Source organism: Hymenobacter caeli (genome assembly GCF_013294115.1).
GTDB lineage: Bacteria > Bacteroidota > Bacteroidia > Cytophagales > Hymenobacteraceae > Hymenobacter > Hymenobacter caeli.
Window position 1 is genome coordinate 113,706 of the sequence record NZ_JABSNP010000002.1, and the last position, 55,858, is coordinate 169,563.

Annotated in this window: 54 protein-coding genes (2 of these 54 only partly in view); 24 read left to right on the forward strand and 30 right to left on the reverse strand. The window is 64.5% G+C overall.

Features of this window, described 5'->3' with window-relative positions; translation table 11 throughout:
• From HNP98_RS02175 to HNP98_RS02195, 5 genes are all read right to left on the reverse strand, one after another.
• On the reverse strand, positions 1-2,001 hold the 5' portion of the coding sequence (locus tag HNP98_RS02175; protein ID WP_173808415.1) for an efflux RND transporter permease subunit. It extends 1,152 nt beyond the left edge of the window; the window shows 2,001 of its 3,153 coding nt (coding positions 1-2,001); it begins with the start codon at positions 1,999-2,001; its stop codon lies off the left edge, out of view.
• Positions 2,002-2,163: 162 nt separating this feature from the next.
• Positions 2,164-3,261: an efflux RND transporter periplasmic adaptor subunit gene (locus HNP98_RS02180; RefSeq protein ID WP_173808416.1), complete on the reverse strand. Its 1,098-nt coding sequence runs from the start codon at positions 3,259-3,261 to the stop codon at positions 2,164-2,166.
• A 71-nt stretch (positions 3,262-3,332) separates the two neighbouring features.
• Positions 3,333-4,676 carry a TolC family protein gene (locus HNP98_RS02185; protein ID WP_173808417.1) on the reverse strand — a complete coding sequence of 448 codons (1,344 nt, stop codon included), beginning with the start codon at positions 4,674-4,676 and terminating at the stop codon, positions 3,333-3,335.
• Between the two features lie 210 nt (positions 4,677-4,886).
• Positions 4,887-5,837, reverse strand: a complete 951-nt coding sequence (locus HNP98_RS02190) for a DUF2279 domain-containing protein (RefSeq protein WP_317171014.1) — start codon at positions 5,835-5,837, stop codon at positions 4,887-4,889.
• Positions 5,838-5,864: 27 nt separating this feature from the next.
• Complete coding sequence (locus tag HNP98_RS02195) at positions 5,865-6,203, reverse strand: tetratricopeptide repeat protein (protein ID WP_173808419.1); 339 nt, start codon at positions 6,201-6,203, stop codon at positions 5,865-5,867.
• Between the two features lie 166 nt (positions 6,204-6,369).
• Between HNP98_RS02195 and HNP98_RS02200 the strand changes: the two genes are divergently transcribed.
• The 4 genes from HNP98_RS02200 (at position 6,370) to HNP98_RS02215 (ending at position 9,686) form a co-directional block, all read left to right on the forward strand.
• Positions 6,370-7,110, forward strand: a complete 741-nt coding sequence (locus HNP98_RS02200) for an electron transfer flavoprotein subunit beta/FixA family protein (RefSeq protein WP_173808420.1) — start codon at positions 6,370-6,372, stop codon at positions 7,108-7,110.
• A 128-nt stretch (positions 7,111-7,238) separates the two neighbouring features.
• Positions 7,239-8,216, forward strand: a complete 978-nt coding sequence (locus HNP98_RS02205; RefSeq protein WP_173808421.1) for an electron transfer flavoprotein subunit alpha/FixB family protein — start codon at positions 7,239-7,241, stop codon at positions 8,214-8,216.
• Between the two features lie 180 nt (positions 8,217-8,396).
• Complete coding sequence (locus HNP98_RS02210) at positions 8,397-9,023, forward strand: bifunctional nuclease family protein (protein WP_173808422.1); 627 nt, start codon at positions 8,397-8,399, stop codon at positions 9,021-9,023.
• Positions 9,024-9,149: 126 nt separating this feature from the next.
• Complete coding sequence (locus HNP98_RS02215) at positions 9,150-9,686, forward strand: YfiT family bacillithiol transferase (protein WP_173808423.1); 537 nt, start codon at positions 9,150-9,152, stop codon at positions 9,684-9,686.
• 85 nt (positions 9,687-9,771) lie between these two features.
• Here HNP98_RS02215 and HNP98_RS02220 read toward each other — a convergent pair whose 3' ends face one another.
• Positions 9,772-10,575: an ABC transporter ATP-binding protein gene (locus HNP98_RS02220; protein WP_173808424.1), complete on the reverse strand. Its 804-nt coding sequence runs from the start codon at positions 10,573-10,575 to the stop codon at positions 9,772-9,774.
• 90 nt (positions 10,576-10,665) lie between these two features.
• Positions 10,666-11,397 (reverse strand): MlaE family ABC transporter permease, encoded by a 732-nt coding sequence (locus HNP98_RS02225; protein ID WP_173808425.1) that lies wholly within the window; start codon positions 11,395-11,397, stop codon positions 10,666-10,668.
• Between the two features lie 117 nt (positions 11,398-11,514).
• Between HNP98_RS02225 and HNP98_RS02230 the strand changes: the two genes are divergently transcribed.
• Positions 11,515-12,213, forward strand: coding sequence for an SDR family oxidoreductase (locus HNP98_RS02230; protein WP_317171015.1), 699 nt, complete (start codon positions 11,515-11,517; stop codon positions 12,211-12,213).
• Positions 12,214-12,475: 262 nt separating this feature from the next.
• Here the strand turns inward: HNP98_RS02230 and HNP98_RS02235 are convergent, their stop codons facing one another.
• Complete coding sequence (locus HNP98_RS02235; RefSeq protein ID WP_173808427.1) at positions 12,476-13,690, reverse strand: glycosyltransferase family 9 protein; 1,215 nt, start codon at positions 13,688-13,690, stop codon at positions 12,476-12,478.
• A 55-nt stretch (positions 13,691-13,745) separates the two neighbouring features.
• A complete protein-coding gene (locus HNP98_RS02240; protein ID WP_246274944.1) occupies positions 13,746-14,546 on the reverse strand; it encodes a GIN domain-containing protein in 801 nt (266 codons plus the stop codon).
• Positions 14,547-14,564: 18 nt separating this feature from the next.
• Here HNP98_RS02240 and HNP98_RS02245 point away from each other — a divergent pair, with 18 nt between their 5' ends.
• From HNP98_RS02245 to gldG, 4 genes are all read left to right on the forward strand, one after another.
• A complete protein-coding gene (locus HNP98_RS02245; RefSeq protein WP_173808429.1) occupies positions 14,565-15,263 on the forward strand; it encodes an SDR family oxidoreductase in 699 nt (232 codons plus the stop codon).
• A 99-nt stretch (positions 15,264-15,362) separates the two neighbouring features.
• On the forward strand, positions 15,363-16,271 hold the full coding sequence (gene gldA, locus HNP98_RS02250) for a gliding motility-associated ABC transporter ATP-binding subunit GldA (protein WP_173808430.1): 909 nt from the start codon (positions 15,363-15,365) through the stop codon (positions 16,269-16,271).
• 143 nt (positions 16,272-16,414) lie between these two features.
• On the forward strand, positions 16,415-17,140 hold the full coding sequence (gene gldF, locus HNP98_RS02255; RefSeq protein WP_173808431.1) for a gliding motility-associated ABC transporter permease subunit GldF: 726 nt from the start codon (positions 16,415-16,417) through the stop codon (positions 17,138-17,140).
• On the forward strand, positions 17,141-18,877 hold the full coding sequence (gldG, locus tag HNP98_RS02260) for a gliding motility-associated ABC transporter substrate-binding protein GldG (protein WP_173808432.1): 1,737 nt from the start codon (positions 17,141-17,143) through the stop codon (positions 18,875-18,877).
• Positions 18,878-18,959: 82 nt separating this feature from the next.
• On the opposite strand, the gene HNP98_RS22415 is transcribed toward gldG, so the two are convergent.
• The 3 genes from HNP98_RS22415 to mtaB are packed head-to-tail and all read right to left on the reverse strand — an operon-like array spanning position 18,960 to position 20,808.
• Positions 18,960-19,214 carry a type II toxin-antitoxin system RelE/ParE family toxin gene (locus tag HNP98_RS22415; RefSeq protein WP_173808433.1) on the reverse strand — a complete coding sequence of 85 codons (255 nt, stop codon included), beginning with the start codon at positions 19,212-19,214 and terminating at the stop codon, positions 18,960-18,962.
• Between the two features lie 26 nt (positions 19,215-19,240).
• Positions 19,241-19,420 (reverse strand): hypothetical protein, encoded by a 180-nt coding sequence (locus HNP98_RS02270; protein ID WP_173808434.1) that lies wholly within the window; start codon positions 19,418-19,420, stop codon positions 19,241-19,243.
• Positions 19,421-19,473: 53 nt separating this feature from the next.
• On the reverse strand, positions 19,474-20,808 hold the full coding sequence (mtaB, locus tag HNP98_RS02275; RefSeq protein WP_173808435.1) for a tRNA (N(6)-L-threonylcarbamoyladenosine(37)-C(2))-methylthiotransferase MtaB: 1,335 nt from the start codon (positions 20,806-20,808) through the stop codon (positions 19,474-19,476).
• Between the two features lie 492 nt (positions 20,809-21,300).
• On the opposite strand from mtaB, the gene HNP98_RS02280 reads away from it, so the two are divergent.
• Positions 21,301-23,490: a glutamine synthetase III family protein gene (locus HNP98_RS02280; RefSeq protein WP_173808436.1), complete on the forward strand. Its 2,190-nt coding sequence runs from the start codon at positions 21,301-21,303 to the stop codon at positions 23,488-23,490.
• Positions 23,491-23,634: 144 nt separating this feature from the next.
• Here the strand turns inward: HNP98_RS02280 and HNP98_RS02285 are convergent, their stop codons facing one another.
• Positions 23,635-24,150 carry a hypothetical protein gene (locus HNP98_RS02285; RefSeq protein WP_173808437.1) on the reverse strand — a complete coding sequence of 172 codons (516 nt, stop codon included), beginning with the start codon at positions 24,148-24,150 and terminating at the stop codon, positions 23,635-23,637.
• 203 nt (positions 24,151-24,353) lie between these two features.
• Here HNP98_RS02285 and HNP98_RS02290 point away from each other — a divergent pair, with 203 nt between their 5' ends.
• Positions 24,354-24,719: a hypothetical protein gene (locus tag HNP98_RS02290; RefSeq protein ID WP_173808438.1), complete on the forward strand. Its 366-nt coding sequence runs from the start codon at positions 24,354-24,356 to the stop codon at positions 24,717-24,719.
• Between the two features lie 71 nt (positions 24,720-24,790).
• Entirely contained in the window at positions 24,791-25,651 is an 861-nt protein-coding gene (locus HNP98_RS02295) for a PAS domain-containing protein (RefSeq protein ID WP_317171016.1), read from the forward strand.
• Between the two features lie 424 nt (positions 25,652-26,075).
• Here the strand turns inward: HNP98_RS02295 and HNP98_RS02300 are convergent, their stop codons facing one another.
• The 3 genes from HNP98_RS02300 to HNP98_RS02310 form a co-directional block, all read right to left on the reverse strand.
• Entirely contained in the window at positions 26,076-26,357 is a 282-nt protein-coding gene (locus HNP98_RS02300; protein WP_173808440.1) for a zf-HC2 domain-containing protein, read from the reverse strand.
• Positions 26,354-26,962 carry a sigma-70 family RNA polymerase sigma factor gene (locus HNP98_RS02305; protein WP_173808441.1) on the reverse strand — a complete coding sequence of 203 codons (609 nt, stop codon included), beginning with the start codon at positions 26,960-26,962 and terminating at the stop codon, positions 26,354-26,356. Before HNP98_RS02305 ends, HNP98_RS02300 begins: the two co-directional genes overlap by 4 nt.
• Positions 26,963-27,283: 321 nt before the next feature.
• Entirely contained in the window at positions 27,284-27,967 is a 684-nt protein-coding gene (locus HNP98_RS02310; RefSeq protein WP_173808442.1) for a hypothetical protein, read from the reverse strand.
• 492 nt (positions 27,968-28,459) lie between these two features.
• On the opposite strand from HNP98_RS02310, the gene HNP98_RS21495 reads away from it, so the two are divergent.
• The 3 genes from HNP98_RS21495 (at position 28,460) to ispG (ending at position 31,929) form a co-directional block, all read left to right on the forward strand.
• A complete protein-coding gene (locus HNP98_RS21495; RefSeq protein WP_217425620.1) occupies positions 28,460-28,558 on the forward strand; it encodes a DUF1345 domain-containing protein in 99 nt (32 codons plus the stop codon).
• A gap of 211 nt (positions 28,559-28,769) precedes the next feature.
• Positions 28,770-29,747 (forward strand): NAD(P)H-quinone oxidoreductase, encoded by a 978-nt coding sequence (locus HNP98_RS02315; RefSeq protein WP_173808443.1) that lies wholly within the window; start codon positions 28,770-28,772, stop codon positions 29,745-29,747.
• Between the two features lie 106 nt (positions 29,748-29,853).
• Positions 29,854-31,929 carry a (E)-4-hydroxy-3-methylbut-2-enyl-diphosphate synthase gene (gene ispG, locus HNP98_RS02320; RefSeq protein WP_173808444.1) on the forward strand — a complete coding sequence of 692 codons (2,076 nt, stop codon included), beginning with the start codon at positions 29,854-29,856 and terminating at the stop codon, positions 31,927-31,929.
• Here ispG and HNP98_RS02325 read toward each other — a convergent pair.
• Positions 31,926-32,435 carry a hypothetical protein gene (locus tag HNP98_RS02325; RefSeq protein ID WP_173808445.1) on the reverse strand — a complete coding sequence of 170 codons (510 nt, stop codon included), beginning with the start codon at positions 32,433-32,435 and terminating at the stop codon, positions 31,926-31,928. The genes ispG and HNP98_RS02325 overlap by 4 nt on opposite strands.
• A gap of 169 nt (positions 32,436-32,604) precedes the next feature.
• On the opposite strand from HNP98_RS02325, the gene HNP98_RS22155 reads away from it, so the two are divergent.
• Complete coding sequence (locus tag HNP98_RS22155; protein WP_217425621.1) at positions 32,605-33,180, forward strand: phytanoyl-CoA dioxygenase family protein; 576 nt, start codon at positions 32,605-32,607, stop codon at positions 33,178-33,180.
• Position 33,181: 1 nt separating this feature from the next.
• On the opposite strand, the gene HNP98_RS02335 is transcribed toward HNP98_RS22155, so the two are convergent.
• The 8 genes from HNP98_RS02335 to dctA all read right to left on the reverse strand — a co-directional run bounded on the left by HNP98_RS02335 (position 33,182) and on the right by dctA (position 41,316).
• Positions 33,182-33,367: a type II toxin-antitoxin system HicA family toxin gene (locus tag HNP98_RS02335; protein WP_173808654.1), complete on the reverse strand. Its 186-nt coding sequence runs from the start codon at positions 33,365-33,367 to the stop codon at positions 33,182-33,184.
• A 6-nt stretch (positions 33,368-33,373) separates the two neighbouring features.
• A complete protein-coding gene (locus tag HNP98_RS02340; RefSeq protein WP_173808447.1) occupies positions 33,374-33,583 on the reverse strand; it encodes a type II toxin-antitoxin system HicB family antitoxin in 210 nt (69 codons plus the stop codon).
• An 86-nt stretch (positions 33,584-33,669) separates the two neighbouring features.
• On the reverse strand, positions 33,670-34,197 hold the full coding sequence (locus HNP98_RS02345) for a hypothetical protein (RefSeq protein WP_173808448.1): 528 nt from the start codon (positions 34,195-34,197) through the stop codon (positions 33,670-33,672).
• Positions 34,198-34,252: 55 nt separating this feature from the next.
• Positions 34,253-35,872, reverse strand: a complete 1,620-nt coding sequence (locus tag HNP98_RS02350; protein WP_173808449.1) for a DHA2 family efflux MFS transporter permease subunit — start codon at positions 35,870-35,872, stop codon at positions 34,253-34,255.
• Positions 35,873-35,905: 33 nt separating this feature from the next.
• Positions 35,906-36,550 (reverse strand): hypothetical protein, encoded by a 645-nt coding sequence (locus tag HNP98_RS02355; RefSeq protein ID WP_173808450.1) that lies wholly within the window; start codon positions 36,548-36,550, stop codon positions 35,906-35,908.
• Between the two features lie 34 nt (positions 36,551-36,584).
• Positions 36,585-37,943, reverse strand: a complete 1,359-nt coding sequence (locus HNP98_RS22160; RefSeq protein WP_173808451.1) for an HlyD family secretion protein — start codon at positions 37,941-37,943, stop codon at positions 36,585-36,587.
• A 144-nt stretch (positions 37,944-38,087) separates the two neighbouring features.
• Positions 38,088-39,854: a TolC family protein gene (locus HNP98_RS02365; RefSeq protein ID WP_173808452.1), complete on the reverse strand. Its 1,767-nt coding sequence runs from the start codon at positions 39,852-39,854 to the stop codon at positions 38,088-38,090.
• A gap of 130 nt (positions 39,855-39,984) precedes the next feature.
• The gene (dctA, locus tag HNP98_RS02370; RefSeq protein ID WP_173808453.1) at positions 39,985-41,316 is read right to left on the reverse strand and encodes a C4-dicarboxylate transporter DctA; all 1,332 of its coding nucleotides are present in this window, start codon (positions 41,314-41,316) and stop codon (positions 39,985-39,987) included.
• A 142-nt stretch (positions 41,317-41,458) separates the two neighbouring features.
• Here dctA and HNP98_RS02375 point away from each other — a divergent pair, with 142 nt between their 5' ends.
• From HNP98_RS02375 to HNP98_RS02385, 3 genes are read left to right on the forward strand one after another with little or no spacing between them, the layout of a single operon-like run.
• Complete coding sequence (locus tag HNP98_RS02375; protein ID WP_173808454.1) at positions 41,459-41,632, forward strand: DUF6728 family protein; 174 nt, start codon at positions 41,459-41,461, stop codon at positions 41,630-41,632.
• 14 nt (positions 41,633-41,646) lie between these two features.
• On the forward strand, positions 41,647-42,009 hold the full coding sequence (locus tag HNP98_RS02380; protein WP_173808455.1) for an MmcQ/YjbR family DNA-binding protein: 363 nt from the start codon (positions 41,647-41,649) through the stop codon (positions 42,007-42,009).
• A 22-nt stretch (positions 42,010-42,031) separates the two neighbouring features.
• Positions 42,032-42,466: an Rrf2 family transcriptional regulator gene (locus HNP98_RS02385; RefSeq protein ID WP_173808456.1), complete on the forward strand. Its 435-nt coding sequence runs from the start codon at positions 42,032-42,034 to the stop codon at positions 42,464-42,466.
• A 206-nt stretch (positions 42,467-42,672) separates the two neighbouring features.
• Here HNP98_RS02385 and HNP98_RS02390 read toward each other — a convergent pair whose 3' ends face one another.
• Positions 42,673-45,300, reverse strand: a complete 2,628-nt coding sequence (locus tag HNP98_RS02390; RefSeq protein WP_173808457.1) for a M14 family metallopeptidase — start codon at positions 45,298-45,300, stop codon at positions 42,673-42,675.
• A gap of 281 nt (positions 45,301-45,581) precedes the next feature.
• Here HNP98_RS02390 and HNP98_RS02395 point away from each other — a divergent pair, with 281 nt between their 5' ends.
• The 4 genes from HNP98_RS02395 to HNP98_RS02405 all read left to right on the forward strand — a co-directional run bounded on the left by HNP98_RS02395 (position 45,582) and on the right by HNP98_RS02405 (position 48,456).
• The gene (locus HNP98_RS02395) at positions 45,582-47,645 is read left to right on the forward strand and encodes a S9 family peptidase (protein ID WP_173808458.1); all 2,064 of its coding nucleotides are present in this window, start codon (positions 45,582-45,584) and stop codon (positions 47,643-47,645) included.
• A 71-nt stretch (positions 47,646-47,716) separates the two neighbouring features.
• Positions 47,717-47,839 (forward strand): hypothetical protein, encoded by a 123-nt coding sequence (locus tag HNP98_RS22165; RefSeq protein ID WP_262889077.1) that lies wholly within the window; start codon positions 47,717-47,719, stop codon positions 47,837-47,839.
• 58 nt (positions 47,840-47,897) lie between these two features.
• Positions 47,898-48,152 carry a hypothetical protein gene (locus HNP98_RS02400; RefSeq protein WP_173808459.1) on the forward strand — a complete coding sequence of 85 codons (255 nt, stop codon included), beginning with the start codon at positions 47,898-47,900 and terminating at the stop codon, positions 48,150-48,152.
• Positions 48,124-48,456, forward strand: coding sequence for a type II toxin-antitoxin system RelE/ParE family toxin (locus HNP98_RS02405; protein ID WP_173808460.1), 333 nt, complete (start codon positions 48,124-48,126; stop codon positions 48,454-48,456). The genes HNP98_RS02400 and HNP98_RS02405 overlap by 29 nt, the downstream gene beginning before the upstream one ends.
• 61 nt (positions 48,457-48,517) lie before the next feature.
• Here the strand turns inward: HNP98_RS02405 and HNP98_RS22300 are convergent, their stop codons facing one another.
• Positions 48,518-51,481: a leucine--tRNA ligase gene (locus HNP98_RS22300; RefSeq protein WP_173808461.1), complete on the reverse strand. Its 2,964-nt coding sequence runs from the start codon at positions 51,479-51,481 to the stop codon at positions 48,518-48,520.
• 264 nt (positions 51,482-51,745) lie between these two features.
• Here HNP98_RS22300 and dnaG point away from each other — a divergent pair, with 264 nt between their 5' ends.
• Entirely contained in the window at positions 51,746-53,782 is a 2,037-nt protein-coding gene (dnaG, locus tag HNP98_RS02415; RefSeq protein ID WP_173808462.1) for a DNA primase, read from the forward strand.
• Positions 53,783-53,963: 181 nt separating this feature from the next.
• On the opposite strand, the gene HNP98_RS02420 is transcribed toward dnaG, so the two are convergent.
• The 3 genes from HNP98_RS02420 to HNP98_RS02430 form a co-directional block, all read right to left on the reverse strand.
• On the reverse strand, positions 53,964-54,431 hold the full coding sequence (locus tag HNP98_RS02420) for a hypothetical protein (protein ID WP_173808463.1): 468 nt from the start codon (positions 54,429-54,431) through the stop codon (positions 53,964-53,966).
• A 216-nt stretch (positions 54,432-54,647) separates the two neighbouring features.
• The gene (locus HNP98_RS02425) at positions 54,648-55,706 is read right to left on the reverse strand and encodes a glycosyltransferase family 2 protein (protein WP_217425623.1); all 1,059 of its coding nucleotides are present in this window, start codon (positions 55,704-55,706) and stop codon (positions 54,648-54,650) included.
• 4 nt (positions 55,707-55,710) lie between these two features.
• On the reverse strand, positions 55,711-55,858 hold the final stretch of the coding sequence (locus HNP98_RS02430; protein ID WP_173808464.1) for a YbaB/EbfC family nucleoid-associated protein. It continues 191 nt past the right edge of the window; the window shows 148 of its 339 coding nt (coding positions 192-339); its start codon lies beyond the right edge, outside the window — the gene reads right to left on this strand; it ends in the stop codon at positions 55,711-55,713.

A 55,858-nucleotide genomic window follows, 5' to 3' on the forward strand; every position in this document is an offset into this window, starting at 1 on the left:
AATGGGCTGCGAAAAGTTGAAGTCCACGCCCGGGAAGCGGTTCAGCTTCTCCTGCATGTGCTCAATCAGGGCCTCGCGGTTGGCCTTGCTTTTCATCTCTTTGTTCACCGCGTCGGTGTGCTTGAGCTGCACCAGGAACTCGTTGTTGTAGAAGCCCGTGGGGTCGGTGCCGTCGTTGGGGCGGCCGGTTTGGCTCACCACGTCGCCCACCTCGGGGAAGCTCAGAAACACGCGCCGCATCTCGTTGCACAGCTTGTTCGACTGCTGCAAGTTGATGCTCAGCGGCAGCTGGGCCCGCACGTAAATCGAGCCTTCGTTCAGCTCGGGCAGAAACTCCGAGCCCAGGAAGTGGAACGCCCCGATGCCCAGCACCACCGCCACCGCGGCCACCAGCAGGCTGAGGGTCTTGCGGGCGTAAGTGAAGGCCAGGAAGCGCTGGGCCCCGTTGTTGATGCCGCGCACGAAGAAGTTGTCCTTCTCGCGCACGTTCTTGTTCAGCAGGATGGAGGTGAGCACCGGCACCAGCGTGAGCGTGAAAATGAGGGCCCCCAGCAGGGCGAAGCCCAGCGTCCAGGCCAGGGGCGAGAACACCTTGCCTTCTACTTTCTCGAAGGCGAAAATTGGCAGCAACGCCGTGATGATGATGGCCTTGGCGAAGAAGATGGACTTGCCCATGTCGCGCCCGCTCTTCTTAATCAGCCCCAGCTTGGCCAGCTTGTTGAAGCGCTCCATGCCCAGCTCGTGGGCCTTGTGGTCCAAGGCCACGAAGAGCCCCTCCACCATGACTACCGCGCCGTCGATGATGATGCCGAAGTCGATGGCCCCCATGCTGAGCAGGTTGGCGCTCATGCCCCGCAGCCGCAGGCAGATGAAGGCAAAGAGCAGCGCCAGCGGAATAATCACGCTCACAATCACCGTGGTGCGCCAGTCGGCCATGAACACGAACACGATGAGCGTCACCAGGATGATGCCCTCCATGAGGTTGTGAATCACGGTCTCGGTCGAGAAGTCAATCAGCTGCTGGCGGTCGTAGAAGGTCTTGATTTGCACGCCGGGCGGCAAAATCTTGGTGTTCAGCTCCTCCACCTTGTCCTTGAGGCGGGCAATGACTTCCGAAGGGTTTTCGCCCTTGCGCATCACCACGATGCCTTCGAGCTTGTCGTTCTCGTAGTTGCGGCCCACCTGGCCCAGGCGCGGCAGGGCCGACTCGTGCACGATGGCCACGTCCTTGATGAGGATGGGCGTCCCGTTCACGTTCTTGATGACCGTGTTGTTGATGTCGTCGATGTTATTCAGCAGCCCGATGCCGCGCACCACGTAGTTCTGCTGGCCCGAGTTGATGACGTCGCCGCCCACGTTCACGTTCGAGCGCTGCACGGCCTGGTACACGTCGAGCGGCGTGATGCCGAAATCCTGGAGCTGGCCCGGGTTCACGCTCACCTCGTACTCCTTGGCCTCGCCGCCGAAGCTGTTCACGTCGGCCACGCCGGCCACCGATTTCAGCTGGCGGTCGAGCACCCAATCCTGCAAGGTTTTCAGCTCGCGGATGGTCTGGTCCTTGCCTTCCAGCGTGTAGCGGAAAATCTCGCCCGTGGGGCCGTAGGGCGGCTGCACGTCGGGCTGGATGCCATCGGGCAGGTCCACCTCGCGCAGCAGGTTGTTCACCTGCGGCCGGGCGAAGGCGTCGTCCACGCCGTCGTCGAAAATCACCTTCACCACCGACAGCCCGAAGAGCGTGGTGGAGCGCACCGACGCCTTCTTCTGCACCGGGTTCAGCGCAATTTCAATCGGCACGGTCACGAACTTCTCAATCTCCTCCGCCGAGCGGCCGGGCCACTGCGTGATGATGGTGATTTCGGTATTCGTCACGTCCGGGAACGCCTCAATCGGCGTGTTCCGGTAGCTGATGGCCCCCGCCACCACCGCCACGATGGTCATCAAAAAGATGAACCCCGGGTTTTTAAGCGAGAAGGAAATAATCCCCTGGATGAACTTGTTCATTTTTTTAGCTTTTAGCTGCTGGCTTTTAGCTGTTAGCTTTTTTTGGTAGGGGCCCGCTTGCCGTCCTTTTTCATCGGTAAGCAGGCCGTCATGTTCATTCGGCCCCTCACCCGGTCCTTTGAAGCTGGTAGCTAACAGCTTTCAGCTAAAGGCTAAGAGAAATCAGTCGTTCAGCTCGTCGTAAATCAGCAGCTGGTTTTGGGCGATGAACCGCTCGCCGGCCTTCAGGCCCGAGGCCACGTAGCTGAGGTCGCCCACGGTGCTGGCGATTTTCACGGGGCGGGTTTCCACGTGGTCGCGGTCCTTGTACACCATCACGAACGTGCGGTCCTTGTCGAACACCACGGCGCTGGCGGGCACGGCCAGCATGGTGCCGCCGGCCGCGTTCTGCACCTTAATCTGGGCGTACATGGCCGGCTTGAGCAGGTAGCCGGGGTTGGGCAGCTTCACGCGCACCTTCATCACCTTGCTGTCGGGGTCGAGCATGTTGAACACCTTGTCGATGCGGCCGGTGAAGTGGCGGCCGGGGTAGGCCAGGGTCGTTACGTCGGCGGTGTAGCCGGGCTGCACCTTCGAAATGTCGGACTGGAACACGCTGGCCAGAATCCAGACGTCGTCCAGGTCGCTCACCGTGAACAGGTTCTCCACGTTGCTGCTGTTGAACTGCATCGAGGTGGTCACGTTTTTGTCGGTGATGAAGCCCGAGATGGGCGACTTCAGCGAGTACTTGCCGTCGGGCGTCACGCCGTAGATGGCGAGCTGCTTGCGGCTTTTGCCGGCCGTGCCCTGGGCCTTGTTCAGCTCGCCGCGGGCCAGCAGCACGTCGCGCTCCGAGCTGAGGCCGGCCTTGAACATGTCCTGGGCCACGGACACGTTTTTCTGGGCAATGGCCAGGTCGGAGCCGGCGGCGGTGCCCTGGTTTTGCAAATCAGCAATCTCGCCCGAGCGGATGACGGCCAGCTGCTGGCCCTTGTTCACGTGGTCGCCCAGCTCGGCGTTCACCTTCTCCACCACGCCGCCCACCAGCGGGAAAATTTTGGCCGTGTGGTCCTCGTCGGGGGTGATTTGTCCGGTCAGGCTCAGCTCGTCGAGCATGGGCTTGGTCTTCACGGTGTCGATGCGCAGTTCTTTCATCACCTCGTCGGTGATGTGGAAGTGGGGCGCGGCGGCCGTTTCGGCCGCCGGTTTTTTATCAGCCGGAGAACAGGCGCTCAACGTGCTCAGTAGCAGGGCCGAGGCCAGCAGGGAATGACGATTCATATCGAAAGGGAAGGCAAGCGCAACGCTTGCCGCAAGAAACCACAAAAAAATTGAGCCGGGCCGCCGCCCCGCTATTCCGCCCGGAAAACCGGCCGGCCCACCGCCGCGTTCAATTGCTCGAAGGCCCGCATGCGGCTGGCGCGCAACTGGTTGAGCTGCACCAGGTTGTCGTTGTACGATTGGTAGTAGTCCAGAAACTCCACCAGCCCGATGAGCCGCCGGGCGTACGCCTGCTCGATGCCGCCGATGATGCGGTCGAAGGGCGTGGTGTCGCGGTCGGCCTCCTGGAACTGGGCGTCAATCAGGCCCACGAGCTGGTAGTTCTGCTGCACGTCGTTCTGCACCACCAGGCGGGCCTCGCCCAGCTGGGCCTTGCCGCCCTCAATCTGGGCCTGGGCCGTGCGGATGTTGCCCTGGTTGCGGTTGAAGATGGGCACCGCCACGCCCACCGACACCGCGTTGTAGTTGGGGAAGGCGTTGCCCGCCCGGTCGTACACGTAGCCGGCCACCAGGTCGGGGGCCGCCAGCTTGCGCTGGTAGCGCAGGTTCTGGCCCTGTTGCCGCAAGTAAGCGCTGCGCGAGAGCAAATCGCCGCGCAGCAGCTGGGCCGAGTCCACGAGCTGCTGCATCGAGTAGGGCCCCAGGCTCAGCTCGCGGGTGCGCGGCAGGCTCACCTGGGGCACCAGGTAGGCCCCGGTGGTGTCGCGCATCAGCACCCGCAAGTCGCTCAGGTTGGGGGCCATGTCCACGAACAGCTGCTGGCGCTGGTTTTGCAGCACGAACAGGAACGCCTTCAGGCGCACCACCTCTTTCTGGGCGATGTTACCCTTTTGGTATTGCTGCTCGTAGGCCGGAATGATGCGTTGGAAAGACGCAATTCCCTGGTCGTACACGGCCAGCGTGCGCTGCTTATAGTACAGGTCGTAGTAAGACGAGCGCAACTGGAAGCGCAGCGTGCGCAGCAAGTCCTGCAGGTTGTACTGCTCCACCAGGGCCGCGGCCTGCGCCACGTTGGCGGCGGCCCGGCGGCGGCCGGCAATGGCGAAGAGCTGCTGCACCTGCACGATGGTTTCGTTGGGGCTGGTGACGTTGGGCGCGTCGCCGGCCGGGCGAACGATGTTCTTTTCCAGGCTCACCGTGGGGTTGTCCCACAGGCGGGCTTGCAAAATCTGGCCCTGGGCGGCCGTGATGTTGTAGCGCTGGGCCAGGAGCTGAAAATTGCTGGCCAGAAAGCGCTGCTCGGCCTGGCCCAGGGTGAGGCGCACCGTGTCGACGGCCACGGCCGGCCGCCCGGGCACCACCGCCCGGGGGGCCGGGGCGGGGGCCAGGGCCCCCGGCTGGGCCAGGGCCGGCCCCGATATTCCCCCTCCACTAACGATAATCCAACCAACTAACAGCAAAAAAGAACGCAGCATAAATAGTTAAAAAGTGCGGGCAGGCCCCGGGAAGTCCGGTTTCCACAGTACGGGAGCTTAAAGTTGGGCCCGCCGCAATGATACCAACATGAAGATTTGAAACGTTAAAAATAGATATTCATTTTTAACGCACGCCGCTTTGAGCAAAAATAGTTAGCCACCAGTTGGTTTGCCAACCGTAGATTTTGCTCATTGCCCGGCCGGAATTATTCAGTCGGCCGCGGGCAGCAGCGGGTGGAACCGGAACCCGTCGCGCGGGTTGAACTCCAGCGAGGGCGCAGGAATTTTAATGAATTGGGTGGCCCCGAGCAGCATCCGGCCCGTGGAGCCGGCCGGCACGAGGCGGGCAAAATCGGCGTCGGGCGAGAGGTAAAACTGCCGCACGCGCCGGAACACCACGGGCCGGCCGTCGGCCCCGTACAGGGGCGGGTTGGCGTGGCCGCCGGTGAGGCCGCTGCCGCTGTAGCCCAGGTCCAGGTTCAGCCACTTCGGAAAAGCGGGCCCCACGGGCAGCACCGCCGCCACGTTCACCGAGAGCCAGTACTGCTGGCCGTTGTAGTCCTTCAGCATCTGGGTGCCGCGGGTGCCGCCCAGCAGCTCGGGCCGGTACCGGGCGTACAGGCTGCGGCTGAAGCCGTAGCGCAGGCTGGCCCGCTGCTCGCCGTAGCCGTACTGCTGGCCCACGAACAAGGCAATGCCGGCCGCGTTGGCCGCCATGTCGCCCTTCGAGAAGCCCCAGCCCTCGGAGTAGCCGTCGAACACCTCAATCGTGCTTTGGTAGAGCAGCGCGATAAGGCCCCCAGTGAGCACCGAGGCCCGCTCGTTCACGCCGCTCCAGCGGAACAGCTCGTACTCGCCCCGGCTGATGGCGTAGGCCGTGGTGGCGTGGCCCACCTTGTCCATCTGCAGCCACTCGCCGTTGTCGTCGAAGGTGTGGAACGGCACGCGCTTGGTGTACCAGGTTTTGCCCAGCAGGTACGAGGTGAGGGCGTACACCACGGCCGTGCCCGCCACCACGCCCACCAGCCGCCCGGCGTGGACGCCGCCCGGGGCCCCCAGCGGGTCGGGCACGGGCGGCGGCGGGGCGGGCGGCAGGCCCTGGGCCCGCCCCGGGCCGCCGCCCAAAGCCAGGAGGCCGGCGAGCAGGCAGAGGGTTTTCACGTGGAAGGGAACGCCGCGCATCGGAACCTACTCGTCCTCGTAGTCCAGGCCCAGGCAGCTGCTCAGGGCCTGCTGCAACTCGCTGGCGGCGTGCAGCTGGCCGGCCCGGCGGCTCACCACCAGGCCCTGGCGGTACACTTGCTCGGCCTCGTCTTTGCGCCCGAAGCCTTCGAGCAGCTTGCCGGCGTGGTAGTAGGTGCCCACGTAGTCGGGGTGCTCGGCCAGGAGCTTTTGGTAGTATTCCCAGGCCACGAGGGGCTCGGCGGCGCGGTACTCGGTGGCCAGCGCGTAAATGGTAAACGGGTCGGCCGGGTCGTCGGCGTAAAAGGCCAGCAGCTGTTGCAGGCGGGTGGGGGCGGGGCTCATCGGGACTGGGAAATTGGCTATCTTTGGGCCGGCAAAAGTGCGGCTTTTGCGCCGGATAATATGGTAACACCCGTTGCGGGCCCGCCGGTGAACCCCGGGGCCGTTCGGCCGGTTGTTATGCATGCCGCCTATTTTTGCCTTGTTCCGCCACCCAAATCCCGCCTAAATGAAGTTTCTGGTTTGCATTTCCAACGTGCCCGACACGACCACCAAAATCAGCTTTACGCCCGATAACAAGGAGTTTAACAAAGCCGGGGTGCAGTTCGTCATCAACCCCTGGGACGAATACGCCCTCACCCGGGCCATCGAGCTGAAGGAGGCCAACGCCGGCAGCACCGTGACCGTGCTCAACGTGGGCGAGGCCGACACCGAGCCCAACATCCGCAAGGCCCTGGCCATCGGGGCCGACGACGCCATCCGCGTGAACGCCGCCCCGCAGGACGCCTACTTCGTGGCCGAGCAGATTGCCGCCGTGGCCAAGGACGGGGCCTACGACGTGATTCTGATGGGCAAGGAAAGCATCGATTACAACGGCTTCCAGGTGCACGGCATGGTGGGCGAAATGCTCGGCATCCCCACCGTGGCCCCGGCCATGAAATTGGACCTGGCCGGCACCACCGCCACCCTGGAGCGCGAAATCGAGGGCGGCAAGGAAATCGTGCAGGTGAGCACGCCCTTCGTGGCCTCCTGCCAGCAGCCCATGTGCGAGCCCCGCATCCCCAACATGCGCGGCATCATGACGGCCCGCACCAAGCCCCTGAAAGTGGTGCCCGCCGTGGGCGAGCCCGCCCGCACCCAGGTGGCCGAGTTCGCGCTGCCCCCCAAGAAGCAGGGCGTCAGGCTCATCGACGCCGCCAACGCCGGCGAGCTGATTCAGCTGCTGCGCAGCGAAGCCAAAGTCATTTAATTGAATTATGAATTAAAAATTATGAATTATGAGTTTTTGCCAGCTGCTTTTTGAGCTTTTGCCTTCAACTCCTAGTTCGTAATTACCCAATTCATAATTTCTAATTCATAATTCATAATTCTCTCAAAATGTCCGTTCTAGTAGCTGTTGAATGCGCCGAGGGCGAAGTGAAAAAGTCCTCGCTCGAAGTGGCCACGTACGGGGCCCGGGTGGCCGCCATGCTGGGCACCACGGCCACGGCCATCGCCGTGGGCGAGGCCTCCGAGGCCGGCCTGGCCAAGCTCGGCGAGCAGGGCATCGCGAAGGTGCTCTACGACGCCGAGCCCCGCCTCAAGGATTTTGTGAACAACGCCTACACCAAGCTCATCGCCGCGGCGGCCGAGCAGGAGCAGGCCAAAATCATCGTGCTGGCCAACTCCAACATCGGGGCCGCCGTGGGCTCGCGCCTCTCGGTGCGCCTCAAAGCCAGCCTGGCCACCAACGTGGTGGCGCTGCCCAAAACCGACGGCGGCCAGTTCACGGTGAAGCGCGGGGCCTTCTCGGGCAAAGCGTTTTCGGACGTGGTGCTGAGCGGCGAGCGCAAAATCATCGCCCTGAAAAAGAATTCCATCGAGGCCAGCCACGAGGCCGGCAAAACCGCCGAAGTAGCAGCCTTTGCCGCCCAACTGGCCGACGCCGACTTTGCCGACGCGCCCCAGCAGGTGGTGATGCAGGAGCAGACCGGCGGCGTGCTGCTGCCCGAAGCCGCGCTGGTAGTGTCCGGCGGCCGCGGCATGAAGGGCCCCGAAAACTGGCACCTCATCGAGGAGCTGGCCCAGGCCCTGCACGCCGGCACCGCCTGCTCGAAGCCGGTGAGCGACGTGGACTGGCGCCCCCACCACGAGCACGTGGGCCAAACGGGCATCACCATCTCGCCCAACCTCTACATCGCCTGCGGCATTTCGGGGGCCATCCAGCACCTGGCCGGCGTGAACAGCTCGAAGGTCATCGTGGTCATCAACAAAGACCCCGAGGCCCCGTTCTTCAAAGCGGCCGACTACGGCATCGTGGGCGACGTGTTCGACGTGCTGCCCAAGCTGACGGCGGCCGTCAAGGCATTAAACTAAGCCGGACGCGCCGGTAAGGGCTTGGGGCCCCGGAACATACTCCGGGGCCCCAAGTTCTTTTTTTGCCCGTGGCGCGGTTGTTCCGGGCGGTTCTTCTTTATTTGCCGTATCAGAACTTCACCTTACCTTATAAGGCCCCGCTTGGGGGCCCCAACCGCAGGCTAGCGGTAGCCAATTCCCTTGAAAAAAATTCAGCTAGAAATTTTAGGTCTCTCCTCCAGCCAGTCGCAGTCGGGCTCGTTTGCCCTGATTCTGGGCGAGAAACACGGCAACCGCCGCTTGCCCATCATCATCGGGATGTTTGAGGCCCAGAGCATTGCCATCCAGATTGAAAAAATCAGCCCCACCCGGCCGCTGACCCACGACCTGTTCAAGTCGTTTGCCGAGCACGTGCACGTGGCCATCGTCGAAGTGGTGATTTCCGACCTCAAAGAGGGCGTGTTCTATTCGCGCATCGTGTGCTCGGACGGGGCCACCACGTTCGAAATCGATGCCCGGCCCTCCGACGCCATTGCCATCGGCCTGCGCTTCGACGTGCCCATCTTCACGGTGGAAAGCGTGCTGAGCGAGGCTGGCATCATCCTTTCCGACCTCGACGAAGGCAGCGAGGAAACCGACGACGAGGACGACGAGGACGATACCGACGGCGAAGCGGAGGCCACCCCCAAGGTTCCCCGCACCCCGTCCGAGCCCAGCGGCCAGGTGCCGGTCGAGGAGTTGACCAAGATGCTGGCCCAGGCCCTCGACAAGGAAGACTACGAGAAAGCCGCCAAAATCCGGGACGAGCTGAACAAGCGCAACGGCTGAGAATCGCAGATTATGCAGATTGACTGTGATTTCGCTGCTTCGCAAAACGCTTGATTGATTGTTCAAAAGCGCCTTTCCTGGACCGGAAGGGCGCTTTTGTTTTTACCCTTCTTACCCTTTTCATTCGTGAACGCTCCTGACGATGCTTTGCGCTACCCCATTGGCCGGCCCCAACTGCCCACTACGCCCTTGGGGGCCGCCGGGCGGGCCCCCTACCTGCAACAGCTGGCCAACCAGCCGGCTCAATTGGCCGCAGCGGCCCGGGCGGTGGGCGGCGTGCGGCTGGAGCAGCCGTACCGCCCCGGCGGCTGGACCGGCCGGCAGGTCGTCCACCACGTGGCCGACTCGCACATGAACTGCTACTTCCGGTTCCGCCTGGCCCTTACGGAAGACAACCCCACCATTCGGCCTTACGACGAGCAAGCCTGGGCCGAGCTGCCCGACGTGGCCGCGACGCCCGTCACCGTGTCGCTCGCGCTGCTGGAGGCCCTGCACACGCGCTGGGTGGTGCTGCTCCGGCACCTGGACGACGCGCAGTGGCAGCGCACGTTCTACCACCCCGGCACACTGAAGGAGCAAACCTTAGAGCAGGCCCTGGTGCTGTACGCTTGGCACGGCCAGCATCACCTGGGCCACTTGGAACTGCTGTTGCCCCCCGCTTAGGTTCCGCAACTCAAGCCTAAGCCCCGCTTCGTTTCACGAGCGGGGCTTAGGCTTGGGCAAATACAATGGGTGACCGAACCAGTGCTCATATGTTGGCTCCGTGCTCGTCGGTAATGGCCGCGAGGCCACCCTCGTCGTCCACCCGCTTGGCGGCCCGCACCAAGCTGCTGCTGAAGATAAACTCCTTTAGCTCGGGCACTTCCACGTTCAGGATTTCGTCTTTGGTGCCGTCCCACAGCTTTTTGCCCTGGTGCAGGAAGATGATGTGCTCCCCGATTTCAATCACCGAGTTCATGTCGTGGGTCACGATGACGGTGGTGATGTCGTACTCGTGGGTGATTTCGTGGATCAGGTTGTCAATCTTGATGCTCGTGGCCGGGTCGAGGCCCGAATTGGGCTCGTCGCAAAACAGGTAGGTACACTGCGGGGCAATGGCGCGGGCGATGCCCACGCGCTTCTTCATGCCGCCCGAAATTTCAGCCGGCATCTTGGGGCCCGCGTTTTCGAGGCCCACGCGCTTGAGGCAAAATTCGACCCGGTCGCGCCGCTCTTCGTTTGACATTTCGGGCGTCAGCATTTGCAGCGGAAATTCCACGTTTTGGGCCACCGTCATCGAGTCGAACAAGGCCGAACCCTGGAACAGCATCCCAATTTTGCGCCGGATTTCCTGGCGAATGGCCACCTTGTTGTTGGTGTACACCGTGCCGTCGAAGGTGATGGAGCCGATATCGGGCTTCATCAACCCCACGATGCACTGCAAGAGCACGCTCTTGCCCGTGCCCGAGCCGCCCAGCAACAGGTTGCACTTGCCCGTCTCGAAGGTGCAATCGATGCCTTTAAGCACGGGGTTGCCGTCGAACGATTTCTGGATATTGGATACTTCAATCATTTTTTTAGCTGTTAGCTTGTAGCTGCTGGCTGTTAGCTTTTGGCCGTTACAATGCTGGCTTTCAACAAATAAAAGCTAATAGCAAACGGCTTAAAGTAAAACGGCGGCCAGCACGAAGTCGGCGATGAGGATGGCGATGATGGAGTTGGTGACGGCGCCGGTGCTGGCCGCGCCCACCTCCAGGGCCCCGCCCGTGGTATTAAACCCTTTGAACGACGAAATGCCCGCAATCAGAAACGCAAACACCACCGATTTAATCAACGCAAACACGATGTTGTAAGGTACAAAGTCCTCGCGAATGCCTTCGATGAAGTCCTGGGGAGCCATGGCCCCGGTGAGGGTGCCGGCCAGGTAGCCGCCCAGAATGGAGAGCACCATCGCCAGAATGACGAGCAGCGGAAACATGAGGATGGCCGCCAGCATGCGCGGAAATACGAGGTAGGAGGTCGAGTTGATGCCCATTACCTCCAGGGCCGATACCTGCTCGGTGATGCGCATGGTGCCCAGGCCCCCGGCGATGCTGCTGCCCACCTTGCCCGCCAGCACGATGCAGGTGATGGTGGGGGCCAGCTCGAGAATGGTCATCTCGCGCACCATGTAGCCAATGGTGGCCTTCGGAATGAGCGGATTGGTGAGGTTGTAGGCAATCTGCACGCAGGTTACGGCCCCGATGAAGGCCGACACGATGGCGACGATGAACACCGAATCGACGCCGATGAGGATGGCTTCGTCGACGGTGCGCTGCCAGAGCACGGCCACCCGTTCGCGCCGGACGAGCATACTTTGCAGGAAAAGGACAAACTTGCCGAAAATGGTAAACATAGAATCAGTAGAAACGAGGCAGGGGAAGAAAAGAGGGATAAATTGGGCCGGCGAAGCGCTGCCGGACAGCTTACGTATAAATCAGAAAAACGAGTGGAGGCGAACCAAAATTTAGTCGTGGTAACCGGTGGCAGCAAAGGTATTGGGCGGGCGTTGGTGTTGCGCTTCGCCCGGGCCGGCTACGCGGTGGCCACCTGCGCCCGCTCGGCCCCCGAGCTGGCCGTGCTGGCCACCACCGTGGCGCACCAGGTGCCCGGGGCCGTGGTGCACACGCTGGCCGCCGACCTGGGCGACTTTGCCGGCTGCGCCGAATTTGCCGCGTTTGTGCTGGCCCAAAAGGGCACGCTGGCCGCCGTGGTGCACAACACCGGGGCCTTCCTGCCCGGCCGCCTGCAAGACGAGCCCGCCGACGGCTCGCAGCTGCGCCAGCTGCTGGCCGTGAACCTGCTCAGCGCCTATGACCTCACGCGGGCGCTGCTGCCCACGCTGCTGCGCCAGGGCAGCGGGCACGTTTTCACCATTTGCTCCACGGCCAGCGTCACGGCCTACCCCACGGGCGGCTCCTACGGCATCGCCAAGCACGCCCTGTACGGCTTCACCCGCAACCTGCGCGAGGAGCTGAAGGACCAGGGCATCCGGGTGACGGCCGTGCTGCCCGGGGCCACCCTCACCGCCAGCTGGGCGGGCGTGGACCTGCCCACCGAGCGCTTCATCCGGCCCGCCGACGTGGCCGAGGCCGTGTTCGGGGCCTTCAGCCTTTCGCCCCAGGCCGTGGTGGAAGAGCTGCTGATTCGGCCCCAGCTGGGCGATATCTAGCAGCGGTTTTACGAGCGGGGTACGCCGCTTCCGCGTGCGCCTCATCCCCTAGCCCCTTCTCCGAAAAGGAGAAGGGGAACTAGTTTTTAGTCCTAAAAAAACTAGCAGCTAGCGCTAATCCCCCTTCTCCTTTTCGGAGAAGGGGCTAGAGGCTGAGGCGCACGCGGAGGGCGACAAGCTCCAGAATTCAATAGCCCTGGGGGCCGGAAGTGGGGGCGGCGTACCCCGTTGGTGAAGCCGCCGCTAGTAAACTCGCCCCGTCTCAGCCAACGTCCAGCAGCTCGACGGTCGCGGCCAGTACCCGCGCCGTCGTAATCCGCTGGATGGCGGGGTCGTGGGCGGGGGGCGTGAAGTCGCCCCGGGCAAACCGCGCCTCCTGGCTGGGCGGAAACAGGCAGCGGCAGGGGGCCCGCAGCAGCGCCGGCGGGTAGGGGAAAAACTTGCCGTAGTTCTCGCCCATCAGCAGCACCAGGCAGGGCGTGCCGGCCTGCGCCGCGAGGTGGGCGGCCACCGTGTCGTTGCTGACCAGCAGCCGGGCCCCGGCCACCAGCGCGGCCAGGCCCGGCAAATCGGTTTGACCGCAGCGGTTGTCGAGGGGCACGGCCGGGCCGGCCGCCTGCGCGATGCGCCGGGCGTGGGCGCCGTCGGCGGGGCTGCCGGCCAGCACCAGCCGGTAGTGGGGGCCGTAGCGGGCATGCAGCTCCCGCGCCAGCTCGGCAAACGCGCGGGCGGGCCAGCGCTTCTGCCGGGCGCTGGCCCCCGGGAAGAGCACGATGTAGGGCGGGGCCGGGGCCGCGGCGGCCGGCCCCGGGGCGGGCAAGCGCAGCGGCGCTGCCCCGCCGGGGGGCTGCGCCGGGCCGGGGTATTCGGACGGGGCAGTGGCGGCCAGCCAATTCGTAAAAAACTCCTGGTTGCGGTCGTACTCGAACAGCACCGCGCGGGTGCTGGGCAGCAGGTGCGTGTAGCCCGCGTTCAGCGCCGCAAACCAGGGCCCGGCCTGGTGCGCCCCCTGGCTGGCTACGCGCACCGGGGCCCGCAGGAAGCGGATGAAATTTTCGGCCGCCGGCTCGCGCACGTGCAGCGGGTAAACCACTTCGCCGAAGCCCCGCCCGCCCAGGCCCCGTAACACCTCCGCCCGGTAGGCCAGGTCCTGGGTGAATCGTCCAAAGTCCACGGGTACGATTTCCGCGAAAAGGTCGGCATCCCAGGCCCGGGCCAGGGGGCCCCACAGGGCATTGGCGACGAGCGTGAGGCGCTGCCCCCGGCGGTCCAGCTCCTCGCTTAGGCGGCGCAGCCAGGGGCGGTACAGGAGGTAATCGCCGATGGAGTCGTTGCGCACCACCAGCACCCGGGCGGTATCGGGCGGGGCCTGGCCGGCCATGGCCGCCGCGTCGGCCCGGCTCAGGGCCTCCAGCCGGCGCTGGTCCCGGCGGCGGCGGCGAAACTGGCGGAAGCGGGCGAGGAGGGAGCCAATCATGGCCGCAAAGCTAGGGGATGGGCTGTGCCCCCTTTTCGCTGCCCGCCTAGCAATGCTACTCGGCGTAGGCCTGGCCCGCGCCGGTGCGCTTGATGTCCAGGGCCGCGGGCGAGCCGCTGTAATACACGTTGCCCGTGCCGCCGATGACGCACCCCACGATGTCGGAAGCCCGCACGTGCACGTCGCCGAGGGAGCGGGGCCCCGTGGTGAAGTACGCCCGCCGGGCGGTGAGGCCCTGGGCAAACATCCGCCCCGAGCCGCCCAGCGAGAAGTTCAATTCCTCGGTGGTGCCGCGCAGCGTCACGTCGCCCAGCCCGAATTGCTCCACGTACACCTGCCGGGCCCGCGGCTGCATGTCGTAGTCGCCGGCCCCGGAGAGGTGATAAAAAACGGTGTCCTGCCGAAACTCGCCCACCGTGCTGATGTTGCCCGGGCCCGTCAGGAACAGGTTGAGCAGGCGCGGTACGTGCAGCGTCACCACCCGGGGCGTGTCGTAGCTGCGCACCCAGTTGCAGGTGCTGGAGTTGGAGATTTGGAGGGTGGGACCCACGCGGGTAAAGTCGATGTCGTCGATGAGGTGCGCACCGGCCGTGACCTCGGCGTAGGTGGCCGTGTCCTGCACCAGGCGCAGGTCCACGTTGTCGTACATCCTCACCGTGGCGAGGCCCCGGGCCACGGCCCGCCGCTGCGTCACGATGGCGCCCGTGCTCTTGAGGCAGTCGGTGCCGTGGCCGGGGCTGCAGGCCGCCAGGGCGGCGGCCAGCAGGGCGGCCCCGGCCGCCCGGGCCCGCGCGTAGCGGCCGGTGCCGTTACTTTGTGGGCCGGTGCGCTTAGTAAACATCGGGAACCGCTGCATTTCTTTCAAAGGTAAACAATGGATTTGACCGGCAAAGTGGCCATCGTGACGGGGCCCGCCAAAGGTATTGGCCGCGCCACCGCCGAGGCGCTGCTGCGAAAAGGGGCCGTAGTGGCCGGCTGGGGCCGCACCGCGCCCGAAGGCCTGGACCACGAGCGGTTTCAGTTCTTTGAATGCGACGTGCGCGACGAGCATGACGTGGCCGAGGCTTTCACCAATACCCAGCGCGAGCTGGGCCCCGAAATCCACGTGTTGGTGAACAACGCCGGCGTGGGCGTGATGGGCGACGTGGACGGCTTCGACAGCGCCGACTGGCAGTTGATGTTCGAAACGAACGTGAACGGGCCGTTTTTCTGCACCCGGGCCGTGCTGCCGCAAATGAAAAAGCAGCAGGCCGGCCACATCGTCAACGTGGCCTCGCTGGCCGGCACGGTGGGCACCGAAGGCATGGCCGGCTACTGCGCCACCAAGTACGCGCTGCGGGGCTTCTCCGACGCGCTATTTAAGGAGCTGCGGCCCGACGGCATCCGCGTGACCTGCGTCCTGCCCGGCTCGGTCGAGACTAACTTCAACGGCGGCCAGCCCGGGGCCCAGACCAACCCCCACAAGATGCAGCCCGGCGACATTGCCGCCGCCATTGTGCACGCCCTGGAAGCCTCCGCGGCCATCATGGTGTCGGAAATTCAGCTGCGGCCGGCACAGGTGAAGAAAAAGTAGGCGCCACGTTAGTTGTCAGTTGCTCGTTGTCGGTTGTCAGAATGTGCTGTCGGCAATTAAAGCGAACGAACAACTGACAACGAACAACTGACAACTAAAATGGTAGAAATTGAACACCTGACCAAAACCTACGGCACCCAAAACGCCGTGGACGACATCAGCTTTACGGCGGGCAAGGGCGAAATCGTGGGCTTCCTGGGGCCCAACGGCGCGGGCAAGAGTACGACCATGAAAATCGCCACCGGCTACCTGCCGCCCAGCGCCGGCACCGTGCGCGTGGCCGGCCACGACGTGCAAACCGAGAGCCTGGCCGTGCGCCGTGAGGTGGGCTACCTGCCCGAGCACAACCCGCTCTACCTCGACATGTACGTGCACGAGTACCTCGAATTCATCGGGGCCGTGCACGGGCTGCGGGGCCCCGGCCTGCGCAACCGCGTGGCCGAGCTGGTGCGCCGCGTGGGCCTGAGCCGCGAGCAGAACAAGCAAATCGGGGCCCTGAGCAAGGGGTACCGCCAGCGTGTGGGCCTCGCTCAGGCGCTGCTGCACGACCCCAGCGTGCTCATCCTCGACGAGCCCACCACCGGCCTCGACCCCAACCAGATTCAGGAAATCCGGGAGCTGATTCGGGAAGTGGGCCACGACAAAACGGTGATTTTCAGCACTCACATCCTGCCCGAAGTCACGGCCCTGTGTTCGCGCGTCATCATCATTAGCCGCGGCAAGCTGGTGGCCGACAGCCCGGTGGCCGAGCTGGCCGCCCGCGCCGCCGGCGAAACCGTGGTTCGCGCCGAGTTCGAGGGCCCCGTGGACACCGCCCGCCTGGCCCAGCTGCCCGGCGTGCGCGGCGTAGAAGCGGGCCCCGGCGGCACCGTCAGCCTGCGCAGCGCCCCCGGCACCGATTTGCGCGGCGCTATTTCGCGCCTCGCTGCCCAGGAAGGCTGGGTGCTGCTGGGGCTCCGCCAGGAGCAGCAGTCGCTGGAGGCGGTGTTTGGGGAATTGACAAAGTAGAACGAATTAAAAAATACAAGGTCGTCATGCTGAGCGCAGCCGAAGCATCTCTCCCACTGACTAATTATTTACTGCCGCGGGAGAGATGCTTCGGCTGCGCTCAGCATGACGGCTTAAATGCCATGACGTTCTGAATAAAATAAATGCTAACAATCCTTAACAAAGAATTCAACGCCTTCCTGAACTCCGCCGTCGCCTACGTGGTGCTGGGGGTGTTTCTGGTGGCAACGGGCCTGTTCGTATGGGTATTTCCCGACAGCAGCGTGCTAGATTACGGGTTTGCCGATTTGCAGACGCTGTTCTCGCTGGCCCCCTGGCTGTTTCTATTCCTGATTCCGGCCATCACCATGCGCACCTTCGCGGAGGAGAAGAAGGCCGGCACCATCGAGCTGCTGCTCACGCGCCCGCTGACGGATGGGCAGATTATCGGTGGTAAGTACCTGGCTTGCTTGCTGCTGGCGCTGCTGGCGCTGGTGCCCACGCTGCTCTACTACTTCTCGGTGTACCGGCTGGGCAGCCCCCCCGGCAACATCGACTCGGCGGCCACGGTGGGCTCGTACCTGGGGCTGGCGCTGCTGGCGGCGGTGTTTGCGGCCATCGGCATTCTGGCTTCGGCGCTCACGCGCGACCAGATTATTGCCTTCCTGGTGGCCGTGGTGGGGTGCTTTCTGCTGTACTCGGGCTTCGATTCGCTGGCCTCGGTGCTCGACGGCAGCGCGGCCTATTATGTGAGTCAGCTCGGCATCGCGGCCCACTACCGCGACCTGAGCAAGGGCCTGGTGGACTCGCGCGACGTGGTGTATTTCTTGAGTGTGGTGGCCGTGGCGCTGCAAGCCACGCGGTTGGTTTTGCGCAGCCGCACCTGGTAAATGGAAACGACGATTCACGACACCCCGCCCGCCGCGCCCACGCCCGCCGCCTCGCGCAAACGGGCCGACTGGCTGCGCTTCGCCGCCGTGCTGGGGGCCCTGCTGCTGCTCAACTTCATCGGCCAGCGCCTGTTTTTTCGCCTCGACCTGACCGAGGAAAAACGCTACACGATGGCCCCGGCCACCAAGCAGCTGCTCTCGGATTTGAAGCAGCCGGCCACCATCACCGTGTACCTCACCGGCGACTTCCCGCCGGCCTTCCGCCGCCTTGAGCAGGGGGTGCGCGAAACCCTGAACGAGTTCAAAGTGTACGGTGGTGCCAACCTGAACTACATTTTCATCGACCCCAGCGCGGCCAGCACCGAGGCCAACCGCAACAAGTTTTACCAGCTGCTCTTCAAAAAAGGCCTGAAACCCACCAATCTGGGGGCCACCGAAAACGGCAAGCGGGTGGAGAAAATCATCTTTCCCTGGGCCGTGGTGGACGTGGGCGGCCGTACCAAAAACGTGCTGCTGCTGCGCGGCAGCCAAACCGCCTCGCCCGAGGTGCGCCTCAACCAAAGCCTGGAGGGCCTGGAGTACGAGCTGGCCAGCACCATCCGCAACCTTACGCCCGGCCGCCGCAAGCGCATCGGCGTGGTGGAAGGCCACGGCGAGCTGACCAATACCGAGGCCGGCGACATGCTGGGGGCCTGGCAGCAGCAGTACGACGTGTACCGCGTAACCTTGGGCCAGGTGCCCGACTTGCGGTCCCTCGACGCCATCGTGGTGGCCCAGCCCAAGCAGCCCTACTCCGAAACCGAGAAGTTCAAGCTCGACCAGTTCATCACCCAAGGCGGGCGGGCGCTGTTTTTCGTCGATGCCCTGCGCGTGGACCTCGACAGCGTGAGCCGCAACGGGGCCTCGCTGGCCACGCCGTATAATTTGAACTTGGACGACTTGTTCTTCAAATACGGCCTGCGGCTGAACCCAAACCTGGTGCTGGACCTCAACTCTGGCCAGATTCCGCTGGTGACGGGCATGGAGGGCAACAAGCCCAAAATCGAGCCCATGCCCTGGCAGCTCTACCCGCTGGTCAACAAGTTTAGCCCGCACCCCATCACCCGCAACCTCGACGCGGTGTACCTCAAGTTTGCCGGCAACCTGGACACGGTGAAGGCCGTGGGCGTGCGCAAAACGGCCCTCATGACCACCTCGCGCTACACCCGCGTGCTGCCCGCGCCGGTGCCCATCAATTTCAACGACGCCCGCCTGGAGCCCAACCCCAAGCTGTTCCAGAAGGGGTTCCAGCCGGTGGCCTACTTGCTCGAAGGGCAGTTTCAGTCGCTGTTTGCCAACCGCACCCGGCCGGGCACCATGCAGTTTCAGCCCGAGAAAAACCCGCAGGCCCGGCCCAGCAAAATCCTGGTTATTTCCGACGGCGACTTCATCCGCAGCGAAATCGACCAGAAAACCGGCCGCCCCTTCCGCCTGGGCTTCGACCGCCTCGCCAACACCGAGTTTGCCAACCGCGAGCTGGTGCTCAACGCCACCGACTACCTGCTCGACGACACCGGCCTGATTTCCGTGCGCGGCAAGCAAATTACCCTGCGCCCCCTCGACAAAGTGCGCCTCGCCGAGGAGCGCCGCCGCTGGCAGTTCCTCAACCTGGGGGCCCCGCTGGTGCTGCTGGGCCTGTTCGGGGCCGTGCGGGCCTGGCGGCGCAAGCGGCGGTACGCGAGTTTTGCGGCGGCGTAATGTGCTAAACGAAAGCCGTTTGAAATGTTTATTGCACAAGAACGGCGCTTTAGTTAAGCGCCGTTCTTGTGCAATAAACGCGTTAATTTAACCTTGAAAGTGGTTTAGCGTTATTCTGAATCCGGGAAATAATAATTGTATTCGCGTTTTGGACGCGGTAGATAATGCTGTGGCCACCGCTTACTAATTCCCGCGTAAGTCCGTCTTTGAACTGCGAAGCTATTCGCCCACTTTGCGGAAAATTTATCATAATATCTACCCGGGTAATTAATTTATCAATCAATCGCTCAGCGTAGTCTTCAGAAAACTGGCTGTAGAATTCGCGCAATTGATTCAAGTCTTCAATTGCCGGAGTTGACCAGATTATTTGCGCCGCGATCTAACCAGTGCTTTTACTTCTTCGTGGGTTTTAGATTCGCCGCGCTCAGCAGCCGCGAAACCCTCCTCTATTTTCTCGATGTAAATTAAGCGGTCAATTAATTCCTCCAACTCAAACTTGTCTGGAAGCTGGTCAATCGTGTCCTTTACAGTTTCTTTAGTCATGGCGAGTGGCGTTTAGCTTTTGTTAAAGATAAGGAGTGAAAGCTTCCTGCCGCCTACACCAAAATCCCCACTTCTTCCGCCTCCATCAGTCCCTGCGCATTCACGGCTCCCAGGCGGAGAGCCCTGGTTTCGCCCACTAGCAGCGGGTCGTACTTGGCTACTACGCGGATATAGTTGGGCGTGAAGCCTTCCATGCGGCCATCTTTCACGTCGTCCTCGAAGAGCACTTCGGTTTCCAGGCCCAGGTGCTCTTCGTAGAAGGCGCGCTTTTTCTTCTCGGAAAGGCTGCGGAGTTGGGTGGTGCGCTCGTGGCGCACCCGGTCCTGCACGCGGCCGGGCAGGGTGGGGGCCAGCGTGTCGGGCCGCTCCGAGTACGGGAACACGTGGAGGTAGCTGATGGGCAGCTCGTTGAGGAACTGGTAGGTGTCCAGAAAGTCCGCGTCCGTCTCGCCCGGAAAACCCACAATCACGTCCACACCGATGCAGGCGTGCGGCATCAGGGTCTTGATGCGGGCCACGCGCTGGGCGTAGAGGTCGCGGCGGTAGCGGCGGCGCATCAGGCCCAGGATTTTATCGGACCCGCTTTGCAGCGGAATGTGGAAGTGAGGCATGAAGCGCCGCGAGGCCGCCACCGTGGTCAGAATTTCGTCCGTCAGCAAGTTGGGCTCGCAGCTGCTGATGCGGAAGCGGCGGATGCCTTCGATCTTGTCCAAGGCCGCCACCAACTGGGTGAAATCCTCGCGCCGCTCGCGCTCGGGGCCCTGGATGCCGAAATCGCCCAGGTTTACGCCGGTGAGCACGATTTCGGGCACGCCCTGGGCAGCCAAGTCTTCTACCCGCGCCACCACGCTGGCGATGCTGCCCGAGCGGCTGCCGCCCCGCGCCAGCGGAATGGTGCAAAACGAGCACGAATAGTCGCAGCCGTCCTGCACCTTCAAAAACGTGCGGGTGCGGTCGCCAAACGAGTGGGCCGGGTGGAACTCCGTGGCCGCCGCGATGGGCGAGGCCCGCACGTGGCCCGGCTGCCCGGCCGCCGGACGTGGCAGGCCCGCAATGGTGTCGGCGAGCTGGAACTTCTCGGCCGCGCCGAGCACCGCCGCCACGCCGGGGATGTTGGAAATTTCTTCGGGCTTGAGCTGGGCGTAGCAGCCCACGATGGCCACAAATGCCGCGGGGTTGTGCTTCAGGGCCTGCTGCACCACTTTGCGGCACTTGCGGTCGGCGTGGTCCGTGACGGAGCAGGTGTTGATGACGTAGTAGTCGGCGCCGGCTTCGAACGCCACCGGCCGGAAGCCTTTTTCCTCAAACTGCCGGCCGATGGCCGACGTTTCGGAGAAGTTGAGCTTGCAGCCCAGCGTGTAGAAGGCGACGGATTGGGGAGTTGCCATAGCCTGCAAAGATACGGCCCGGTCGGGCAGGGTGCTGCCCCGAAGTGGACGCGAACCGCCCGGCTGAGGGGGTGTTCGGAATGTAGGAATCAGTAGCACGGGCTTGGTAATGCGAAGTTCCGCGTTGTGCGGCCGCCCCTAAGCAGTGCGGCGGAGCCTGAACTATCAAATTCGCGCTACGCACTGTCGGCACACAATGCCGGGGCATTCGTGAGCCGGTTCTCGGGCTAATTGAGAATGGGACACCGCCTAAAACTTCAAATCTTTCATAACAAGGGTAAAATTTGGTGGGAACGTTTGCGCGGCATCCGGAACGTTTGCAGCCCCACTGATTTTTTACCGTTGCTTCATAAAAGCTTGCTTTTTTCTTGAAAACACCTCCTTTTTTAGTGTCTTTCGTTGAGAAATTAATTCAAACCATATATTTGCCGTTGTAAAAACGCCCCAATTTCTCAAAAACATCGATCCTGATTTTCTCTTCAACCCACCCGTATGGCCATCCTCCGTTTTAAAGCGCTTGAATTGGTGAACAAGCGCAAAGCCGTTACTGTGAAGCCTGCCGCGGCCCGCCGCTCCGACAGTTTTGGGCAAAACGTGTTTAATCTGGAAGCCATGCGGGCCACAATGGCCGGCGAATACTTCAAGAAGCTGCAAGCCGCCGTGAAGCAGGGCGCAGCCGTGGAACGCAACGTGGCCGACGCCGTGGCTTCGGCCATGAAAACCTGGGCCATGGCCAAGGGCGCTACCCACTACACGCACTGGTTCCAGCCCCTGACCGGGGCGACGGCCGAAAAGCACGATTCGTTCTTCGACCTCAACTCCGAAGGCCGCGCCATTGAGAGCTTCAAAGGCTCGGCGCTGGTGCAGCAGGAGCCCGACGCCTCGTCGTTTCCCAACGGCGGCATCCGCAACACCTTCGAGGCCCGTGGTTACACCGCCTGGGACCCGACGTCGCCCGCGTTCATCATCGAAACCGTGGGCGCTAAAACGCTGTGCATCCCCACGATTTTCGTGGCCTACACCGGCGAGGCGCTCGACTACAAGGCCCCGCTGCTGAAGTCGCTGGCCGTGCTGGAAAAAGCCGCCCTCGACGTGTGCCAGTATTTTGACAAGGACGTGAGCCGGGTGCACACCACCCTGGGCATCGAGCAGGAGTATTTCCTGGTGGACAAGGCCCTGTACGACGCCCGCCCCGACCTGGTGATGACGGGCCGCACGCTGTTTGGCCACGCCCCGGCCAAGGGCCAGCAGCTCGACGACCATTACTTTGGCTCGATTCCGGCGCGGGCCCACGGCTTTATGCTCGACTTCGAGGAGGAAGCCAACCAGCTCGGCATTCCGCTGCGCACCCGCCACAACGAGGTGGCCCCCAACCAGTTCGAGTGCGCCCCCACCTTTGAGGACGCCAACCTGGCCGTGGACCACAACCAGCTTCTGATGGACCTGATGTCGCGCGTGGCCGAGCGCCACGACCTGAAGGTGCTGCTGCACGAGAAGCCGTTTGCCGGCGTGAACGGCTCGGGCAAGCACAACAACTGGGCGATGAGCACCGACACCGGCGTGAACCTGCTCGCCCCCGGCCGCCGCCCCAAGGAGAACCTGCAATTCCTCGCCTTTTTCATCACCACCATCAAGGCCGTGCACCGCTACGGCGACTTGCTGCGGGCCAGCATCGCCTCGGCCAGCAACGACCACCGCCTGGGGGCCAACGAAGCGCCGCCGGCCATCATGTCGGTGTTCGTGGGCTCGATGCTCGACTCGGTGCTCGACGAGCTGGAGCGTACGGCCAAGGTGCCGCTCGACAAGGGCGACAACATCTACCTCAAGCTGGGCATCGACAAGATTCCGCCCATCCTGCTCGATAACACCGACCGCAACCGTACCTCGCCCTTCGCCTTCACCGGCAACAAGTTCGAGTTTCGGGCCGTGGGCTCGTCGGCCAACTGCTCGTCGGCCATGACGACGCTCAACGCCATCGTGGCCGACCAGCTCATCGACTTTAAAACCCAGGTGGACGAGCTGATTGAGCAAGGCAAAAAGAAGGAAGTGGCCATCGTGGAGGTGCTGCGCGAGTACGTCATCAGCTCGAAAAGCATCCGTTTCGAAGGCAACGGCTACTCCGACGAGTGGAAAGAGGAGGCGGCCCGCCGCGGCCTGAACAACGTGCCGACCACGCCCCTGGCCCTCGACGCCTTGGTGACGCCCGAAGCCGCCGAACTGTTTGCCCGCCACGGCATCCTGTCGGAAGTGGAGCTGCACGCCCGCCACGAGATTTTGCTGGAAGAGTACCAGAAAAAGATTCAGATTGAAGGCCGCGTGATGGGCGATTTGGCCATCAACCACATCATCCCCACGGCCATCGCCTACCAAACCAAGCTCATCGAAAACGTGCGCGGCCTGCGTGAATTGGGCCTCGACGGCGACCATACGCAGGTGACGGTGGAGATGATTAAGGCCATTTCGGGTTACGTATCGACCATTAAAACCACCGTGGACGCGATGGTGGACGCCCGCCGGGAAGCCAACAAGCTAACCGATGTGCGCGAGCAGGCCGTTGCGTACTGCGACGACATCAAAACAAAGTTTGCTCCCATTCGCCGGGCCGTTGACAAGCTCGAGCAAATGGTGGCCGACGAGGACTGGCCCTTGGTTAAGTACCGCGAACTGTTGTTCCGGAACTAGGCTTCAAGGGGTAGAATCGGGTCCGGTGTTGGGTGGGAATTCTCGCCGCGCCCCGGTTTTGAAAGAGGCAGCCTGCGTGGGCTGCCTTTTTTTGTGGGCGGGCATTGGGGCCGGGCGCGGCCACGGCCCAGGCGCGGGCGGCGGCTACGCAGCGGCGTCCGGGGCGGGGGCCAGCCGCGGGGGCGGCCCGGGGCCCGCCGGCACCAGCTCGGCGCGGCTGCCGGGGTCGGGCACGAGCAGTTTCCAGGTGGCGTGGCGCAGCTCGTCGAGGCGGCCGACGGCCTCGCCCACGGTGGGGTTGGCTTTCAGCTTGTCGAACGCCCCGCTTTTCAGGGCCACGGCCACCAGCCGTTCCAGCACGAAGGGCAGCACCCAGCCCACCACGTTGGAGGCCAGCACGCCGCGCAGGCCCAGGCGGGCCAGCAGGCGCACGCTCATGCGCTCGAGCAGCACCACCCGGGCGGCGGGCAGGGCCCGGTTGGCCAGGAAGTCGGTGACGAGCTTGAGGTTGCCCTTTTCCACCTCGGCCCGCAGCACGTCCTGCACCGCGTCGAGGGCGCGGGCCACCAGTTGGCGGAACAGGCGCCCGGTTTGCCAGGCGGCCAAGCCGGTGCGGCGGGCAGCGCGGGCCACGAGCGGGAAGAAGGTGGATTTTTTCATGGGAATGCGTCAGCGACGCGGTAAAACAAATAAATAACCCAAGGGAAGCGAGCGTAATGGAACGCGTACGCCAGGCCCTAAGTTAACGCTCGAAATCTGGGGCCCGACGCCGAGCGGATACGTAAAACGTACCGCTGTGGCCGGGCCCCTGATCCGCTTTTCCTTGCCCCCGCGGGGGCCCTGCCGTTGTTTTATTCGCTTACATGACTGATTTGCTACTGGATATCAATTTACAACAAATCCCAGACGCGTACTTCGACGGCGAGTGGGCCGTGGCCAACCGCGTGCTGAACCGCAACGACCCGGGCAGCCCGCTGGCGCAGGCCACCCGCCTGGTGCTGAAGCCGGGGCAGGTGGAGGCCCACGCGCCCGCGGCCGCCGACACCCAAACCGGCCGCTGGGACGTGATGCGCGACGAGCTGCTGAACCGGCCTTACCTGCGCTTCGAACTGCCCACCGAAGAGGCCCGGGCCTTGGTGACGCGCCTGCGCCGCTCGGCCGACGGCCTGCGCAGCCAGCTCAACCTGTACTTTGCGTCGGGCATGGAGCTGCAGCTTAGCCTGCTGTAAGGGCTTCTTCGGCAAGTATTGTTTTACCCATTCTCTGTTTTGTGAATTCCGCCCCTTCTCACCCCGACGCCGTGTCCGCTACCGGAACCGAGCAGTTTACGTTCTTGGCCGACATGCTTCCGCAATTGGTGTGGATGACGGACCCCACGGGGTTTCACACCTACTTTAACCAGCGCTGGGTTGATTACACGGGTTATACCCTGGCCGACAGCGTGGGCCCCGACATGTGGAACAACCTGCTGCACCCCGACGACCAGGCGCGGGCCCGCCAGGTGTGGGGCCACTCGCTGGCCACCGGGGCCGATTACGAGATTGAGTACCGGTTCGAAGCGCAGGCCGGCGACTACCGCTGGTTCCTGGGGCAGGCCCGGCCCCGGCGCGACGCCGCCGGCCAAATCGTGGCGTGGTTTGGGACGTGCACCGACATCCACGACCAGAAAGTGGCCGCCGAGCAGCTGCGCGAGCGGGAATCGGAATTTTCGACGCTGGCCGACAACGTGCCGCAGCTCTCGTGGATGGCCCGGCCCGACGGGCACATCTACTGGTACAACAAGCGCTGGTACGACTACACGGGCACCACCCTGGCCGAAATGGAGGGCTGGGGCTGGGACAAGGTGCACCACCCCGATTACATCCAGCCGGTGGTGGAATTCGTGCGCCAGGCCTGGGGAGCCGGCGAGCCCTTCGAGCTGACGTTTCCGCTGCGGGGCCAGGACGGGCAGTACCGCTGGTTCCTAACCCGCGCCGTGCCCGTGCGCGACGCGCAGGGCCACACCGTCCGCTGGCTGGGCACTAATACCGACGTGACGGAAATGCGCCAGCTGCAAGACCAGCTCCAGAGCGCCTACGACGACCTCGAAGCGAAGGTCGCGTTCCGCAACCTGGAGCTGGAGCACGAAGTGCAGGCGCTGCGGCGGCAGGTGGGCAAGTAGCCGGGGCCCCTGCCCATCCCCGGGGGAGGCTGGCACGGCCGCGGCGAAAAAACGCACGGTGCGGGCGAAAAGTAAAAAGCGGCTTGGCCGGCAGAGTTGGCACAAAGAAGGCCGGTGAGTAGTGCGCTACCCACCGGCCAACAGCGCCCATTAATTTCCTGCTTGGTCGCGGCGAGCGTAGGAGGCGACTTGTTTTGTTGAATGCAAAAAGGACCTGCCCTCGCACGAGGACGGGCCTTCATAGCAGTTGCTGACCAGGTGCAAGCTCAGGAAGTCGTCTTATTTGTCGGCCATTTTATCGTGGCTCATCCTGCCGTCTTGCATTTGGCCTTTGGCCGCCGGGCGAGGGAAGTCGCCTGTAATGAATTGATTTTCGGGCGGGCAGACGATTCAGCCAGCCGGGCCTTACGGCATACCAGAATTGTTACTCTTCCTTCGGCCGGGCCCCGTGCGCGTCCATCAGCTGCTGCAAGCGGACGCGCAGGGCGGCCGGCAGCGGCAAGTCGGCGGGTACGGTGGCCCCGGCGGCGGCTTTGGCCTGGCGGGCGATGAAAAGGCTCTGAAACGAGTAGCGGCGGCAGTAGGGGCACAGGCGCAGGTGGGCCCAGAGCTGGGCGCTGGTCTTGGCGGGTAGCGGCTCGTCGGCGCGGCGCTCGAGGAGCAGGGTGGCTTGCTGGCAGTTGAAAAGCGGCGAGGGAATGCTCATGCAGGGGCGGGGGCTTGGAACCAGTTCTTTTCGAGGCAGCGGCGCAGGTGCAGCTTGGCCCGGTGAACGATGACCCAGTAATTAGACGGCGAAAGGCCGAGTTCCTGACAAATGTCCTCGGCCGGCAGTTCCTCCACGAAGCGCAGCACGAACACGGCCAGGTGCTGGGGCGAGAGCCGCTCCTGGCAGCTTTTCAGTATCTGCTGAAATTCAACTTGTTCCAGCACCACGTCGCCCCGGCCCTCGTTGCCAACCCCGTCCCAGGGCTGCGGAAATTCCTCCGCGCGCCAGTGCCCGTCGGCGGGCCGAAAGAAGTCGGCTTCGGGCTGTTGCCCGGCCGTGAGGTCGAGGGGCACGAAGGGCGAGCGGGCCTGCCGCCGGTAGTGGTCAACAATTTTGCGCTTCAAAATTACGAACAGCCAGGTGCGCTCCGAGGCCTGCCCCCGGAAGGTAGCCTGCGCTTCGAGGGCGCTCAAGAAAGTGTCTTGTACCAGCTCCTCGGCCGTGGCCGCCTCGGCCACGCGGCCCAGCGCGTAACGGTACAGCTCGTCGCCGAAGCGGGCGGGCCACTGCGTGGGTACCAAACCGGCCAGCGAAGTATGCATCGGGCTAACAGTCAAATGGGTAGTTACGGCAATGATAAGGTAAAAATCGGGTACTGGCCTTCCGGGCTGGCTTACACCACCACAGTCGCCTTGCCGGCCAATTTGCCCGGCCACCGCCGCCCGCCTCGGTTGGCGGCGGTGGCAAACGCCAAAGCTCGGGCGTAATCATCACGAGAGTATCACGGGGAGAATCTGTTTTCAACCGCTTTCAGCCGCTGAGTTCCCGGGCTAGCGTACCACCGCAAATCAGCAGCGCAAACTTTGTAGTTCGCGCCTCCTCCCCGCGATTGCCGGGCAGGGACGCGAGCTACAAAGCTCGCGCTACCATACACTGATTCGGAACCCGCTTTGGGGCAGCTGGTAGCTCAGGCCCAGTGCGGCTAGGTTATGGAAGCGGTGGAAGCGGCTGTCATCGTCTTCGTAGGCCGTGACGAGGTGGCTGTAGCCGACGCGCAAGCTCAGGCCGCCGCTTAGGCGCACGGCGGCGTACAGCTCCGAATTCAGCGAGCCCCGGTCCGGGCGACCCCCTAGCAGCACGTTGCCAGCAACCGGCCGCACCGGGCTGCCCGCGGGGCCGGGCAGCCCGGCGGCGCTCAGGTCCTGGCGGTCGCGGCCGGGCCCCGCGCTCAGGCCCAGGGCATCGAGGTTGAAACCCACGCGCAGCGGACCCGCCACCCGCGCCCGCAGGTGAAAAGCGGCATTGAACGACGTAATGGCCGGCCGCGCCACCCGGATTTCCGCGTTGGCGGGGCCAGCTTGGGGATTCAGGGCGTAGCCGTCGCCAAAAAAATGCGATACCCTGCCCCCCAGCCCCACCTGATATCGGCCGGCCGCATCCAAGCCCCACAGGTGCCAAGCGGCCGCCGAGGCATAATCAAGCGTCGGGCCCGCCGCGCTGGTCAGGTCAAATACCGTGGCCGAACGGGGGCCGGTGGGCTGCGCCTGGGTAGGTGAAGCGAGCAGCCCCAGTAGCAGGGCCAACGCGGGTAGCAGGGTGCGTTTCATACGTAGCTAGTTTAACGCCAGGCGGTCGGATGAGCCGGACAAGTGGTTGGTCCAGTGGGGCTGGGAGCAGGGCCGGTCGGCCCCCCGCGTTAGCGCCGGCACATCGGCCGCGTTGCGCAGAGGCATGCACACGTGGCCGGTTGGGCCCGTCACCTAGCGGGCAGGCCCGCCGGGTTCGACGCCCGCCGGGCGGCGGCCTTACAGCTACGACGCAGGAAAAAGCCGCTGCCCTGTTGAGAACTGTGCCGAAACCCCAGCTGTCGCCTCACCTGTCCCGTGCGCGAAGCAGCTGCGCTTCCCCTTTGCCAGTTGCCCAAGAAAGTCGTCGTTGAGAGGCACCCCCTAGCTGTTTGCTGGCTTCACCGGTAAACCCGCCCCGCCAACTACTGGGTCGAAATGGGCTACGACTGGTGCGGCCGGGCCGCGCTTGCAAAAAAATAGCCAGGGGCTGTAAGGCAACCGCCGGCCGCCGACGTCGGCATCTACGACCCCGTGCCGCGCGCTACCGCCCTGGTGCACGGCCTGCTGGCGTTTGCCTTCAACACGGCCGTGGTGGCGCTCAGCATCGGCGGCCTGGTGAGCGTGCTGTAGCCAGGGGAGGCGGCAGGGCCCCCGGCGAAACAACCGGTTGGCGGCGAGGCGTGCCGGCTGGCGGGTGCCTCGCCGCAATTTTCCGCCCCGTTGCAATGAGAACCACGGGGTGCGCTTACCCAAAAGGAATCATTTTGATGGGCCCGGCGTACGGGGCCTTCGGTAAGCCATGGCTTACTTGCTTACCTTATAGACCCGCCCTTTTTCGCCCATGCACGCCATTGCCATTGCCCGCCCCGGGGGCCCCGAAGTACTAGCGCCGCGCACCCTGCCCACGCCCGCGCCGGCGGCGGGCCAGGTGCTCATCCGGGTGCAGGCCGCCGGCGTGAACCGGCCCGACGTGTGGATGCGCAAGGGAGCCTACGCCGGCAGCGGCGACGTGGCGGGCCTGGTGCCCGGCCTGGAAGTAGCGGGCGTGGTGGCCGCGTGCGGCCCCGGCGTGGCCCGCTGGCAGCCCGGCGACGCCGTGTGCGCCCTGCTGGCGGCCGGCGGCTACGCCGAATACGCCGCGGTAGACGCCCGCCACTGCCTGCCGGTGCCGGCTGGCCTGTCGATGGTGGAAGCCGCGGCCCTGCCCGAAACCGTGTTCACGGTGTGGCACAACGTGTTCGAGCGCGGCGGCTTGCGGCCCGGCGAAACCTTGCTGGTGCACGGGGGCAGCAGCGGCATCGGCACCACGGCCATTCAGGTGGCCACGGCGCTAGGCAGCCGCGTGGCCACCACGGCCGGCAGCGCCGCCAAGTGCCAGGCCTGCCGCGACCTGGGGGCCGAGTGGGCCATCAACTACAAAACCGAGGACTTTGCCCAGGTGCTGGCCGCCGTGGGCGTGGACGTGGTGCTCGACATGGTGGGCGGCGACTACACCCCCAAAAACCTGCACCTGCTGCACGACGACGGCCGCCTCGTGTTCATCAACGCCACCCGGGGGCCCCAGGTCACCTTCGATGCCCAGGACCTGATGCGCCGCCGCCTCACCGTCACCGGCAGCACACTGCGCCCGCGCTCGGCCGAGTTTAAGGCTGCGCTGGCGGCGGCCGTGGAGCAGCACGTGTGGCCCCTGGTAGCGGCCGGCCGCTTCCGCCCGGTCATCGACTGCACGTTTCCGCTGGCCGAAGCCCGCGCCGCGCACGAGCGCATGGAAAGCAGCGCCCACATCGGCAAAATTGTGCTCACCGTCGGCAACGACTAGGCCGGGCGCGGCGCCCGGCTACGCCCGGCCCGGAAGTTGCGCGGCGGCCCCAAGTTACCTTTGCGGGGCCGCGCAACTTTCGCCGCCGGCCCGTAGTTTTTTGGTTATGAACAAGACCTATTGCCCCAGCCTGACCGCCTACCAACGCCGCGTGGCCCGCGTGGTGAACATCGGCGGCGTGCCCATGGGCGGCGACTACCCCATCCGGGTGCAAAGCATGACCACCGTGGACACGATGGACACGCAGGGCTCGGTGGAGCAAACCCTGCGCATGGTGGCCGCCGGCTGCGAGTACGTGCGCATCACGGCCCCCAGCGTGAAGGAGGCCCAGAACCTGCTGGAAATCAAGAAAGAGCTGCGGGCCCGCGGCTGCAACGTGCCCCTCATCGCCGACATCCACTTCACGCCCAACGCCGCCGAGCTGGCCGCCCGCATCGTGGAGAAAGTGCGCGTGAACCCCGGCAACTACGCCGACAAAAAGAAGTTCGAGGAAATCGAGTACACCGATGCCAGCTACGCGGCCGAGGTGGAGCGCATCCGCGAGCGGTTCCGGCCGCTGGTGAAAATATGCAAGCAGTATGGCACGGCCATGCGCATCGGTACTAACCACGGCTCGCTGAGCGACCGGATTCTGAGCCGCTACGGCGACACGCCGCTGGGCATGGTGGAGTCGGCGCTGGAGTTTCTGCGCCTCTGCGAAGAGGAGAATTACTACGACGTGGTGCTGAGCATGAAGGCCAGCAACACCCAGGTGATGGTGCAGGCCTACCGCCTGCTGGTGCAGAAGCTGGACGTGGAGGGCCTGCAACCCTACCCGCTGCACCTGGGCGTGACCGAGGCCGGCGAGGCCGAGGACGGCCGCATCAAGAGCGCCGTGGGCATCGGCACACTGCTCGAAGACGGCCTGGGCGACACCGTGCGCGTGAGCCTCACCGAGGCCCCCGAGGCCGAAGCCCCCGTGGCCCGCATGCTGATTGACCGCTACCTGGGCCGCGCCGCCACCGCCCGGCCAATCAGAGCTATTAGCTATCAGCCGTTAGCCGTTAGCCCCGGGCACGGGCAAGAAGAGCAAAAAGCTAACAGCCAGCAGCTAGTGGCTAACAGCTCAGAAAGTCCCATCAACCCGTTCCAGTACCTGCGCCGCGTCACGCACGAGGTGGCCAACTTTGGGGGCCTGAACGTGCCGCGCGTCATCGCCGACATTTCGCGCCTGCCGCGCCTGGAATACGGCGACCTGCGGGCTGCCGGGCACCTGTACACGCCGTTTCTGGATAAGTTCCAGATGTCGGACCAGGGCGCGGACTATATCTACACCGGCGAGCGGCCGGTGCCGTTCATGCTGCCCAACGGCCTGAAGGAAATCGTGACCGGCACCGCCTGGATTGACGGCGGCCGCCGCCCCGACCACTACCCGCTCTTCACGGCCGACCGCTACATGGAAACTAAGGAGCCCCGGGGCTTCCACCCGCAGCTCAACTTCCTGATGCTGAGCCTGGACGCCCTGGATGCGCCCCTGCTGGCCCGCCTGCGCACCGACCCCACCGTGGTGCTGGTGCTGGTGACCACCAACACGCACGCCATGCCCGAAATGCGCCGGGCCTTCTTCGAGCTAATCAACGCCGGCGTGAGCTGCCCGGTCGTCATCTGCCGGGCCTACGGGCCCCAGCCGGCCGCCCAAACCCAGCTCGACGCCGCCACCGACGTCGGGGGCCTGCTCATCGACGGCCTCGGCGACGGCATCGTGCTGGGCACCGAGCTGCTGCCCGACATGCCGCAGGAGGAGTGGCAAACCCAGCTCGACGGCCTCAACCAGCTCAGCTTCGGCATCTTGCAGGCGGCCCGCACCCGCATGAGCAAGACCGAGTACATCAGCTGCCCCAGCTGCGGCCGCACCCTGTTCGACTTGCAGGAAACCACGGCCATGATTCGCCAGCGCACCGACCACCTCAAGGGCATCAAAATCGGCATCATGGGCTGCATCGTGAACGGCCCCGGCGAGATGGCCGACGCCGACTACGGCTACGTGGGCGTGGGCAAGGGCAAAATCGCCCTCTACCGCGGCCAGGACGTCATCAAAAAAACCGTCCCCGAAGAGCGCGCCGTGGACGAATTAATCGAGCTGATGCGCGAAGACGGGAAGTGGATTGAGAAGGAAGTGGTGGGGGAGCCGGTGGGGGTTTAATAGTCGTTGAGAAACTCTTCGAATTTCTCCGTTAAATCAGGATCGTCAAATTCTTGAATTATCCTAGCAATGTCAATTTGTCCCTTGCTCGCGGCCAAAGCTGCTAAAGCGCAAGAAGTGTATTCTTTTTTCCAAGGCAGGGTTTTGTTAGCGGCGATTAAGTTTTCAATCTGTTGCAAGCCTTGGTGATACTCTTCCTCATATTGCTGCGGGATTGAAATGTTGCTTACATGGCGTTGAATCTCAATTAATGCAACAAGGCCAATTAGCCGCCGGTCAATTATCGTCTTTTTAATTCCAATCCGAATAAGCTGGGGTACTGCTAAGTAAGAAGCAGTGCCAACATCGCCTTGGTGGTGTAATTCATCCCATAATTCATCCAGAATCTCATTAGTTTCCTCAGAATCTACGGCTGCTTCGAGTCGCCGAAGTGGTTGTGATACGTCGTATTTAATTTGGTAACCGCTAGTGAAATCCTCCCAGCAAGAATCATTGAGTGAGAGCATATGTAAAAATATGAAAGCAGTGATTCCAGTAAATTATTTTGTTGCGCAACTCACAGTCGACGGCTTCGCAATCCTTCCGCAATTATACACCCAGCTCGAAATAGCCGCTCTGCTGCACTGTATCGAAAGCGCCCCGGCGGCGGGCGCTAATTTCCGCCGCAGCCAGGACGTGTTTGCCATTCGCAATTTGCTGGGCGAAATACCGGCGCTGGGGGCCCTGTTGGACACGGCCGCGCTGCGGAAATTATTGGGCGAATTGTTTCCGGCGGGCGGCCACCTCACCAAGGCTATTTATTTCGACAAGCCAGCGGGCTCGAACTGGCTGGTGGCGTGGCACCAGGATTTGATGATTAACGTGGCGCACCGGGCCGATGTGCCCGGCTTCGGGCCCTGGACGGCCAAGGCCGGCTGGGTGGCCGTGCAGCCGCCGGTGGACGTGCTCGAAAACACCGTCACCGTGCGCCTGCACCTCGACGCCTGCGACGCCACCAACGGGGCCCTGAAGGTGGTGCCCGGCTCGCACCGGCGCGGCGTGGTGCCGGCCGCAGCCATCGCCGGCCACACGGCCACGGCCACGGTGTGCGCCGTGCCCGCCGGCGGGGCCATGCTGATGAAGCCGCTGCTGCTCCACGCCTCCAACCGCAGCACCAGCGACCGGCCGCGGCGGGTGATTCACCTGGAATTTTCGGCCGAGGAGCTGCCCGCGGGGCTGGCCTGGCGCGAGCGGCGGGCCTGGGGCGGTTGAACTATACCTTGGGAATTTCGAGCTGCTTGCAAATCTCCCGGCACAAGTCTTCGTCAATGTCGCCATGCCGGGGTACGCTGGTACGCTTGCCAGTCAGCGTATTTTTGTAGATGTCGTGCCGACTGCTGCGTCGGTGCAGCGGGCAATTATTTGCTTCCAGGTATTTGATGCATTTGCCGCATTTTATTCCTGACTAAGCAAATTCTACTTCCTCCTGAGCAATAATAGCATTGCTGTCTTCGGCATCATCCTCGCGCATATCTTCTAAGTACAGCGCCAGCGCATCCTGAATATTCTCTTTTACCTCGGCTATCGTCAGGCCCTGCGTGAGCACCCCGGGAATTTCTTTTAACTGGCCAATCAGCTGGGTTTTGCCTTGGCGGATAACAAGTGTGAATTTCATGGGTAGCGACCGGATTGGTTAACGAGTGGCTAAAGTAACAAGGGTGCGGCTTTTTCGTGCCTAACAGCTAGGGCCCCATGGGTTTATTATCGTCCCAAAAAAAACGCCCGAAACCGCGCCAGTTCCGCTAACTCCCGCTGCACGTAGGCGTTGAAAAACGCCTCGCCTACCTGCCGGCGAAGCACCGAAATGCCGACGTCAATCAGCCGCAGGCCCTGGGCGGTGAGCAGGATATTATCGAACCGCTCGCCGGGTAGGTTGGAGGGCCGCTGGAGGTCGTGGTGCGCGAAGCCGGCGGCGTGGAGGCCCCGCAGCTCGTCGGCGAACACGTCGAACTGTATTTCGCGCATCTCCACTTCGTGGGCGCGAAAATCGAGGGGGTAAAGGCGCTCCATTACGAGCATGTCGACGCCGAGTGCCTCGTTGACCTCCAGGCGGTGGAACTTAACTACCAAGTCGTTGACCTCGTTGGCGAAGCGCATTTTTTCGGCCTCCGAGCCAATATCGGAGCGCGTGTCCTGGCTGAAAATCTTGCCAACTTCCGTTGAGGAAAGGGCAATGGCGGCGTTGTTGGCCCCGCGCGAAAGCTGCCGGGGGTAGCGTTTGGGTTCCATACGGGCGGCGGTAGCGGTGGCCGAAGATACAGCGGGCTACAACTGGTAGCCGGCCCTACGCGGCCGCGTCGGCGGACTGGCCGCCCGCGCCGGGCTTGTTGGCTTTCATCAGGAAAACGAGCCCGATGGAAAACAGGCAGGCGAAACCCAGCAGGTAGAAGGCGTCGGTGTAGGCCAGGGTGGTGGCCTGCTGCTGCACAATGCGGTAGAGGGCCCCCTGGGCCTGCCGCATGGCATCGACCCCGCTGGCGTTGGCCCGGCCAAACACGGAGGTGGCGAACTGGCGCAGGCCCGCCGCGTAGTCGGGGTTGGTGAAGGAGAGGTGGTCGATGATGCGGCTCTGGTGGAACTGGCTGCGGCGGGCAATCACGGTTTCGATGGCCGCGATGCCGAAGCCGCCCCCGATGGTTTGCACCAGGTTGGTGAACATGGCCACCTGGTTGGTTTTGGACTTGGCCAGGCCCACGTAGGACGCCACGCTGATGGGCACGAACAGGAAGCCCAGCCCCAGGCTCTGATAGATGCGCGCCGTGGCCACGGTGCGGAAATCGACGCTGGTGCTGAGGACGTGCGCGTAGTTGAAGCAGGCCAGCGAGCTGACTACTAAGCCAAAGCCAATCAGCCAGCGGGCCTGCACCTTACCCGTGAGCCAGCCCACTATCGGCATCAGCAAGATGAGCGACAGGCCGCCCGGCGTGATGGCCAGGCCGCTGTCGACGGCCCGGTAGCCCAGCAGCGACTGCAAAAACTGCGGCAGCTGCGTGGTGCTGCCATAAAGCAGCGCGCCCACCACGAACATGACCAGCATGGCGGCCGTGAACGTGCGGTTGCGGAACAGGCTCAGGTCGAGGAGCGGGTTTTTGGTGCGCATCTCCCACACGATGCCGCCCACCAGCAGCGCCGCCGCCGCCACGCTGAGCAGGATAATGGCCTGCGAGCTGAACCAGTCGTCGCGCTCGCCCCGGCTCAGTACGTACTGCAACGCGCTCAGGCCCAGGCCCAGCAGGCTGAGGCCGATGTAGTCCACGCGGATGCCCTTGGCCCAGGCGTTGGCTTTTTCCTTCACCAGCTCCGGCGGGTCTTTCACCAGGGCCGTCACCAGAAACGCGGTGAGGAGGGCGATGGGCACGTTGACGAAAAATACCCAGTGCCAGCTGTAGCTGTCCACGAGCCAGCCGCAGAGCAGGGGCCCCACCGTGGGGGCCACCACCGTGGCCACGCCGAACAGCGCAAATGCCTGCCCCTGCTCGGCGGGCGGAAAGGAATCTTTGAGGATGGCCTGACCGACGGGCGGGATGATGCCGCCGCACAGGCCCTGCAAGGCCCGCATCACCAGCAGCATGCCCAGCGACGACGAGAGCCCGCACAGCAGCGACGACACCCCGTAGGCCACCAGCGCCAGCATGAACAGGCGCGAGCGCCCAATGGCCGTGGACAAAAAGCTCGCCGTGGGCAGCATCACGGCTTTGGCCACCAGCAGCACGGTAATTACCCAGGTCACGTCGTCCTGCGAGGCCCCCAGGCTGCCGCCGATGTTTTGCAGAGCCACCGACACGCTGGAGTTGTCCAGCACGTCCATGAACGTGCCCAGCGCCACCGTGATGGCGATGGCCCACTTCAGGTTGCCGGCCAGCCCGGCCCCGGCGGGCTTGGACAAGGTTTGCGTTTGCGCCATAACGAGGAAACGGGAGAGATGGGACTGTCGGCGTTAATGCGGCGTGGTGTGCAGGTGGGTGCGCGCCTGCGCCACGGCTTCCTGGTAGTGGTTAAGGAAATCGGTAAGAATTTCCTCCTGCGTTACGCTCTCAATCCGACGGTCGTCGCGCCACGAAGCCAGCAGCTCGATGGTTTTGGTGCGGGAAGGTTCCTTGTCGTCTTTCTTGTCGTCGCCGCCTTCCGCGGGCTGCTCCTCGCCGCCGTCCTCTTTGTCGTCGGCTTTGTCATCGTCTTTTTTCGCATCCTTGCCGTCCTGCTCATCGCCGGGCGGCGCTTCGGGCTGGCCCTGTTCGGCGATGATGGCCTCGGCGAGCTTGTTTTCCTCAAACCAGCAGTGCACGTAGGGCAGCACGGCCTCGATGCGCACCTTGGCCACCACGGCGTACTGGAACTCGACGGGCCCCTCCAGGTGCCGCACGATGAGGTACGCGCGGCCCTCGTCGAGGCCGGTGTCGCAGGTGCGGGCGTGGGGGCGCAGGGCGGCGGCGGCCGTTTCGAGGGCCGGAAGCGCGGTGTTCGTATAAAAATCGGTCTGGCGCTTCAGGTTGTCGAGGTACGCCTGGTCTTCCTGCGCGAGGGTGGCAAAGAGGCCGTTGAGGTCGGCTTCCCAGCGGCCGGGGGGGGTGGGGGCTTCCATGAGCGGAGGGCGGTTGAGCTTAACGGTAAAACGGTTACTGCTTGGGGCCCACCCGGCGGCGGGCGGCGTGGTCCACCACGCGGGGGCTGGCCTCGATGTGAGTGGTGTCGGCGGCCTGCCGGGTGGGCACCACGGTGATGTCCACCTCGGGCGTCACCGACATGCCGGGGGCCAGCAGGTGCAGGTCGGGCTGGCCGTTGAACACGATTTTGACCGGAATGCGCTGCACCACCTTCACGTAGTTGCCGGTGGCGTTTTCGGCGGGCAGCAGGCTGAAACGGGCCCCGGTGCCCCGCTGGAAGCTCTCGACCGACCCCCGGAACTGCTCGCCCGAGTAGGCATCGACCTCAATCAGCACCGGCTGGCCCACCCGCATGCGGGCCAGCTGCGTTTCCTTGAAATTCGCGGTTACCCACAGCTGCCCGTAAGTGATGAGCAGCAGCTGCTGGCCCACGGCCACGGTCTGGCCCTCGTCCACGGCCTTGCCGGTCACGCGGCCGGTTTCGGTGGCGTAGAGCTTGGTGTAGGAAAGCTGGAGGCGGGCCTGGTCGGCGGCGGCCCGGGCCTGCGCAATCTGGGCGTCGGACACGCTGATTTGCTCGGTGGCCTGGCGGTAGTCGTTGCGGGCCTGGGCCACCACGGCGGCGGCCTGGCCGGCCTGGGCGCGGGCGGCCTGGGTGCGCTGGTCGGCGGCGGCGGCCTGGTCGGCGCTGGCGCGGGCAGTGGTGGCGGCCTGGTCGTAGCGCTGGCGCGACACGGCATCGGTCTTGTAGAGCTCGGCGTAGCGCTGCTCGTCGCGGGCGTCGTTGGCGGCCTGGGCGTGGGCGGCGCGGGCCTGGGCCAGGGCCTGGGCCACGCCGGCTTCGGCGGCGGCCAGCTGGGCCTGCTGCTGGGCAATGACGCTGCGCCGCGAGGCGCTGGCCTGCTCGGCGGTGTTGCGCTGGGCGCGGGCGCTGGTCACCTGGGCCTCGGCCTGGGTCAGCTGGGCCTGGTAGTCGCGCGGGTCTATTTCCAGCAGCAGCGTGCCCTTCTTCACCAGCTGGTTGTCGCGCACGTACACTTTCAGCACCTGGCCGGCCGCGCGCGGGCTCACCCGCACGGCGTTGCCCTCCACGAAGGCGTCGTCGGTGGTTTCGTGGTCGCTGGCGTACCGGTAGTAGCGCACGCCCCAAATCAGCAGCAGCAGCAGCCCCACCCCCGCCAGGACGAGAAACCAGGGGCGTTGGTAAATTGGCTTTTCGGTCACCTCGTCGGGGGCGTCCTTGGCTTGCTTTTGCACCGTGCGCGGGTTGGCACCCAGGCGCTGGTCGGGGGCATCGGAAGGGTCGGCGGTGCGCCGCCGGGCCGGGTCGCGGGCGGGGCGGGCGGCGGGAGAAGGAGCGTTATCGGCCATAACACACGTTAGTTCTTAGTTGTCAGTTGTCAGTTGTTGGCTGTCAGTTGTTAGTTCTTAGTTGTCAGTTTTTAATTGGTTGGCAATTGATTGACTGACAACTGACAACGAGCAACTGACAACTCGTTTTTTTGTCACGGCTACTTACAGGCGGAAGGCCTGGGCCGTGCCGGTGGCGGCGGCGAAGTTGAGCCGGGCCGCGCCGTACTGGGCCAGGGCCTGCACCTGCAGGGCGCGGGCGTCGGCCAGGCTGGCCTGGGCTTGCAGCACTTCGAGGTTGTCGGCTACGCCGGCCCGGAAGCGCTGAGTGGCCAGCGCCAGCTCGCGGGTGGCCAGGTCAAATTGCTCGTTCACGGCCCGCACCTGCTCGGCGGCTAAGCGCCAGCCCAGCAGGGCCGTGCGCACGTCCTGCTCCACCTGGCCGCGGGTGTTGCCCAGCGCCAGCTCGGCCTGGCGCTGCTGGCTCACGGCGGCGTTCACGCGGCCCCGGGTGTAGCCGCCGTCGAACACGGGCACGCTCAGCGTCACGCCGTAGGTGCGGGTGGCGCGGTCGTCTTTGAACGGCGTCACGGCCGACTGGCCGTAGTCGCCGGCGGCGCTGATGACGGGGTAGCGGGCGGCGGCGCGGGAGCGGCGGTCCAGGGCCCGCTGCTCAATGGTTTGCTCGGCGATGCGGGCATCCAGGCGGGCGGCCTGGGCGGGGGCCAGGGCCGCGTCCACGGTGGGCACGGCCTCGGTGCGGGCCACCAGCGTGTCGGTGAGCACCGTGGCGCTGCCCTGGGGCAGGCCCACGGCCCGCTCCAGGTCGAGGCGGTTTTGCTCGGCGTTGGCTTCGGCCTGCACCACGCGCAAGCGCTGCTGCGAGGCCCGCACCTCGGCCCGCACCACGTCGATGCCGTTGGCCACGCCTACGTCGCGCTGCTTCTGGGCCAGCTGGCGCAGGGCCTCGGCCAGGGCCAGGTCGGCGCGGGCGGCCCGCACTTCCAGGTTGCCGCGCTGGGCGGTGAGGTAGGCCAGGGCCACGAACGTGGCCACCTGCTCGCGGGCCAGCTCGGCGGTGAGGTCGGCCACGCGCACGGCGGCGGTGCTGCTCTTGTACTCGCGCATCGCGGCCAAGTTCAGCAGGGCCTGCGAGAAGTTGAGCCGGGCATCAAACGTGTTGAAGGGCCCCACGAACGACGGGATGGTGGGGGCCGCGGCCGCGCCGCCGGTGCCGCCGCCCGTTCCCCCGCCCGTGCCGCCGCTCATCATGTCCTGGCCACCGCCGGGCACCAGGCCCTGCGCCACCAGGTTGAGGGTGCGGTTTTGCTGGTAGGCCGTGCCACTGAGGTTGGGCAGCAGGAAGGAGCGCACCTGCTGGCGCAGGGCCCTTGCTTCCGCGGCCCGCTCGGTGGCCAGCAGGGTGGTGAGGTTGTTGTCCAGGCCGATGGCGATGGCCTGGGGCAGGCTGAGCTGCGCCGGGGCCACGGCCAGCGTGCGGGCCGCGCCGGTGGCCGCGCCCATCATGCCGCCGCCGCGCGGGGCCCCGCCAAACGAAGCTTGCGGCGTGGTGGTGCCGCTGGGCTCGCCCAGGGTGCCGCCGCCGCCCGGGGCCATCATCGGGGCCCCTTGGCCGGCCGGGGCCGCCGGCGCGGCACTGGCTGCGCCCGGCGCACCGGCGGCGGGCGGCGAAGCGCTCTGCTGCTGCTGGGTTTGCTGCATCTGCTGCTGCCGGCGCTGCAAATCCTGCTGTTGCTGCTGGCCCACCGGCGGCCCGCCGATGCCGGCCTGGCTGCCGGCGGGCGGCGAACTCACGGCCGGGGGCCCCGACGGGCTGTTCTGCGCCTCGGCCGTTAGCGCCGCCGTGAGCAGGCCCAACCCCGTGATAACGACCCGATAAATGAAAGTAACCGAGACAGATATTCTTTGCATACTCACCCCAATCAAGCCATTGTTGGGTAGTTGAACGCAAACAACCCGCAATTGGATGGGCTGTTGCGGAAATTCCGGGCAATTTCCCGGACGTTCCGCGAGTGCCTGCGCCCTGGTTTGCGGGCCGGGGCTAGCGCCCGTCCGCCCCCACAACCGGCAGGGGCACCACCGGCGCGGGCCGCTCGGCTTCGGGCCCGCTGCCGCCTTGCAGGGCCCGCTGGTGGCGGGCCTCGTCGAACTCGCCTTCGCTCTTGGCGATGACCAGCGCGGCCACGCCGTTGCCGATGACGTTGGTGATGGCGCGGGCCTCGCTCATGAAGCGGTCCACGCCCAGCAGCAGGGCCACGCTTTCCACCGGAATTACCTTGGTGGCCGCCAGCGTGGAAGCCAGCACGATGAAGCCCGAGCCCGTGACGCCCGCCGCGCCCTTGCTCGTGACCACCAGGATGGTAATCAGCGAGAGCTGCTGGCCCAGCGAAAGCGGAATGTTGAAGGCCTGGGCCAGGAAGATGACCGCGATGGACAGGTAGATGGACGTGCCGTCGAGGTTGAAGGAGTAGCCGGTGGGAATGACCAGGCCGGCCACCGGGCGCGAGCAGCCGTAGCGCTCCAGCTTGTCGATCATGCGGGGCAGGGCCGACTCGGACGACGAGGTGCCCAGCACGAGCAGGATTTCCTCCTTGATGAAGTTCAGGTAGGGGCCCAGGCGCAGCTTTTGGGAGCGCAAAATCAGGTTCAGCACCCCGAAGATGAACAGGAACATGGTGGCGTACACCACCAGCATGAGCTTGCCCAGCGGCAGCAGCGCGGCCAGCCCGTACTTGCCGATGGTGAAGGCCATGCCCCCGAACGCGCCCAGCGGGGCCAGCTTCATCACCAGCGCCAGCACCCCGAACATGGCCTGCGAGAGCCGCTCGAAGGTCCGCGTCAGCGGCTCGCCGACGGACCCCAGGCGGTTCACGGCCAGCCCGAACAGCACCGCGAACAGCAGCACTTGCAGGATGTCGCCCTGGGCAAAGGCCTCCACCACGCTGGTGGGCACGATGTGGGTGAAGAATTCGACCCAGTGCATGCCGCCGGCCTGGGCGGTGTACTTGGCCGCTTCGGCCACCTTGCCGGCGTCGCGCAGCACGGCCCGGGCGGTGGCCTGGAGGCCCGCGCCGGGCTGCGTGAGGTTGGCTACCCCCACGCCGATGGCCAGCGCCAGCGTGGTCACCACTTCAAAGTACAGCAGGGCCTTGCCGCCCACGCGGCCCACCTTTTGGAGGCTGCCCATGCCCGCGATGCCCAGCACCACCGTCAGGAAGATGATGGGGGCAATCAGCATCCGGATGAGGTTGATGAACGTGTCGGCCACCGGCTTGAGGGCCGCGCCGAACGCGGGGAACAGGGCCCCCACCAGCACGCCCAGCGCAATGGCCGCGAGCACCTGCACGGTGAGGTTGGAAAACGGCTTTTTCATGGTCGTAAAGCTATTCCCAAACGGCCTTTTGCCGCCGGGCCCCCGGACTCATTATACTTGCCGCGCCGCGCAATAAGTCCGATTTCCGACAATCTTTTCGGGGCCTTTGGTGTTACTTTACCAGACCATTAACTGCCCCCTCATGAACGGTAAAAACCTGTTTAATTTCGGCCCTGCCCTCGGGTACTTCTTCCGCAAGAACAACCCCGACCGCCAGAGCAACTTCAACCTCAAAACCATGCACTTCATCAACAAGCTCAGCCTGGCGATGTTCCTGGTCTGCCTGGTGGTGATGTTCTTCCGCTACGTGCTGTAAGACAAAGCGTTGCCGTGCACATCGAGGATTTCCGCGACCACTGCCTGGGCCTGCCCGGGGCCACCGAGGAAACGCCTTTCGGGCCGGAAACGCTGGTGTTCAAGGTGGGCGGCAAAATCTTCGCCCTCACCGACATCGACACCTTCGCCAGCGTCAACCTGAAGTGCGACCCCGCCCGGGCCCTGGAGTTGCGCGAGGCGTTCGACTTCGTGCGGCCCGGCTTTCACATGAACAAAAAGCACTGGAACACGGTGCTCGTCGGCCCCGGGGCCGCCGACGCCCAGCTGCGGGCGTGGACGGCCGATTCGTACGATCTGGTGGCCGCGACGCTGCCCAAAACTGCACGAGCCGAATTGGCCCGTGCGCTCGAAGAATAAGCCTTCCGGGGCCCGCCAACCCATGCAAATCAGCAGCCGTTTTTCCGTTGCCGTGCACGTGCTCGCGCTGCTCGCGGGCCAGAAGCCGGCCGCGCTGCTTTCCTCGGAGCGCATGGCGGGCAGCGTGGGCACCAACCCGGTGGTGGTGCGGCGCATCCTGGGGCAGCTCAAGCGGGCGGGCCTGGTGGAGGTGCGCCCGGCCTCGGGGGGCACGTTTTTGCGGCCCGCGCCGGCCGGCGTTTCGCTGCTCGACGTGTACCGGGCCGTGGAGGTGGTGGCCGAGGGCAAGCTGTTCCACGTGCACGGCCACCCCAGCCCGAAGTGCCTGGTGGGGCGAAACATCCAGGGGGCCCTGGAGGCCACCCTCGCCCGGGCCCAGGCAGCGCTGGAAGCCGAGCTGGCCGGCGTGACGCTGGCGCAGGTAGTGGCCAGCCTGGACGCAGCGGTAGCTGCCTGACTTGCCAAGTGTCGTCATTGCAACGACGCTGGCTGCAACGCTCTTCCGCCGTGCCCGCGTGCCGCAAAACGATTTGCGCGACTGGTGTAGAGCCGCGACACTTCGCGCCTCGGCCGCTGAACGGCAATTGTTAAGGTACGGCACGAGAAGGCCCCGCCGGTGCACCGGCGGGGCCTTCTCTAATTTAATTGAAATAACCCGCAACTCTACTGGCCGACCAGGAATACGGCGTTGCCAAACAGTAGCTTGCCGCCCTGCCAGAAGGCGCGGAACAGGGGGTTGTCGGCCAGGTAAACGACCTGGCCGCGGCCCAGCTCCTGCTCGCCCAGCACGAGGGTGTCCACTAGGTCTTTGCGGGCCTTGCGGCCGGCGAAGCCCGCGTAGTAGCCGTCCTTTTTGATGACGCCCACGTTCCAGCCGCCCTTGCCCAAGAACCGGTAGCTGAGCGGCGTGCGGATGAGGGCCGAGTAGGTGCCGCCGTAGCCGAAGGCCAGCGGGTGGCTGTTGTCGAGCTGCACCCGGTAGATGGTGCCCAGGGCCTGGTCTTCCGTGCCTTCGCGGTCGGCGTCGCCGTAGCGGCGCAGGGCCTGGTAGGGGCGGGCCTGGTCGGTTTTCTTGGTAGCCACCGAGTCGTCGGCCTTGGTTTTGAGCAGGAAGTCGCGCTTGTTGGCCAGGAACTTGGCGGCCCCTTCCATGGCAATGAGCTTGCCGCCGCCGCGCACCCAGGCCTTGAGGCTTTCGAGGGCCCGCTCGGAGTAGATGTCGCCGTAGTTGCCGTCGGGCAGGATGAGCACGTCGATTTTGGCCATGTTCACCCGGCCCAGGTAGTCGGTGCCGAGCACGGTGATGGGGTAGCCGAGCTGCTGCTCGAAGAAGTGCCACACCTCGCCAAAGGCGGTGGCGTCGATGCCGGGGCCCGCCACCACGGCCACGGTGGGCCGTTTCACGAAGTGCACCGAGCCCGAGCCCAGGTCGTGCCCGGTGGTCGAGAAGCCCGATTTGACGGCCTGCACCACCGAGCCGGCCGAGTCGGCCTGGGCCCGCACGAGCTGGTCGAACCGGGGCCCCAGGGCCTCGTTGCCGGTGCGGGTGATGATGAGCGTGCCGGGCGCGTATTTCTGCCCTTCCGCCTCGAAGGCCTGCTCGGCGAAGCGCACCTTCACCTGCTGCTGGAGCAGGCGGCTGAGGAAGCGCACGTCCTGGAGGTTGTTCCAGCGGGCGAGGTAGGCGTAGGGCCGGTCGGTGGGCGCGGCGGCGCTGCCCTTCACCACGGGCTGGGTGGGGGTAGGGCCCGAGGCGTCGAGGCGCTGGGCCAGGGCGTAGGCCTTAACGCCAAACGAGTAGGGCAGGGCCCAGGAGGTGATGTCGTAGGTGAGCGAATCTTCCAGCTGCGGGCGGGGCTCGAACAGCACCTTCACGAGCGTCGATTTGGGCTGGTACATGCTCACCAGCACGTCGTGGGGGGCCACTTCCACGTCCTCGGTTTTGCCGGAGGCGTAGTTGAAGCCGCGGGCCTTGATTTTGCGGGGCGCGAAGCCGTAGCTGATTTGCTGGCGGTCGAGGTACTGGGTCAGCATCCGCAGCTGGCCGGGGTCGTTGCCGGAGGCCAGCACGTAGGTTTTGTAGGCCCCGCCGGGCTTGGTTCTGGCGTCGGTGAAGTAGGCCTGGAACTCGCGCAGTAGGTCGTCGTGCCGCTCGGCGGTGGCCTGGACGGTGGCGCGGCTGGCGGCGTGGTGGTGGGCAATGCGCTGGGCCAGCGTGAGGGTGTCGCCGTCGAGGCGGGCGAAGCGCACGCCGCCCGCCCCGCCGCCGCCCTGCTCGTACGTCATACCGATGGCCCCGTTGAAGCTGGGCCAGGTATCGCCGTACGTGGGAGCGAACAAATCGTAGGTTTCGCGGGTGAAGTACAGCCAGTTGTTCTTGTCGAACACGGCCCGGTTGTAGTCGCCGATGATGCCCTGGAACTTGCGCTGGAAGGGCGTGATGTCGGCGTGGTAGGGCTTGGCGGCCGGCGAGAAGTAGTACGAGTTGTTGGGCCCCATCTCGTGGAAGTCGGCGTGCACCTGCGGCAGCCACTGGTTATAGAGCACGATGCGCTGGCGGCTTTCCTGCTGGGTTTGCCAGGCCCAGTCGCGGTTCAGGTCGAAGTAGTAGTGGTTGTAGCGGCCGCCGGGCCAGGGCTCGTGGTGCTCCCAGGCGTCGGGGCTGGCGTTGGGGCCCTGGTTGCGCACGCGGTTGTACCAGTTGGCGTAGCGGTCGTGGCCGTCGGGGTTCACGCATGGGTCGATGATGACCACCGTGTTCTTCAGCCAGTCCTGCATCTGCTGGTCCTGGGGGTTGGCCAGGTCGTAGAGCACCTGCATCACGGCTTCCGACGACACGGCCTCGTTGCCGTGCACGTTGTAGCTCAGCCAGCACACGGCCGGCATGGTGCGGCTGGTCGCGCCGGTTTCCAGGCTGGCCAGGCGGCGGCCGTTGTGCTGGATGGCGTCGAGCTGGCCGAAGTTTTCGGCGCTGGCCACCTCAATTACTTCCAGGGTGCGCTTCTCGTAGGTTTTGCCGTAGCGCACCACCTTCATGCGGGCGGGGGTGTGGGCCACCACGTGGGCGGCGTAGCGCAGCACGTCGGCCTGGGGCGTGAACTGCGTGCCCAGCGCGTAGCCCAGAAACTGGTCGGGGGTGAGCAGGGGCCCCGCCGCATCGGCCGGGGCGGTTTGGGCGGCGCTGGCCAGGGGCAGGGCCAGCCCCAGCAGCAGCGTCAGGCCGGTGCGGCCCAGGGCCTGCGCCGCCGCCTGCCCGCGGGCGAATAATTTGGAGCGTAGTGAGAATGCCATCAAGCAGTTTAAAAGGTTTCGGGAGAAGAGGAGAACGTAAGGACGGGGCCCCTTGCGGCAAAGATGCAGGCAACCCCGCCACGGGCCACTGTTTTCGGTGCTTTGTGTGGAAATAATAAGGCAATTTCTGGAAAGCAGGGTTGATTTTGGGGTGCCTGGTTGGCCGGCACGCTATATTTTTAGCAACTTGGGGCCCCAAACCACCCGGGTGCCGCTGCGTGCGCGGCGGCTATGGTGCATCCTGGACCGGGCTTTTGCGTCTTTGAGTAACCCTGCTTTCTATGAAAAACCTGCTACCCTTGCTGGCCGCCCTGGCCCTGCCGCCGCTGGCCGCCGGGGCCCAAACGGCCCCCGCCCCGCGCCCCCTAAACCTGCGCGACCTGGCCCAGCTGCGCGACGTGGCCGACCCCAACCTGTCGCCCGACGGGGCCTGGGTGGCCTACACCGTGGCCCGCGTGGACACGGCCACCGACAAGCGCGACGCCGACATCTGGATGGCCCGCACCGACGGCAGCCAGAACCTGCGCATCACCACTAACCCGGCCAGCGAAAGCAAGCCCCGCTTCAGCCCCGACGGCAAGTACCTGAGCTTCGTGTCGAGCCGCGGCGAGGACGACGGCGGCAACGCCCAGCTCTGGCTGCTGAACCGCGCCGGCGGCGAGGCCGAGAAAGTAACCAAGCTCAAGGGCAGCGTGTCGGACTACGTGTGGAGCCCCGACGGCCAGCGCATCGCCATGATCCTCAAGGACGCCGACCCCGACTCGCTCACCGCCGCCCAGAAGGCCAAGAAAAAAACCGCGCCGCCCATCGTCATTGACAGGTTCCAGTTCAAAAAGGACGTGGACGGCTACCTCAACCAGCAGCGCCAGCACCTCTACGTGTTCGACGTGGCCACGCGCCGGCTCGTGTGCCTCACCCCGGGGCCCTACGACGAGCACCTGCCCGCCTGGAGCCCCGACGGCAAGCAGCTGGCCTTCAGCAGCAAGCGGGGCCCCGACCCCGACCGCCACGACAACTACGACCTGTTCCTCATCGACGCCAAGGCCGGGGCCCCGGCCCGGCCGCTGCTGGCCACCGACGTGCCCGAAAGCGCCCCCGGCTACGGCAGCCGCCCCGTGTGGAGCCCCGACGGCCGCCGCATCGCCTTCGTGCAAGGGGGGCCCAAGGAGCAGCTCGTGTACGCCCTGCACCAGCTGATGGTGGTGGACGTGGCCGGGGGCCCCGCCCGCGCCCTCACCGCCGGCCTCGACCGCAACACCACCCAGCCCGAGTGGGCCCCCGACGGCAAAAGCCTCTACTTCCTGCTCGAAGACGACCGCGCCGAATCGCTGATGCGCGTGCCGGCCACCGGCGGCAAGCCGGAGAAAGTGCTGGCCGGCCCGCGCCAGGTGGGCGACTTTGCCATGGCCGCCAAGGGTCAGCTCGTGGTGCTCAGCAGCCAGCCCCAGCAGCCCACCGAAGTGTTTGCGCTGGATAAGAAGGGGGCCCTGCGGCCGCTCTCGAAGCAGAACGACGCCTGGCTGAAGGGCGTCACGCTCGGCGCTGTCGAGCCCATCCAGGCCAAGAGCAAGGACGGCACGCTGGTAAGCGGCTTCACCATCAAGCCGGTGGGCTACCAGGCGGGCCGCAAGTACCCCGCCATTCTGCGCATCCACGGGGGCCCCGTGGCGCAGTTTGGCTACGGCTTCTCGTTTGAGTGGCAATACTTTGCCGCCAACGGCTACGCCGTGGTGGTGGCCAACCCGCGTGGCAGCTCGGGCCGGGGCCTCGAATACAGCAAGGCCATTTTTGCTGATTGGGGCAACAAGGACACCGACGACGTGCTGGCCGTGGTGGATTACGCCGTCGCGCAAGGCCTGGCCGACCCCGAGCGCCTCGGCGTGGGTGGCTGGAGCTACGGCGGCATCATGACCGACCAGGTAATTGCCCGCGACCAGCGCTTCAAGGCCGCCGTGAGCGGCGCCAGCATCGGCAACGTGCTGGCCGGCTACGGCACCGACCAGTACATCCGCGACTACGAAACCGAGCTGGGCACGCCCTGGAAAAACACCGACGTGTACCTGCGCGTCTCGTACCCCTTCTACCACGCCGACCAAATCAAAACGCCCACCCTCTTCGTGTGCGGCGAGAAGGATTTTAACGTGCCCCTGCTCAACACCGAGCAGATGTACCAGGCCCTCAAAAGCCTGAACGTGCCCACGCAATTAATTATTTACCCCGGCCAGTTCCACGGCGTCTCCACGCCCAGCTACGTCAAGGACCGCTACGTGCGCTACCTGGGCTGGTACAACAAGTACCTCATGCCCAAGGGCCCGGCCGCGGCTGGGGCGCAAGGTGGTGAGTAGCCCGCGCCGCCGTTGAAACTTCGCCCGGGGCCCTGTTTGTTGAGTTAGGAGCACCCCGTAACTTTGAAGCTATGGACCTGATAGTAACCGTACCCGACGACTGGGTAAACTTCGTGAAAAAGCTGCTGCGCGAGCTGAACCTGCCGTTTGAAGTGGTGAAGCCCAAGGTTGTTAAAGTCGTCAAGCCCCGCTGACAGCTTAAACAGTGCTGCTACTACCTACTCCCATTTTCAGAACTAATTGTTTCGTCTCATGCGTCAAGTTACTTTCATGGTTCCTGACGAGCAGTATGCCTCGTTCATGAAGGTTATCAAAAGCCTTCCTTTTGCTATTAAAACCAAAGCCACGGCCCCGCTAAAAACTAAAAAATACACGCCTGAGCAACAGGAATGGATCGATGATTTCCGCGAGGCGCTCCACGAAGTGGAATTGCACCAGCAGGGAAAAATCAAGTTGAAAACCGCAGAAGAGTTTCTTAATGAGTTACGCAATAGTAACGACGAGTAGGTTCGAGCGAAGTTTCAAGCGGTTTCGTAAAAAATACGCTAGCAGCTTGAACGATTTTGCCGAACTTATTGCCGAACTGAAAGCGAACCCAAAAGCCGGTCAGGCGCTGGGGCGTGACTGCTATAAAGTGCGTATGAAAATCGCTGCTAAAAACGCAGGCAAGAGCGGTGGAGCACGGGTTATTACCTGCGTAAAAATTCTTGGTCAACAAGTTTTTTTACTCACTGTTTATGATAAATCTGAACAGGAAAGTATTTCGGACAACGAGCGAGACGATATGCTTCGCGAAAACGGACTACTGTAAAAAAAACGAAAAGCCCGCGGCAGTTGCCGCGGGCTTTTTCGGGCCAATTAATTAAATAGCCTTACACCACCACGTTCACCATGCGGCCGGGTACTACTACTACTTTCTTCACGGCCTTGCCCTCGCCGAAGCGGGTGAGGAAGTCGGATTCGCGGATGGCGGTTTCGATTTCGGCGGCGGTGGCGGTGGCGGCGAACTGGCGCTGGTCGCGCACCTTGCCGTTGATGGCCACGGGGTAGGTTACGTTGGCTTCCACCAGGAGTTCCTCGCGGAACTCGGGGTAGGGGGCCTGGCTGATGCTGCCGGGCGCGTGGCCCAGCTCTTCCCACAACTCCTCGGCGAGGTGGGGGGCAAAGGGGGAGAGCAGCACGACCAGCGGCTCCAGCACGGCACGCTTGCGGGTGCCGAGGGCCGTCAGCTCGTTCACGGCAATCATGAAGGTGCTGACGCAGGTGTTGAAGCTGAACTTGTCGATGTCGTGCGCCACCTTTTGGATGACCTTGTGCAGGGCCTTCAGCTCGGCGGGCGCGGCGGGCTCATCGGTCACGGCCAGGGTCCCGTCCTCGGGATGGAACAGGCGCCAGAACTTCTTGAGGAAGCTGCCCACGCCCGTGATGCCGTTGGTATTCCACGGCTTGAATTGCTCCAGGGGCCCCAGGAACATTTCGTACAGCCGCAATGCATCCGCGCCATATTGCTTTATCAAATCGTCGGGGTTCATGACGTTGTGCTTGGACTTCGACATTTTCTCGATTTCCCAACCACACAGAAAGCGCCCGTCTGGCTCACTGACGTAATTGCCTATTAAAGGTGTGCTACTGCCATCCCATTTGTTGACCGCACCAACGTTAAGCACGTCATTATCTACTTTAGAGACATCAACATGAAGAGCTGTTACGTGAAGAAAATCAAGTTTATCAGAAGAAGCTAATTCAGTAACTGGCTCGTTTCTGACGTTCCAAAAACCAGCGATTTCATCCAGCTTTGCTTTTAAAAAAGCTTTATCTTCTGTCGAAGCAGTTTTAGAATTGATGCGGTTCAGAAGCGCAACGGAGACATAAACTGGTGGTTCAGATTCATTTGTTTTTTCTGAAGGAGTATGGGGTTCCCAAATACCATTAACACGATATACGAAATTCGACCGGCCCAAAATCATCCCCTGGTTGATCAGTTTCTGGAACGGCTCGGTGCCGGTTACTAGCCCTAAATCTTTCAGGAACAAATACCAGAAACGCGAATACAATAGGTGGCCGGTGGCGTGCTCGGCGCCGCCCATGTAGAGGTCCACTTGGCCCCAGTATTTCTCGGCTTCCGCGCCCACGAAACGGTCGGCGTTGTCGGGGTCCATGTAGCGGAGGTAGTACCAGCTGGAGCCGGCCCAGCCGGGCATGGTGCTCAGCTCGAACTCGTGCTGGCCGCGGTATTTCCAGCCGGCGGCGCGGCCCAGGGGCGGCTCGCCGGTTTCGGTGGGCCGGTACTCGTCGATTTCGGGGAGCACGAGTGGCAGGTCGGCTTCGGCCACGCCGTAGGCGGTGCCGTCCTTGTAGTACACTGGAATGGGCTCGCCCCAGTAGCGCTGGCGGCCAAAAATGGCGTCGCGCAGGCGGAAGTTGGTCTTGCCCTTGCCGAGGCCTTTTTCCTCCAAAAAGGCGATGAGCTTCGTGGTGGCCTCCTTGTAAGTGAGGCCGTTGATGATGCCCGAGTTGATGTAGCGGCCTTCCTTGGTGGGGTCGGCCTGGTGCTCGAGGTCCTTTTGGGCGTCCGAAATGGCCGGGATGGGCAGGTCGAAGTGCTGGGCGAAGAGGTAGTCGCGCTGGTCGCCGCTGGGCACGGCCATCACGGCGCCGGTGCCGTAGCCGGCCAGCACGTAGTCAGCGAGCCAGATGGGCACGGGGGCCCCATCCACGGGGTTGGCGGCGTAGGCCCCGGTGAAAACGCCCGACACGTGCTTGACGTCCGACATCCGGTCGCGCTCCGAGCGGCGCTTGGTGGCGGCAATGTACTCGTCCACGGCGGCGCGCTGGCCGGGCGTGGTGAGGGTGTCCACCAGCTCGTGCTCGGGGGCCAGCACCAGGAATGTGGCGCCGTAAATGGTGTCAACCCGCGTGGTATATACCTTAATATCAGCGCCTTCGTGGCCCTGTACCGGGAAGGTGACTTCGGCCCCGATGCTCTTGCCAATCCAGTTGCGCTGCATCTCCTTCACGGCGTCGGGCCAGTCCAGGGTGTTGAGGCCCTGGAGCAGGCGGTCGGCGTAGGCGGTGATGCGCAGGTTCCACTGCGGCATGAGGCGGCGCTCGACGGGGTAGCCGCCGCGCTCCGAGAGGCCGTCCTTCACCTCGTCGTTGCTGAGCACCGTGCCCAGCGCCGGGCACCAGTTCACGTAGGTATCCTGCTGGTAGGCCAATCGGTAGGGGAGGATGGCGGCCAGCTTCTGCTTCTCGCCCATCAGCTGCCACTGGCCGGCCGAAAACTCGTGGCGGTCCTCGGCCTCGCCCGCCGCGCGGATGCCCGCGCTGCCGTGCTCGGCAAACTTCGCCTGCAAGGTGCGGATGTGCTCGGCCTTATCGGTATCGAGGTTGTACCAGCTATTGAACAGCTGGAGGAAAATCCACTGTGTCCACTTGTAATAATCGGGGTCGGAGGTGCGCACCTCGCGGCTCCAATCGTAGCTGAAACCCAGCTGCTGGAGCTGCCGGATGTAGGTTTCGATGTTCTTGTCCGTGGTCACGGCCGGGTGCTGGCCGGTCTGGATGGCGTACTGCTCGGCGGGCAGGCCAAACGAGTCGAACCCCATGGGGTGCAGCACGTTGCGGCCTTGCAGGCGCTGGTAGCGGGCCACGATGTCGGAGGCGATGTAGCCCAGCGGGTGCCCCACGTGCAGCCCCGCCCCGGACGGGTAGGGGAACATATCCAGCACGTAGTACTTGGGCTTGCTGGAGTGGTTGTCGGCCTTGAAGGTCTGGTGGGTTTTCCAGTGGGCTTGCCACTTCTTCTCAATCTCTTCGGGGCGGTAGGCGGGCATTGGCTTGGCGTTGGTACTTCCGGCAAAGGTAACGCCTGCGCTTAGGGGTTGAAATGCAAGCCGCGGGTTACGTTGGGGGCGGCCCGGTGTAGAGACGCATCCTTGCGTCTCCGGCTTGAACGTCAGGCGTGAACGACTTGCCCAAACATCGTTCATCCCTGATGTTCAAGCCGGAGACGCAAGGATGCGTCTCTACATCCGTTTTGCGGCCAGAAACCCAACCGAACCGCCCAGGTGTAAATTTGGGAACCCTAATCCAGTACCGTGGCCCGTATTCCCAAAGAGTTAGTTGACCAGATTATCCAAACCGCCGACATCGTGGAGGTCGTCGGCGATTTTGTGCAGCTCAAGCGCAAGGGCCAGAACCTGTGGGCCCCCTGCCCGTTCCACAACGAGAAGTCGCCGTCGTTTTCGGTGAACCCGGCCAAGGGATTGTACAAGTGCTTCGGCTGCGGCAAGGCCGGCGGCGTGGTGCAGTTCGTGATGGACATCGAGGGCACGTCCTACGTGGAGGCCCTGAAGTACCTAGCCAAGAAGTACGCCATCACCGTTCAGGAGGAGGAAAAAACCCCTCAGGAGCAGCTGGCGCAGAACGAGCGGGACTCGCAGTTCATCGTCTCCAACTGGGCCAAGGACCACTACCACCGCCTGCTGCAAAACACCGAGGAAGGCATGAGCGTGGGCTACGGCTACCTCAAGGAGCGTGGCTTGAACCTGGCCACCATCCAGACATTCGAGCTGGGCTATTCGCTCGACCAGTGGGACGACCTGCTGAAGAGTGCCACCGCGGCCGGCTACGAGCTGAAATACCTCGAAAAAACGGGCCTCGTCGTCAAGCGCGAGGACGACCAGGGGCACGACACCGGCCGGCGCTACGACCGGTTCCGGGGCCGCGTGATGTTCCCGATCCACAACATTTCGGGCCGCGTGGTGGGCTTCGGGGCCCGCACCCTGAAGCGCGACGACAAGATGGCGAAGTACCTCAACTCGCCCGAGTCGGAGATTTACCACAAGTCGGACGTGCTCTACGGGCTGTTCCAGGCCCGGCAGGCCATCCGCACGCAGGAGGTGTGTTACCTCGTGGAAGGCTACCTGGACGTGCTGAGCCTCTACCAGGGCGGCATCAAGAACGTGGTGGCCTCGTCGGGCACGTCGCTTACGGAGGGCCAAATCCGGCTCATCAAGCGGTATTCCGACAACGTGACGGTGCTCTACGACGGCGACGCGGCCGGCATCAAGGCCAGCCTGCGCGGCACCGATTTGCTGCTCGAAGGGGGCCTGAACGTGCGCGTGGTGCTGTTCCCGGACGGCGACGACCCCGACAGCTACATCCGCAAGGTGGGCGACCAGCAGTTTGCGGAGTACATCGAAACGAAGAGCCAGGACTTTATCACTTTCAAAACCACCCTCGTGGCCCGCGACGCGGCCGGCGACCCGGTGAAGAAGGCCGAGGCCATCCGGCAGGTGCTCACCAGCATCGCCAAGGTGCCCGACGCCATCAAGCGGCAGGTGTTTTTGCAGCAGACGTCGGTGGCGTTCGGCATCGACGAGCAGGTGCTCATCACCGAGTACAACAAGCTGGCCCGGCCGGCCCCCGGGGCCCCGCGCCCCGCCGAGGCCCCGGCCGGCAGCAGCGCCCGCCCGGCCGCGCCCGTGGCCGCCACCCGCCCCCTCACGCCCGAGGAAGAAGCCGAGGCCGCCATGTACGGCGCTTTCGAGCCGGGGGCCCCCGCCGTGGCCGCGCCGCCGGCCGAAGCCGAAGATGCCGAAGCTGTCGATTTGCTCCAGCTCTGCGAGCGGGAGGTGCTGCGGCTGCTGGTGCTGCACGCCGCCCGCGCGGTGGACACCGACGTGAGCGTGGCCCAGTACCTGCTGGGCCAGCTGGAAGAAGCCCCGCTCAAAACACCCCTCTACGCCGAGCTGTGGGCCCTGTGCCGCCAGGAGCTGCTGGCCGGCCGCTTCCCCGAGGCGCGGCAGCTGGGTCAAACCGAGCGGGCCGACCTGCGCAGCCTGGTGTCGGACCTGGCCACCGAGCGCTACGACATTAGCCCCAACTGGCGGGTGAAGGAAATCTACGTGTTCAACGAAGTGGACTTGCCCAAGGTGGCCTGCGACAACGCCGTGCTGCGCCTCAACAAGTGCCACGTGCAGCGCGAGCTGAACCGCCGCCTCGAAGCCCTGCGCCAACCGATGCTCGACGACGCCGAACTGTTCGAGAACCTGCGGGCCATCAAGGACTTAAAGCAGCTCGATAACCAACTGGCCGGCCTGCTGGGCACGGTCATCCCGCGTGGGGCGTAGGCTCTGGTAAGTAGTTGGCCTCGTCGCGCAGTGGAAAGGGGTAGCGCCGCGACACTTCGCGTCTCGCCGTTGAACGAAGGGCAAACGGCGCGAACGCTGAGACGCGAAGTGTCGCGGCGCTACCCCAGTCCCGCAAACCGTTTCGCGGCGGAGATATCAGTCGACAGTCCACTGCCCGCTGCTACTTGAGCTGGCGCAGCGAGCGTTTGCTGTCGCGCTTGGCCCGCTTGATGGAGGAATTGAGGTCTTTCTGGGCGGCTTTGCCGAGCTTGGGCGTGGCCAGCTTCACCACCGCCGGGGCCCCGCCGGGCTGGAGGGTGAAGGGCACGTCGGGGCTGCCGGTGTAGGTGGCTACGGCGTTAAACGGGCCCGCGTCGGCGGGCACGATGAAAACAAAGGTGCCCTCGGCGTTGGTAACGCACGACTTCTTGGCGCGTACCAGCTTCACCACGGCCCCGCCCAGGGGCCCTTTGACGGTTTCCACGCGCCCGGTAAGGGTCACCGGGGCGTCGGCCGCGGGGGGGGTGTCCGGCGCTGGCGCGGTGGTCGGCGCGGGCGCAGGGGCCGGTAGGACCTGCGCACGGGCCGGCTTGCTCAAAGCCATGGTGGCCAGCAGCACGAAAAAGCAGGAGCGGAGAGCTGAGATCATGAGCGGGGTGGGTTTGATAATTAGCGTTAGCGTGTTGGAAGCAGTGAAACGGGCCCCGCACCCCCGAAGGCGGGTGTGGTCGGGCCCCGCCGGGCAGATGGCCGGGAGGGTATTCTTGAATTGCAGCGCCAAAAGGGTTTGGAGCCCACGGCCGGGGGCGGCCCACCGGTACGCCAGACCGCACTGCAACAGCTGCGCCAGAATGCAAAAACAGTCCTATTTACCGCTTAATTCCGAGAATTTACGTTTTCCTCGCCCAAAGTAGGCCCACACTATGCTGATGGCTAGATTTCCGGGGCGCTCCGCCGTGCGCAGGTGCGGCCGCGCCGCGCGGCGCTGCTGCCGCCAGTAGGCCCGCTTCTGGAAAAAGTGCCAGTGGGCGCGGGCCACGGCGCGGGCCTCGGCCGCCTGGCCGCCCAGCAAAAAGCGCAGGCCGGCCACCCAATCCAGCACGATGCGCTGGGCCAGGGGGCCCGCCAGCTCGCCGGGGGCCGCGTTTTTGTAGAGCAGGGCCAGGCCGTTGCGGAAGTTGAGGTAAGTTTTGCGGGGGTCGGTTTTGGCCAGGGTGCCGCCGCCCACGTGGTGCACCGCGCTGCCGCCGTGGTACCACACCTCGTGCCCGGCGTTCTGGAGCCGCCAGCAGAAGTCGATTTCCTCCATGTGGGCAAAAAATGCCGGCTCCAGGCCGCCCAGGGCCCGCCAGGCGCTGGCCCGCACCAGGCAGCAGGCCCCGCTGGCCCAGGCCACGGGGCGCGGGTCGTCGTACTGGCCGGCGTCCACTTCGGTGGTGTCGAACAGCCGGCCCCGGCAAAAGGGGTAGGCCAGGCGGTCGAGGTAGCCGCCGCCCGCCCCGGCGTACTCGAAGCGCGTGGGGTCGGCGTGGGCCAGGATTTTGGGCTGCACGGCGGCGGCGCGCGGGCGGCTTTCGAGCAGGGCCCGCAGCGGGCGCAGCCAGCCCGGCGTCACGGCCACATCGGAGTTCAGCAGCACAAAATACGGGCTCTCGACCTGCGCCAGGGCCTGGTTGTAGCCCTCGCAGAAGCCGAAGTTGCGCTCCAGCAGCAGCAGCTCCACGGCGGGGAAGTCGCGGGCCAGCAGCGCCACCGAGTCGTCGGTGCTGGCGTTGTCGGCCACCACCACGCGGGCCCCGTCGGCGTGGGCCACCACGCCGGGCAGAAATTGCCGCAAAAAGTCGGCCCCGTTCCAGTTGAGCACGACGATGGCCACGTCGGCGCACGCGCCCGCCCGGCCGGGAAACGGTTGGTTGACCGCCAACGGCTCAGACGCCAAAGTTGCCCAGGTCGAGGCCGGGGATGTTGGGCATCAGGCCGCTGGTTTTGCGTTGCAGCTCCTGGCGGGCCAGCTCGCCGGCGGTTTCGAGGGCCTTGTTGGCGGCGGCCACCACGAGGTCGGCCAGCATGTCGCGG

Bases quoted from the DNA above. Each gene is read 5' to 3' on its own strand.
- HNP98_RS02315 (WP_173808443.1), top strand. From the start codon at position 28,770: ATGCACGCCATTGCCATTGCCCGCCCCGGGGGCCCCGAAGTACTAGCG.
- HNP98_RS22165 (WP_262889077.1), top strand. From the start codon at position 47,717: ATGGACCTGATAGTAACCGTACCCGACGACTGGGTAAACTTCGTGAAA.
- HNP98_RS02390 (WP_173808457.1), bottom strand. From the start codon at position 45,300: ATGGCATTCTCACTACGCTCCAAATTATTCGCCCGCGGGCAGGCGGCG.
- HNP98_RS02420 (WP_173808463.1), bottom strand. From the start codon at position 54,431: ATGATCTCAGCTCTCCGCTCCTGCTTTTTCGTGCTGCTGGCCACCATG.
- HNP98_RS02290 (WP_173808438.1), top strand. From the start codon at position 24,354: ATGACTGATTTGCTACTGGATATCAATTTACAACAAATCCCAGACGCG.
- HNP98_RS02245 (WP_173808429.1), top strand. From the start codon at position 14,565: ATGGATTTGACCGGCAAAGTGGCCATCGTGACGGGGCCCGCCAAAGGT.
- HNP98_RS02185 (WP_173808417.1), bottom strand. From the start codon at position 4,676: ATGCTGCGTTCTTTTTTGCTGTTAGTTGGTTGGATTATCGTTAGTGGA.
- HNP98_RS02195 (WP_173808419.1), bottom strand. From the start codon at position 6,203: ATGAGCCCCGCCCCCACCCGCCTGCAACAGCTGCTGGCCTTTTACGCC.
- mtaB (WP_173808435.1), bottom strand. From the start codon at position 20,808: ATGGCAACTCCCCAATCCGTCGCCTTCTACACGCTGGGCTGCAAGCTC.
- HNP98_RS02225 (WP_173808425.1), bottom strand. From the start codon at position 11,397: ATGTTTACCATTTTCGGCAAGTTTGTCCTTTTCCTGCAAAGTATGCTC.
- HNP98_RS02350 (WP_173808449.1), bottom strand. From the start codon at position 35,872: ATGGCGCAAACGCAAACCTTGTCCAAGCCCGCCGGGGCCGGGCTGGCC.
- gldA (WP_173808430.1), top strand. From the start codon at position 15,363: ATGGTAGAAATTGAACACCTGACCAAAACCTACGGCACCCAAAACGCC.
- gldG (WP_173808432.1), top strand. From the start codon at position 17,141: ATGGAAACGACGATTCACGACACCCCGCCCGCCGCGCCCACGCCCGCC.
- HNP98_RS22300 (WP_173808461.1), bottom strand. From the start codon at position 51,481: ATGCCCGCCTACCGCCCCGAAGAGATTGAGAAGAAGTGGCAAGCCCAC.
- HNP98_RS02235 (WP_173808427.1), bottom strand. From the start codon at position 13,690: ATGATTGGCTCCCTCCTCGCCCGCTTCCGCCAGTTTCGCCGCCGCCGC.
- HNP98_RS02220 (WP_173808424.1), bottom strand. From the start codon at position 10,575: ATGATTGAAGTATCCAATATCCAGAAATCGTTCGACGGCAACCCCGTG.
- HNP98_RS02365 (WP_173808452.1), bottom strand. From the start codon at position 39,854: ATGCAAAGAATATCTGTCTCGGTTACTTTCATTTATCGGGTCGTTATC.
- gldF (WP_173808431.1), top strand. From the start codon at position 16,415: ATGCTAACAATCCTTAACAAAGAATTCAACGCCTTCCTGAACTCCGCC.
- HNP98_RS02400 (WP_173808459.1), top strand. From the start codon at position 47,898: ATGCGTCAAGTTACTTTCATGGTTCCTGACGAGCAGTATGCCTCGTTC.
- HNP98_RS02300 (WP_173808440.1), bottom strand. From the start codon at position 26,357: ATGAGCATTCCCTCGCCGCTTTTCAACTGCCAGCAAGCCACCCTGCTC.
- ispG (WP_173808444.1), top strand. From the start codon at position 29,854: ATGAACAAGACCTATTGCCCCAGCCTGACCGCCTACCAACGCCGCGTG.
- HNP98_RS02200 (WP_173808420.1), top strand. From the start codon at position 6,370: ATGAAGTTTCTGGTTTGCATTTCCAACGTGCCCGACACGACCACCAAA.
- HNP98_RS02180 (WP_173808416.1), bottom strand. From the start codon at position 3,261: ATGAATCGTCATTCCCTGCTGGCCTCGGCCCTGCTACTGAGCACGTTG.
- dctA (WP_173808453.1), bottom strand. From the start codon at position 41,316: ATGAAAAAGCCGTTTTCCAACCTCACCGTGCAGGTGCTCGCGGCCATT.
- HNP98_RS02405 (WP_173808460.1), top strand. From the start codon at position 48,124: ATGAGTTACGCAATAGTAACGACGAGTAGGTTCGAGCGAAGTTTCAAG.
- HNP98_RS02355 (WP_173808450.1), bottom strand. From the start codon at position 36,550: ATGGAAGCCCCCACCCCCCCCGGCCGCTGGGAAGCCGACCTCAACGGC.
- HNP98_RS02305 (WP_173808441.1), bottom strand. From the start codon at position 26,962: ATGCATACTTCGCTGGCCGGTTTGGTACCCACGCAGTGGCCCGCCCGC.
- HNP98_RS02345 (WP_173808448.1), bottom strand. From the start codon at position 34,197: ATGGAACCCAAACGCTACCCCCGGCAGCTTTCGCGCGGGGCCAACAAC.
- HNP98_RS02325 (WP_173808445.1), bottom strand. From the start codon at position 32,435: ATGCTCTCACTCAATGATTCTTGCTGGGAGGATTTCACTAGCGGTTAC.
- HNP98_RS02285 (WP_173808437.1), bottom strand. From the start codon at position 24,150: ATGAAAAAATCCACCTTCTTCCCGCTCGTGGCCCGCGCTGCCCGCCGC.
- HNP98_RS02395 (WP_173808458.1), top strand. From the start codon at position 45,582: ATGAAAAACCTGCTACCCTTGCTGGCCGCCCTGGCCCTGCCGCCGCTG.
- HNP98_RS02310 (WP_173808442.1), bottom strand. From the start codon at position 27,967: ATGAAACGCACCCTGCTACCCGCGTTGGCCCTGCTACTGGGGCTGCTC.
- HNP98_RS02385 (WP_173808456.1), top strand. From the start codon at position 42,032: ATGCAAATCAGCAGCCGTTTTTCCGTTGCCGTGCACGTGCTCGCGCTG.
- HNP98_RS02280 (WP_173808436.1), top strand. From the start codon at position 21,301: ATGGCCATCCTCCGTTTTAAAGCGCTTGAATTGGTGAACAAGCGCAAA.
- HNP98_RS22160 (WP_173808451.1), bottom strand. From the start codon at position 37,943: ATGGCCGATAACGCTCCTTCTCCCGCCGCCCGCCCCGCCCGCGACCCG.
- HNP98_RS02240 (WP_246274944.1), bottom strand. From the start codon at position 14,546: ATGCAGCGGTTCCCGATGTTTACTAAGCGCACCGGCCCACAAAGTAAC.
- HNP98_RS02375 (WP_173808454.1), top strand. From the start codon at position 41,459: ATGAACGGTAAAAACCTGTTTAATTTCGGCCCTGCCCTCGGGTACTTC.
- HNP98_RS02340 (WP_173808447.1), bottom strand. From the start codon at position 33,583: ATGAAATTCACACTTGTTATCCGCCAAGGCAAAACCCAGCTGATTGGC.
- HNP98_RS02205 (WP_173808421.1), top strand. From the start codon at position 7,239: ATGTCCGTTCTAGTAGCTGTTGAATGCGCCGAGGGCGAAGTGAAAAAG.
- HNP98_RS02270 (WP_173808434.1), bottom strand. From the start codon at position 19,420: ATGACTAAAGAAACTGTAAAGGACACGATTGACCAGCTTCCAGACAAG.